Source organism: Pseudomonas sp. GD03875 (genome assembly GCF_029840585.1).
Classification (GTDB): Bacteria; Pseudomonadota; Gammaproteobacteria; order Pseudomonadales; family Pseudomonadaceae; genus Aquipseudomonas; species Aquipseudomonas paralcaligenes.
Genome location: NZ_JAOCCV010000008.1, coordinates 55974 through 110328, shown reverse-complemented (window position 1 = coordinate 110328; position 54355 = coordinate 55974). Strand labels below are relative to the sequence as shown.

The following is a 54355-nucleotide window of genomic DNA, read 5'->3' as shown; positions in this document are numbered from 1 at the left end:
ACGAAATCGCATGCGACACTTTCGCCGCCGAGTTGCTGATGCCGTATCAGCAATGGCTATCGCTTGTGCCCAAGGAAGAACCTTCGCTGGAGCTGATCCAGGGCATGGCGGCGCTTTTCAGCACATCATTTCCCGCCGCTGCGTCGCGGTTCGCCTCCCTCAGCGACATCCCTTGCGCCTTCGTCACCATGGAGCGCGGTGCAGTGCGCTACGCGGCACGCTCCACCAGTTTGCGACAGGCTGGGGCTTGGATATCTCCCAGGTCTGCCATTCCTGTCGGCTCTGTGGCTCACCGTCTCCGTTCTTCAGGCAGCAGTGCTGCCGACACAGATGAGGTTGCACAAGACATCTGGTTCGACAACTGGGAAAAGGGCCTCGATCTCTGGGAACTCTCCAGGCACTACGCACGTACTGACACCACGACCTCGCTGCTCTGGTTCGACAGCGACGATTTACCTGAGGTCGAAGTGAACCGCTTCGGTGTACGCGTCGAGGACGACGGTGGCTTGGCTGAACTCACTGGGCAGCTACCGTGGCCGGGACGCAGCAGGCGCCGCTGAGGCCATTTGCGTTCGTGTGTCTGAGTGGCCACATGGCCTCGAAGATGTAGGGTGGATGCAGTGTCAAAGGTCAAAAGATGTTTGGTGTCGATGAGTCGCCATGAAGAGTGAGACGGAGATTATCTTGAACCGCTTTCACAGATACTTCTTGAACGTCGCCGACGCGATGCACACCGCGACGCCGAGCAGCGCCGCGCTGGGCAGCAGGATCAGCAGCGGATGCACGCTGACCGGCAGCGCGAGGTAAGTGACCCAGGGCAGCACCGCCAGCGGCATCAGGCTGGCTCTCGCCCGGTGGTAGACGAAGCCCGATTCGCGGCCGGCGCCGAAGCCGCGCACGTCGCGGCGCACGAGCCCGTCCACCAGGCCGGTGAAGGCCGCCATCAGGAACAGCGGCAAGGTCAGGACCAGCACCAGCAGCCGCACGAGGAACACCAGCACTGTGTACGCCGAGGCGATCAGGTAGCTCTCGACATGCACGTAGAGCTGACCGATGTAGTAGCGGAAGTCCTGCGCCTGGCTGCGCGCGCCGGCACGCGATTGCGCCGCCGCGTCGCGTATCCAGTCCAGCAGGCCCGTTTTCACGAACAGTCCTTGGTAGGCCCACTCGACGAGCTGGAGGGCGCTGCGCCCCGGCTCCTGCACCAGCACGCTTTGCGTGAAATGCTCCGAGACCTGCGACAGCTCGTAGTTCAGCATGCCCTGCGCATGGCGCCAGCCCTGCTCGGGCCAGAAGAAGTGCATGCCGATGCACTCGATCGCGATGCACAGCACCAGCGAACCGGCCAACACCCCGAACAGCCGGAACGGCAGCGTGATGAGGCCTGCGATCAGGCCCTGCTGGCGAACCTGCTGGCGCTGGACGGCGACGGCGGGGTCGCTCATGCCGTGGCCCCTTCATCCGCGCTGGCCATCTGCTTGAAGTCGGCGAGCAAGTCGTCGGGCAGTGCTTGGTCCTGCAGTCCGGGAAGCCCATTGTTGTCCCACCAATCGCCGGCCTCGACGTAGTGCTGGCGCATGTAGCCGGCCAGCTCCTGCAAATCCTTGGGCATGGCCTCGTCGGGGTCGGGCGCCGGCAAGGGCATGCGCACCTTCCAGAGGTGCCCGCCCTCGATCAGTGCAAAGCACTGGCCCTTGGGCAGCCCGACCACGTGCGCCGGTTCAATCAGCGGCACGCTGTTGCTGCTGATGCGGTCCTGCGTGTTGGAGGTGAAGGCGGTGTTGCCGGTCGGGTCCGAGCTGTCGGTGGCGCCGCTCATCACCGTCGTCGTGTAGACCTCGACCTTGGGCAGTTGCCGCGTCAGCAGTTCGGCCGTGGCGGTCTCGCGCACGCGCAGCATGAACAGGTTGTTGAAGTTGCCCACCACCTGGCCCGCCTTCGCGCGGTTGCCGATGCGTGCCTCGATGTCCGAGAGGGTCTGCGTGTAGGCCGTGACCTGGACGCCCGCGCCGCCGCCCTTGTTGACCATGGGTATGAACTCGTCGCCCATGAGTTCGTTGAACTCGTCGGCATGGACGTTGATGGGCACCTTGATGCCCGTCGCGGCACCCGGCAGGCCGTCGTCGATGCCGAACTTGTAGATGTGACCCGCGACGGATACGAGGTCGGAGAACATCGAATTGCCGACCGCCGCCGCGACTTCCGCGTCCGACAGTGCATCGAGGCCGACATAGACCACGGCCCGCTTCCTGATGATCTGCATCCAGTCGAAGATCGGGCGTGGGTCGGCGAGGTCCGAATAGTTCGGCGCCAGCAACTGCGCGATCTTGCCGGTGGTCAGCTTCTCCAGCAGCGGTAGGAGCGATGCGACGATCTTGTCGAAGTACGTCCTGTCGTAGCGCACCGCGCTGCGCAGGCCGTCGAGCACAGGGTCGTAGATGCGCACCTGCGACAGGTACTGCTCCAGCGCGACGACGCGCTTCTCGCGGCCGATCATGTTGCGCGGGATGTTCTTGTCGTTCAGCTTGGCTTCGAGCTGGACGATGACCTCCCAGGCCTTGGGCTCGTTCCGGGCGAAGTAGTGCTGGGCGTACTCGATGAACAGCGCATCGATGTTGATGACATGGCGCTGGATCAGCAGGTAGTCGGGCCGCTGCCCCAGCTCGACCAACGCCCGCGCGATGATGTTGACGAAGCGCCAGGCGAACTCGCGGAACGCCGCGCTGTTGCCTTCACCGGAAAGCTGGCCGGCGATGCGCGTGGCAACTTCCGAGATGCGTCCGAAGCGGCCCACCGCGTTGTAGCGGGCGCTGATGTCCGGCCAGCCCAGGTGGAAAACGTAGAACTCGCCTTCGCGTCCGGCGCGCTTGGCCTCCACGTACATGCGCTTCAACAGATCCGCATCGCCCTTGGGATCGAAGACGATCACGACCTCGTGCTGTCCATTGACCTTGCGCCGGATGTCCTGCGTGATGAACAGCTCGGCCAGGCGGGTCTTGCCGACGCGCGTGGTGCCTAACACCAAGCTGTGGCCGACGCGCTCGGCCAACGGCAGGGTGACGTCGACCTCGTGCGGCTCGATGCCGTGCAGCCGCGGCAGGCCGCCCACCGGCGGCAGCGGCCGCGCCGGGTTCAGCGGGCTGTCCCAGGCCAGGGCCTTCGCCATCTTGGACAACGGGTACGGCGCGAACTCCAGGCGCTCTTCCATGCGCCGTGCCATCCGATAGATTGCCGTCGGCTCCACGTAGCGACGGAACTCCGACCGATACGTCTGCATCAGTCGGTGCGTGTGACGCTGGTCCCAGTGGAAGCCCCGGCCGACGAACAGCCGCTGCTGGCTGACCGGCACGTCGCGGCTGGTCATCACGTAGCGCGGCAGGCGCCGGATGTTGCGCCGGTAGCGCAGGATGGCCCAGGCGTCGCGAAAGCGCAGCGCGCCGAAGGTGAGGAAAGCGAGCGCGCTGCCCAGGCCCAGCAAGGGACTCAGCGCGAGCGACCACGGGGCCACCAGGCACAGAAACGCGGCGCCCGCACAGACCGCGACGGTGTATAGCTCCACCGCTGGCCGCAGCAAGACTTCGACGGCTTGGGACTGGGGCATGGCGGGTGCTTCACGTCACGTCAGGGCTCGATGCCGGTGGCGGTGATCAGCACCGGGTAGTGCTTGAGCCCCAAGCGCTGCGCCAGCTCGTCGCCCGAGGCCGGCGACAGCATCAAGCCCGGTGCGAGGCGACGCAACGCGGCCAGGGCTTCGGGCGTCGCCACGTTGACCACCAAGCCCACGGCGCGTAGCGCCTGCAAGTCCTTGCCCCGTCGTTGGAGCCAGGCTCGTGAGCGGTCGTCGTCGCCGATCAGGAACAGCGGCGTCAGGCCCGGCGCGCGGATCACGCGGCGCGGCTCGTCGCCGGGTGTCAGCCGCATCGAGCGCACCGGCAGCATGGCCGCCTCGGCTTCGGCCGGGCCGCCAATGCGCGGCTTGGTTTGCGGCGTGGCTGGCTGACCGGGCTGCGCATCCTGCGGATTCAAGGCCCGGTAGTACGGCAGCGCCGAGGTGCCGCCTTTGTCCTCGACCACGATCAGCGGCGGGGAACTGTTCTTGGTAACGGGGCCGCGGTCCTGCGCGTCTGCGGTGGTGGCCAGCAGCGCCGCAGTCGCGGCGACGAGGATGCGGTTCATGGCATGGGACTCCGGGCAGAGGGAAGTGAGGCTCCCGGCCCGAGCACGCGGGTCAGGTGCTGGTGGACGCTGCGGCGGTAACGGGCGGCGGGCGCCCCGCCCGCGGGGCGGTGGTAGCGGCCGATGGCGACCAGCCAGTCCTCGCCCGGCGTGTGCTGCTCCTGCAGGATTTCCGCGGCGATGGCGAGGTTGCGGTATGGGTCGAGCAGCTCGCAGGGATGCGCGTAGCGGTGCGCGTGGTAGCCGAGGTTGACCTGGCCGAGGCCGGCGTCGATGCGGTTGACCGGCGTGCGGGCGAGCGCCCGGCGGATGCCGGCGCAGGCCTCGGCCCGCGTGGCATAGCGTTCGGCGCGGCCGGCGACGTTGAGCGTCCACGGCCACGGGATCAGCCGGCCGCGCAGCCGGGCGCCGCTCTCCTGCAGCGCCACCGCATACAGCACCGGCGACGGCACGCCCGCCTGCTGGGCGGCGAGCTGGTAGGCGGGTGGTGGCACCTCCTGGCCGAAGACGATGGCGGCATGGGCGCTGAGGCCGAGGACCAAGGCCGCGCAGCCTGCACGGCGGGTTACTGCCGCTGCCATTGGCCGTTGACCTCGCGCACCACGGCGGGCAGATCGCCGGGCAGGCCGAGCGACAGCCAGCGCCCGGCGTCATGGTTGAGCGTGATGGTGCGGGAGCGCACGCGGCCGGCGTCGATGCCGGCCTGCGTCGCCCACTGGCGGATGCGGGCGTCCTCCTGGCGGCTGCCGACCATGTAGAGGTCGAAGGCGGTGCCGGCCACCTGCAGCTGGCGCACGCGCTGCTCGCACGACGGGCACTCGGCCTTCACGAAAACCGCCAGCCGGCCCGAGCCCCGGTTGCCGGCGCCCGGCGCCTTCGCACCCGGCATGTTCACGCGCTGCTGTCCCGGATAGAGCCGCTTCCACGCCGCGTCGTAGGCCCGCTGGTAGGCCAGCGTCTTGCCCACGCGCTTCGATTCCGCCTGCACCTGCAGCTCCGCATAGCGGTTGCGTTCCTCGTCGCTGCGCGCCTCGATGCCCAGCGCCGTGAGCGGATCGAGGTTCGGGGAATAGATGCCCAGCGGCCCCTGCATCAGTTGGCGGTAGCGCGCCCACTCATCGGAGCGCAGGCCCCAATCGCGCGCCAGCCGTTCGTCCAGCGCGGCGTCGCTGCTGTTCTGAATCTGGGCGGGCACCGTGCGCGAGGACGCGACCGGCGCCGACTGTGCCGAGGCCGTGCCTGCCGTTCCTGCGACAGCGGCGAGGATGGCGGCGAAGCAGATCGCGGCGTGCTTCATGGCCGGCTCCTACGGCAGCGCGAGGCGCTGGGTCTGTCCATCCACGCGGAACACGGCGGCGCGCGCCTCGATCGCCAGCAGATGCCACGCGCCCACGGCATCGCCTTCGCGCAGCAGCCACACGTCCAGCACCGACGACGCCTTGGGTGCCGCCACCGACAGGAAGCGCTCGCCGCCGCGCAGCTCCACGCCCACGACGTTGAACGGCGGTTCGGGCACCTTGGGCTTGGCCGGCTCGGCGGTGCGCCGGGGTGCCGCGGCAGGCGCGGCGGTTCGCTTCATGCGAGCTTCGAGGTCGCCCATGCGCGCCTGCAGCGCCTGCAAGTCGCCGGCATGGGCGTCTGCGCCCTGGGTGTGCTCCACCTGTGCCAGGCGTTCGTCCAGCAACTTGCGGGCGGCCTCGAAGTCGGGTTGGGTGACGGGCTTGGGCTGGTTCTTCGAGGCCGCCGCCTGCTGTTCGAGTTCGGCGACGCGCGTGTTGAGCGCCTGCACGTGGGCATCCTGGGCGCTGGCCTGGCTTTGCTCGCTCAGGCGCGACAGGCCCACGCTGTTGACCACGGCCAGGATGCTCACGAGCAGCAGCCATGCGGCCGCTGTGATCTTCAACCAGCGCGCGCGGCCGGCGTTCTCGTCGGGAAGCTGCGGGATGGTCATGGCTGGGCCTCCTGGGGCACGTGGGAATCGGCGGGTTCGGCGGCCGGCGCGCTCGGTGCCGGAGCCGCGGGAATCGGGCTTGCGCTCGGCGCACGCGCAGTCGTCACGCGCGTGAAGCACACCGCGCGCGAAGCGTCATCGACGGACAACTCCCAGGCCGGGCCGGCGAGTGCCAGCAAGGCATCGCGCAGCGGCAGCGGCCCGAGCCGCAGGTGCGCCGCCGGCAGCGGCAACGCGTACAGCGCGGTCGCCTCCGTCGCGTCGCAGAGCCGGTAGCCGGTGCGCAGCAGCACGTGCCGAAGGGCATCGCCGACGCTCGCGTCCAAGATCGGCGGAATCGAAATCTCGATCACCTGTCGCAGCAGGTCGCGCTGTGCCGGTTCCGGCACCATCTCGACCAGCGTGTAGCGCCCGTAGCGGGCCACCGGGATCAGGCCCGGCTCGGGCTCCGGGGCGATGGTTCTGACCAACACCGCAGGCTCGGGGAGCGAGTCATGGACAGTGGGAGGGCTCGTCGTGCCCGTGGCGGCGCAGCCGGTGATGAGCACGCAGCCGGCCAGCAAGGCAGGCACAGCCAAGCGGTGAGCGACGCAGGTGAGTGGTTGCATGGGGCAATTCCCTGGAACACGGAGCCCTCACCATCGCCGCCGCGAAGCGTTCGGGCAGCAAACAAAGGGAACTGGCAGGCGCCCGACTTCATCGCGCGCCATCGATGCACGGAAAAAAGAAGCCGGCGCCCCGAAGGGCAGCCGGCGTGGGTGGGTGGATCAGGCCGCGACGAGTTGCCGGGCCAGTGCCACCTCGACGGAATCACCGTCCTGGTTCAGCACGTCCAATCCCGACTCGGGCACGTCTCCCGACGTGCTCTGCGAGACCATGATCTTTCGCGCCATCAGCCCCAGGCAGGTCATCTGCGAGGAAGCCGCGTAGCCGAGGTAGATCACGCGAACCGGCAGCTTCTGGCCGATGCGCCATGAGCGCCGGGCCGCCTGCTGCAGGCTGTAGACGTTGTAGCCCGACTGCATGAACACGATCGTCGGAAACTCCAACAGGTCCAGGCCGGTTTTCACCAGCTCGGGGTTCGTGATCAGCACGTCGATGCCGCGGTCCAACTGCTCGGCGATCCAGTCCTCGCGGCGGGAGGCATCCACGCTTGCGCGCAGCACCGCCACCTTGAAGCCTTCCTGCTCCAGCAGCACCTTCAAGCGCGACGTGGTGTCGCGCGTGCCGGTGTAGACCGAATAGACCAGCGTCTTGCGACCCGCAGCCTTCTCCTGCTTGCAGATCTCGATCAGCTCGCGCTCCTTGGGCATCACCTCCAGCTCGTTGAACTGAGCCGGAACGAAGGCCAAGGTCTGGCGTGTGCGCGGGTGCACCACCGTCTCCGACCGGAAGCAGCAATCCGGCCAGGCCAGCAGCACGTTGAGGACCACACCGAGCAGCGTCGTGTCGCGCTTGGCCAGCGCCTGTTTCAGCGCCGAGGTCAGACGAAACGACAGATCGCGATAAGCCGCGGCTTGCGCCGTGTCCATCGCCACCTCGCGGAACTCCTCGTCGTAGGACGGCAGCACGTTGCCGCCGATGTCCTTCAACTTGAGGAATACCGTGAACGGCAGGACGCAACGCAGCACGCCCTTCGGGCCGAAGCCCGGCGCCTTGACCGTGCGCACCGAGACCTTGCTGCCCTTGGCCGTCTTGTGCGCCGTGCCCGTGCTCTCGGAATAGATGTCCTTGAGGATGCCGTGATCCCTCATGAACGCCATCGCGGCCGAGGTCATGCTGCCGCTCTTGGTCGGGCGGTAGCCGTCTTCGATCATTCGCCCAGGCAGGGCTCGGAACAGCAGGTGGAACAGGTCGTCGCCGTAGCCGCCCATCAGCGTGCCAGTGAGCAGCAAGGCCTTGCGCGCCTTCGCTGCGAGCACGCCCATGGCCTGGCCTTGGGCGCTACCGCCGTTCTTGTACTCATGCGCCTCGTCGGCGATGAGCAGGTCGAACGTGCCTTGCGGCAAGTACCTTTTGATGAATTCGCTGGGCTGATACCCGCCCTCGCCGAAGCCGAACTCCATGTTCGCCATCGCCCGCTCCATGCGGTGCGCCTGACGATCCGAGAACACCAGCTCACCGTTGGCATCCATGAGGTTGATGAACTCGTGGATGTTGTCGCCCAGCATTGAGGCCAGGAAGCCGTCGCCGAACTTCTTCATCAGCTTATGCGCCGTGACCTCTCCGATGGTCGGGATGCGCTGCAAGGCTTTGAAGACGGCCGTGGACTGGTCGCTGGCGGACAGGCTCCGCGGTCGCATCAGCGTCCACAGCGGTGCGGCGCAATGGCTGCACCGGCGGCGGTAGTCCTCGGCTTCGAGTTCGACCGGGTTGATCGGCTCGCCGTCGAGATTGGTGATGACCTGGCCGCAGTCCGGGCATGCGCCCACTTCGCCGTGCCGCGTGCGCCGCACGTTGAAGACGGGCTTCCAGTGGAAACCCATGCGCATCCGCACGCGACCGAGAACGTAGAACTCCTGGCCGCGTACCGGCACGCCCAATTGCTCGCGCAGTTTGATGAGCTTGACCAGCGTGTCCGGGCCATTGAGCACCCAGACCTTGGCGCCGGCCACCGTCTCCTGGATTTCCCGGCGCCATTTGTAGACCAGGTGAGGCGGCGAGAGGATCAGCGTGCGGCGATAGCCTTCGGCGTGCAGCACGGCCGCCGTGGCGATGCCGACCGTGGTCTTGCCGCAGCCCATCTCGCCATTGACGATCGCGGCGCGTTCGCCGCGGTCGGCCAGCAGCTCGGTAACGGCATGCACCACCTCGGCCTGCGCGCCGAACAGCTTGCGCTTGAGACTGGCCAGCACGAGCTGGCGATGCGGCCGGGCCTGGCCGGTGTAGACGGGAGGGTTGGCGCGGTTGAGCGAGTCCAGCAGCTCGTCGCCGAATTCGGCAACGAAATCCTGAAGGCTCATCGCCAGGGGAGAAGCAGTCGCTTCGAGCACGTCGCTCTGGACGGGCGTGCCATCAGCGGCGGGAACGACTTCGGTATCGAGGGACATGGTGATGCTCCAAAGAAGATGGGGCATGCACCTCCCCCTGCGGGGCGATGGCATGCCCCGGGGTGGGAAGAGAAGAACGGCGCGAAGCCGCAGTGGAAGAACAGATCGACGGCGACCGTCAGGGAACAGCGATCAGCGGATGGTCAACACCTCGCCGCAGGTCGGCGAGCCTGGTGTCATGTCCCAGGCACGGATGACCGGCACGAACTTGTCGGTCAGGATGCGCGTCTCGGCCACGGAACCGTCGTCGCGCTCGGTGTACTCCGTGTGCAAGGTCTTCTCCTTGTGGGTGTCGCCTTTGACGACGAGCACGCGGCCCGTCTTGGACTTCACCACTCCGGAGATCGCACCTGCGGCGAGTGCCAAGGCGAGATGCCAATGCGATAAACCTCGCGCCGGGGACCGCAGCGACTGCTGCGCGGCGCCCAGGTGCGTGTCGAGCGTCGGCCAGAGCCCTTGCAGTCGGCCGACTTCCTCGGCGAACTGCTCGGGCTCCATCGTCACGCGGTAGAAGTGCTCCGGCTCGGCCGTGGCAGGCACCGTGTAGGGCAGGAACGGCCATTCGACTGGCAGCTCTTCCGCTTCGGCGTCGCCAAGACCTATCTGCAGCAGCAGCGCGCGCGTGGCCTTGACAGACTCCGATGCCTGGTCGCGCTGGCGAACCTTGCGACCGAAGATCACGACCTGCTTGAACTGCGTGTCCACCGCGCGGTAGATGCGCAACTCGGCGAAGTGCCGGGTCAGCCATCCGACCAGCTCGGCGTCGAGCACGTAGTGCGGGACGATGTAGATCAGCACGCCGCCGTACTGCAACAGCGGCAGCGCCTTCTGATAGAACAGCTTTTCCAGCCGAGCGCGGCCCTGGCCCTGGTAGCCGACGTTGCCGTTGGTGTCCTTGGACAGGTCGCCATACGGCGGGTTGAGCCACAGCAGGCCGAAGCTCTGCCGGCTGATCAGTGTGTCCATCAGGTCGCCGTGGATGCAGCGATCGACCAGTTGCCGGGCATGGCGTGCGCGCTCGGCCTCGTACTCGACGGCGAAGGCCTGGACCTGCTCGCGCCCGAGGGCGTGCGCGGCTTCGGCGATCGCCACGCCTTCGCCGGCGCAGGGATCGAGGATGCACAGCGGCCCGGCCGAGGCCTCGGCGGGCGCCAGTGCGGTGAGTGCTCTTTCGAGCGTGGGTTCATCCGTGGGGAAGTACCCGTTCTTGACGAAGTTGCGGGCGAGCCGCGGGAACATGAGGGCCATGGGAATCTCCTGGCATTGAAGATGAAGGGATGCGGACATGCGCGCGTGCATGTCCGGTGAAGGAACCTCAAGCCACCGCTTCGAGCGGTTGCGCCGAGGGGGTGCGGCTGGCGGGTGCGCCGCCGACGAGCGCGCCGCTGCGGATCAGGCCGCCCAGCACCTCGGTCAGCGTCGGCACGTCGATGGCGAGCCGATGGCCTTCCAGAGGCCCGAGGGCGAACGGCAGGCGCGTCAGCATCGACTTCGCCTGCAGCAGTTCCAGTACGCTGTCGCGCCAGGGATCGAGAAGCGGCAGCGGGCACGTGTCCCGCACCAGCGTCCACAGCCGGTCGAGCCGGTGCGTGGAATCGCGAGGCAGGAGCGCCAGTGCGCTGGCGTTGGCCTTGTCGGGTTTGACGCAGCGCCGATCGAACAGCCAGATGTTGGTCAGCGAGCCGAACAGCGTGCGCCGGTAGGCGCGTGCGCTGCGTTTCTCCAGGTTCTCGACGTTGCCGACGAAGACCGGGATGCTGGCGCCCTGCTCGGTGATGACGTGGAACTGATCCAGTCCCTGTTCGTCCCGGCCCAGGGTGAGGCGGGCCAGGAATTCCTGGACGGCGGTGTCGCGCGCCCAGAGGGAGATGAAGACCAGGTTGCCGTTCTCGTCACCGACGACGCCATCGGCCATCAGGTCGGGGCATTCGTCGATGCGATAGAGCGTCTTGGGGGAAGAAGGTGCAGGCATGGTGATGTCCTCGAAGTGAGCGGAGACAGCACCAACCGCGAGGGCAGTCACTGCCCCAGGGGGATGGAAGAAGACGCGGTGAGCGTCGTGGTGAAGAATCAGACCGTGCGTCGCAACGCACCGTAGCCTTGAAGGTCTGGACTACCTGGGCATGTTGTCGGCAACGCCGACGGACATGGGACATAGCCTGCGCCAAGGTGCGCCTACAGCGGGAGCGGAAAACCGACCCAGCGTCCAACCCTGTTTGCGCTGGCGCATCGCCCGCGGCCTGGAAGGACGGCCATAAAAGAAAACCGCCCCGGGAACACCGAGGCGGCAAAGATGACTGCTTGGCTCAGGGAGGAAAAGCCAGGGAGGTATGCAGTCGAACCGCAATTTTCGCGGCGGCAGCGAATTGCCGCATTAGGGTTACACCGAACCAAACTGAACGTGGTGCGCTGGCAGCACAGCGCCGCCAAAGAAAAAGCGGACCATGCCGCGAGGCACGATCCGCTTGTGGGTCAGGCTTTGAGCTGACGCAGGCCATCCGCGAGCAGCCAAAGCGCCCGGTTGAGCCGGACGTTCTGGTCGATGCCCTGAACGGGTCGCGTGCGCTGCTGGCGCCCGTTGGCGGCACGGCCAGTCAGGCCGCCCTTGACCAGGTTCTCCTGAACCCGGTTGAAGACCGACCAAAGATCGGCACGGTTGTCGTCGAAACGACGAGGCCGCAGGATCTGCGTCTCCGTGATGGGCAAGGCCTTGCCCGACTCGTCGTACTTCAAGGTCAGCGCCGACCTGGCGAAGACTTCGGCCTCGCCGTCGTCGAGGGTGATGACGCGCATGGCGTCGCGCGAGTCCTGCACGCGCTCGAAGCCGTGCAGCACCTCGTAGGCGCCTTCGATCACGTGATCGGTGACGTTGCCCTTGTGGGGCACGCGCACGTCGGCGAAGGTGTCGCCGCACACCAGGCCGTTGTGGCAGACGAATCTGAACATGCCCGCGAGCATCTGGTAGCTGCTGGTGCCGTCGTGCGAGTTGAGCAGGATGATCTCGTTCGCCTCGGCGCCGTTGATCTGGCTGGCGTGGCGAAGGCGCAGCATGTGCTTGGTGTAGTCGCGGCGATCCTCGTGTCGCACGCGGGTCTGGCACACCATGAACGGCTGGAAACCTTCTCTGCGCAGTTCGGTCAGCACAGCCGCCGTGGGGATGTAACTGTACCGTTCGGAGCGGCTTTCGTGCGGGGTGTCCGCGAAGATGGATGGGGCCACGGTGCGAATCTGATCGTCCGACAACGGATGGTCGGCGCGCAGCACCGGGGAACGAGGGGCGAAGCGAGATGCGAGTTGCATGATGATCTCCTTGCGGAATGGAGCAATCGGCATCCAGCGGCCGAGGCCGGATGCGTGCGATTGCGTAGGACGAAGAAAAGCCCTGCTGAACAGGGCCTGATGAAAGGGATGAAGAAGTGCGCCGCGTGAAGGCCGGCCTATGGGTTCGGAACCGGCTCCCAGCCGCGGCTGTGCGGGTTGAAGCAAAGCGCTTCCTGGCCTTTGAGGATCGGCGTGAAGCCGTCGAGAAAGACGTGTCGCAGGTACAGCGCGCGGTAGGTCAGTGCCTGCCACGCCTGTTCTTCGCTCAGGCCGTTGGCGATGAAGTGCTCGCGCAGTTCGTCGTCGTCGGAAACCTCGTTGTTGGCCAACTGGTCTTCGACGAAGCGAAGCAGCTCGGGCGGCAAGGACGACATGAGGGTGTCCATGTTCGCCTCAGTCGGTGGCTGCATCGCCGGCCGCTTTGCGCGTCGGCTGCTGGTGGAAGGCATGCACCCTTGCGCGCCAGGTGGCGCAGCGCTGCGGCGCCATGTCGAGATAGCGCAGCGGGCACGAGTAGTAGTACGGGTGCTCGGCCTCGACCAGGAACTTGTAGCCCCATTCGCGGCCCTCGCTTTCCAGCAGATGGCAGCCGATCAAGGTGGCCGACTCGCCGGGTGCGAGACCCAGGACGCCGGCCTGCTTGGCGGTGACGCGCGCCACCGTCCACAGCACGTTGCCGACCAGCGTGTGGTCGATGACCTCACTGCGCGACCGCTCGGTTTCCTCGGTTGCGGTCAGCTCGCGGATCAACTGATCGCGCGTCAATCGAACGAATGTCCAGCCCATGGAATGACTCCTGTGAGAAAGGGCCGGAGTCCTCCCGCCGGGGAAGGAGCCCCGGCGGGTGGTGGAAAGCCGCAGGCATGCGGCGTGAAATGGCGATGGGATCAGACCCTGGTGAGGTGCCAGTCCTGGGACAGCGGAGCGAACTCGTAGCCCAGGTCGCCGAGGCGGTCGCGCTGCTGACGCAGCACGCGCCGATCCACGGTGGCATCGAGCTTGACGACATCGCCCAGCGGCCAGAGTGTGCCGAACAGCGCCGCGTCGCCGTCGTCGTCCGCATGGGCCGTAGCCTCGGCAGACGCAGCAGCCGGCTCGCTGCCGAACGGCGTGGTATCGACCAGCGGGTCGCGCGAGCTGCGCGCCTTCTTCCGGCCGGCCGCCTTGGGGGCGGTCGTCGGCGTCGGCGTGGCGGTCTGCGCTTCCTCGTCGATCGGATCGACTTCCTGCGGACTCAGCCGGCGGGCGTCGTCACGGCTCAGGGCGTCGATGTTGGACAAAGTCATCCCACCCAGGAGGGCGCGGATCTCAATGACCATGCGGCCGTTGGCGGTGTACGTGGACGGGCGAATCTCCGCGATGGCGAAATCGCCCTCGTACTTGCCTTCGGCGTACTGGTCGAGTTCGGCGTTCTTCACGACGAACTCGCCGATGGAGGTCGCAAGGCGCCCGACGTTGAAGTCGCCGTTACGGCCGTGGATGGTCTTGATGGCCAATTGGCCGGGAATGGTGATCATGAAGAACTCCTGCGGACGAAGCTGCGATCACGCACACGGCCGTCATGGCGACGGTCGCATGCGCACGCGAGTGGGAGAAGACAAAGCCCCGGACTCAATTCAGAGTCGGGGCCTTGCGGATCAGAACGACTCGGCAACTTCCAATGCAGGCGCATCGGCAGTGGCTTCGTCGGCAGCTTCGGCGGCGGGCCTGGCGGGCTCGAACGCAGCGGCTTGCGGCTCAGCGAACGTCGCGGGGACATCCGTGTTACGCACGTCGCGTTCGTCGCGCTGGTCGGCATCGGTCGGCTTGGGCTCGGCCTTGTAGACGAGCTTGCCGTCGACCTTGATCCAACTGACGAACAGCAGGCGGGCCTTGAAGCTCACCCCCTGCTCGCCGGCACGCTTGCCCTTGGAGTAGGTGAAGGTGTCGGCCCACAGGTCGCCCAGACGGAAGCCGATCATCACTTTCTTCTCGGCATCGACCGCTTGGATGCAGCGGCGCACGAGGTGCTGCGCTTCGGAGCCCGAGACGCGCGTGTCGAAACGCACGTAGGCCACGTCATCGCTGGGGCCGTTGAGCGCCGCGATGTCGCAGGCCAGGAACGCATCGCCTTTCTTGGGCTTCACTTCGCGGATGCGATTGAGATACCCGAGTCCGGTGATGTGCAGGTCGAAGTAGGACTTGTCGGTGGAAGTGGTCATGGTGAATCTCCTGAGAACAATGAGGCGGAGACACACCCGACCCAAGGCGGGGAAGGTGTGGAACCCCCGCGTGGGTTGAAGGAACAGCTTGGGTGGCATCACCATCGGGAGAACCGATGGCTGTTCGCGCTGGGATGCCGGAGCGAACTGGTTGATCAACGCGGTCGGAACCGCGTCGCAGTCTTGAAGATCGAGACTGCCTGGGCATGCTGCTGACGGGCGTCAGCGGAACATGGCGGCAGCGTGGCGCCAGGCGCGCGCCCGCGCGAGCGGCAATCGGCACCGGCGGCTGTCCGCATTAGTGGCACCCTCTCGCCACCGGGTTGGGCAGGTACTGCCGCTTGCGGACCAGCATCTCGAAGGGCTCGCCCGCGCGGCTGGCGGTATCGAAGTCCACCACCACGAAGCCCGGTTCGATGGGCCGGTACTCCAGCCAGTGGATCGGCACTTGCCAGTGCTCGGCGCAGTCGCGCACGAAGCGCAAGGTGGCTTCCACTTCTTTTCCGGTGTTGGCGAAGCAGACGACGGCATCTGCGGGCAGGCCGCCGTTGGCTTGCAGCACGCGCCAGAGCATGTACGCGCTGGTGCGGCCGCCGCTGAAGCTGATGCAGGTCGGTTGCTCGATCTTGAACGGGTCTCGCATGCAGGCGTCACCAGGCGGTGGCACCGGCAGATGCCGGCGTGAGCGGCCCGAGCCGGACTGGAGACGAGCGCGTGCGATGCGGCCATGGGCCGCGGCACGAGATAAAGAGAAGCCCCCGTGAAGGGGGCTGGGAAGCAGTACGGTCAGTGGCCGGCCGGTGCAGCGGATACCGCCTGCATCGACAGGTGCGTGACCGTGGCCGACACTTCGAGGTCGTCCTCGCTGTGCAGGATACGGGTGAGGACCCGTTCCTGCAGGGCGAAGAACTCGCCGAAGTCGTCGCCGCCGAATTCGGCGCGCGCCAGTTCCCACCAGTCGTCGAACGCATCGACATCGGGGTTGCAGCCCACGGCGTAGGCGATGGTCTTGCGCCGCCCATCGGGCCGGCTCTCGCCGTGCTCGGCCATGAAATACACGCCCTGGTCCTTGACCAGGATGACGCGGCACTGGTTGGCCGCCGCCTCGGCAAGCACGGGCCGAAGCTCGGTGCCTTTGAATCGAACAGTCATGGAAGTGGTCTCCAACGGTGAAGGAAGAAGGTTTCCCGCCGCGAGGACGGGAAGCCGCTTGGGGACGTGAGGGGATCAGTGCTGGACGGGCTTGCGACCGGACAGGCGCTGTACGCGGATGAGGCGCCAGCTCCCGTCGTCGATCAGCCGCTCCAGCACCTGGCCCAAGGTGTCGAAGAACACTTCATCGACCCGCTCGACCAGCTCGCCTTCGCGATGCAGCTCCACCGCGTAGGTGTCGAGGCCGCGTTCGTAGAGCACGGTGACGCGCCCCTGGAACTTCGCCGAAGCGACGGTGAAGCCGATGGCCGGCGGCGTGGCGATGATGTTGCTGGGGCTCGGATCGACCACCGTGAAGTCCCGCGCGCCGGCATCCACCAGCAGGTGCGTGATGCGGCGGAATCCATCGGGCGCGGGCAACTGCTCCAGTTGGTGGATCAGCTCCTGCAGCTCGGGGCACTGCGGCTCGGGGATCGGCAGCTTGGCCGGCGCGGAACCCAGGATGAGCCGCTTCACCGTGTACGGCTGGCCGTCGGCGGTGAACTCAGTGCTCTCCTCGGGCGTATCCGCGCGCAAGCCGTCGAAGCGGCGCCGCGCATACGGTTCGACCTGCACCTTGGCGCCTTCGTCGGGCACGTCGGTGACGAGGGCCTTGTCGAGCACCGCGAACTCGGCCCGCCCCGTCTTGACGACGATGGCCTCGTCGGTGGTGGCGATGACCTTGCCCTCGAAGGGCTTGGGATCAACGTGGAAGCCCAGCGTCGAAACCTTGGGCTGGCCGTCGAAGATGTTGAACTTGAAGCTGCGGACGTTGGAAGGCACGTGGCCGCGAACCAGCGTCGGCATCTGTGCGCGGATGGCTTGGGTATCCATGGAAGACTCCTTGTGGCAACCAAGGGACTTCCGCCCGCAAGGGAGGTGTGTCCCTTGGGGGTGAGGTGGATGGACGCGACATGCGCCCGGAGAAGGAATAGCAACCAGCACGGCGAACCGTGCCGCAGCCTCGAAGGTCTCGACTGCCTGGGCATGCTTGCCGGCAACGCCAGCGAACATGCGAGCAGCGTGCGTCAGGCGTGGGCCAGCGACGCGGGGGAATCGGCACTGCGCGTCCACCGGCTTCGTCCAGAAAGAATACGAGCCCCGCGTGGGGGCTCGAAAGGTGGTGTCAGTCGTCGTAGATCGGCAGGCCGTCCAGCACCTGCGCATCGGCATCGAAGACCAGCATGCGCACGTCGGCGAGCGCGGCCAGGTGCAGCACGTGCATGAGGGATTCCGGCATGCCCTTCTTGCGATGCTCCTGCATCAGCCGCTTGGCCGTGATGCCTTCGACCGCGCGCAGGTTCTCGTCGGTCCAGGGCGTGGCGATCAGCTTCAACCCGATGGCCGGGCCGTACGGGATGCGGAAGGCGACGAACAGGAACAGCGTCGGCGTGGCGATGTCCGCCAGTTCGGCGAGGAAGCGGTGTGCGTCGGCGTCGAGGTGCGCGCTGCTGATTTCCCAGCACCGGCTGTAGTAGCCGGTTTCATAGCGCAGGCGCCGCACGACTTCCCGCGCCGCTTCTTCGGAGTAAGTGTCGCCCACGTGCAGTGGCTTGCCGTCTTCCTCGGCCATCACGGCATAGACCACGTTGCGGGCGAGCCCGTGGCTGCGGCATTGCGCCTGCAACTCGTTGGGGACCACCTGGTCCTCGGTGATCAGCACGAAGTCGTCCGAGAAGATGCAGGCCCGCCGTTCGACCTGGCTGTCCGGCAGATTCGACTGCGAAGGATGCAGCGGCAGGTAGGTCAGCGGGCAGTCGTCGTCGTAGGAGATGGCGAGCAGCCGCTGGACGGACAGGCCGTCGTAGCCGCGGACAAAGGGATTGTTGTTCGAGTAGGACATGGGATTTCTCCAGCAGGGGATGGCCGAGGCAATCCCCTGCTGGGGATTGAACCCCAGCGGGTGGATGAAGTGGCAGCCGGTCAGCCGGCAGCGGTAGAGGACGGGTCGCCCAGCGCCTTCAACAGGTCGAGCAGGCCGCCATTCGCAAGCTGGTACAGGCGGTTGTAGTCGTCGCCGGTCGGCGCCTGCTCCAGGCGATCCAGCCGCGCATCCAGGTTGAGGATGCTCTGGTGCACGTTGCGGGCGATGCTCAGCGCGGAAGGTTTTCCGGCCGGCTTAGGTGCATCGAGCACCGAAAGGACTTCAGCGGGCGATGGGTAGCGGCAGTCGGGTCCGTACTCGACCGGGAACACCTCGCGCCCGGTCAATCCGGTATTCGGGGTTCCGCTGCTGACATGCAGCACATACTCGTCGGGCACATCATTGCCGGCGTAGTCGAACACCACGATGCGCGGCTTGCGCACGTCGGCCGGCCAGCCTTCAAGGATGACCGCATCGATGTCGTCGTCGGTCACGAGCAGACCGATGGAAAAGTCAGGGGACATGAATCACTCCTTTCAAGAAAAGGAGGGACATGGCCCCATGCAGGGACGCATGTCCCTCGTGGGGTGGGAAGAAAAGAAGAACGTCGGCAGGCCGCAGCGCGGCTCACCAGCCGTTGTAGTTCAGCGTCAGGTCGGCGACGACCTTGCGCCGTTCCAGGTCGAGGCCGCCCAGGTCGGACAGACCCTCGAAGCCGCAACGCTTGAGCATCGCACCGCCCTCGCGGGCGTTGTAGAAGCTCACCATCGCGGACAGGAACATCCGCTGGCCGCTGCTCAGGACGCCGAGGGCATCGTTGAGCATCAGCAGCTTCGGCCGCAGATCCCACTTGGTGGTGGCACGCTGCAGGCCTTCGCGGGTGCCGTCGCCGAACCATTCGGCTCCGGCGATGTCGACGCCGCGTTTCCACGCCTCGAAGAAGGCTTGGGGCGCGGCGGCGAAGTGCTGGTGTTCCAGCTCGATCTGATCAAGTACCTCTTGAGGCAGGGCACGGTTCATGACATGGGCTCCTGGTGGTTGGACATCACGGGTGGAGGCGCTGCTGCCAGCGGCCCGTTTGCAGGGCGTGCTCGGCGGCGTGGTGCGAGCGGAAGTAGCTGACCGACTCCCGCGAGACCGGGCCGTCCGCATCGGCGGTGCCGATGTAGTGGCCGGCTGCGCTGCACAGCACTTGCAGGGGCAGGCGCTTGCCGACGCAGGCCAGGGCCTGGTAGCCGATGGATTCGGCTCGGGCCTGTTCAGCACTCAAAGGTGCCGATGCGAGCGCAAGGGACATGGTTTTCTCCTGTTGGTTGAAGACCGGGAGCACCACGCCCTGACGGGAGCGGATACCTCCCGAAGGGTTGAACATGAAAAGCACCCGCGTCGTGGCGACGCGCGTCCGCGGTGGTCGGTGCGAAGCGGACTGGATCGGTCAACGCGGCGAACCGCGTTGCAGCCTTGAGGACCGGGGCTGCCAGGGCATGGTGCTGACGACCGTCAGCGACACATGCGGGAAGAATGAAAGCGCGGCGGCACTCCGTCGCTGATCAAACGGAACCGAACGCCGTCCAGTTTGGGCCGAGCGCTGGCAAGAGCAGCGATGCACGATTCCGTTCGCCCACGACAAAGGCGCCGAAGCCTCGCAAGGCTTCGGCTGGAGAGAAATCAATCCACCTGTGGGCTGCAAGCAGGCCAGGCCATCGTCAAAGCCATTCGCTGCGTCAGCAATCTCACCCGGCCCGTTTCGTGGCTGGGGGCCGGAATCCTCTGGCGTGCATCCACACACAAAGGGAGCCCGTTGTTCCGCCGGCGGGCACCGGCACCGAATACCGTCGACCGCAAGCGGTCTCCTGGCGCCTCGCAGTTTTGCACACCAAGGCGTCAGGAGACCGCTCGCGTATCGGCGGAAGCACCTCGATCAGGGGAACCGCGGCGAACGCGATCCGGGGAGAAATGACCTTCTCGCCCAGCAGGCCGTGATGGGCCTGCAGGACGCGCACACCGTTGCAGAAGGGAACGCGCGCTGGGGAGTCCCGCGGGGTGCGGGAGGTTTGCCCCGCCGTCGGCAGCAGCCGGCGTGGCAGAGGGAAACGTGGGCGTCAGCTCGCCTTCGGAGACCGACGCCGCGGGCTTGGCGCTGCGGGCTTGCCTGTCGCGGTTTCGACCGGCTCCGTGCCCTTGCAGTCCGGGTAGCGGCTGCACGACCAGAACGCGCCGTTCTTGCCAGTGCGCTGGCGCATCGGGGCGCCGCACTGCGGGCAGCTCGGCGCGGGCGGCAGCTTGAGGGGGAGCGTTGCGCCGCGGTACTGCTGCACGAGCTGGGCGACCCAGGCCGATTGCTTGGCGATGAAGGTGTCCAGCGTCATCTGGCCGGCCTCGATCATGTCCAGCGCCTGCTCCCACACCGCCGTCGTGCCCGGATCGGCGATGGCCGCCGGCACCGCGTCGATCAGCGTGAAAGCCGCATCCGATGCGCGGATGGCACGGCCCTTCTTCACAAGATAGCCGCGTGCCAGTAAGGCGCTGATGACGTTGGCGCGCGTGGCCTCGGTGCCGATGCCCGTGGTGTCCTTGAGCTTCTGCTTCAGGCGTGGGTCGGTCACGAGCTTGGCGACGCCCTTCATGGCTTTGACCAGCTCGCCCTGCGTGTAGGGCTTGGGCGGCAGCGTCTTCAACGCCTTCAGATCGACCTGGCCGACCTGGCAGGAAGCTCCAGCACGCAGCGCCGGCAGCACCTGGCCGCGCTGCGCTTCCTCGCCGTCCGCGTCGTCGGGCTCCGGCGCCGCCAGTACCTGGCGCCATCCGGCCACCGCGATCTGCTTACCGACCGCGACCAGCGACTGCCCGCCGCACGTAAGCTGCGCCACCGTCCGGTCGAATTCGTGGTGCGGCAGGAACTGCGCGAGGTAGTGGGCGCGGATCAGCCTGTAGACGGCCAGCTCCTTGTCGCTCATCGCCGAGAGGTTCGCCGGTTCCAGCGTGGGAATGATGCCGTGGTGCGCCGTGACCTTGCCGTCGTTCCAGGCCCGCGAACGCTGCTGGCGATCCAGGCGGTCGATCAGCGGGCGCAGGCCGGGGTCGGTCTTGAGCAGGCTGTCGAGTACGGTGGGCACCTCGGCCAACATGCTCTCGGGCAGGTAGCCTGAGTCCGAGCGCGGATAGGTGGTCGCCTTGTGCGTCTCGTACAGCGCCTGGGCAATGTCCAGCGTCTCCTGCACGTCCAGACCCAACTGCTTCGAGCACACCTCCTGCAGCGTGCCGAGGTCGAACGGCAGCGGCGGCCCTTCGCGCACGCGCTCTGTTTCCACCGACAGCACCTGGGCGGCACCGGCCGCGCGCAGGCGCTCGGCAGCCTGCTGCGCCACCGGCTGTTGCAGGCAGCGGCCGGCGTCGTCGGTGCTGCCCTGCGGCGGCGTCCAGCTTGCGACGAAGGACTGGCCCGCATGTGAGAGTGCAACCTCGATGGCCCAGAACGGCACCGAAACGAAACGCGCGATCTCGCGGTCACGGTCCACCACCAGCTTGAGCGTCGGTGTCTGCACGCGCCCGACCGACAGCACGCCGGTGTAGCCGGCCTGGCGCCCGAGCAACGTGAACAGGCGGCTCAGGTTCATCCCGATCAGCCAGTCGGCACGCGATCGGGCGAGCGCGGAGAAGTAAAGCGGCAGCGTCTCGGCGGACGGCTTGAGCGTGCCCAGGGCCTTGCGGATCGACGCATCGTTGAGCGCCGACAGCCACAGGCGCTGGATCGGGCCGCGGTAGCCGCACAGCTCGATGATCTCGCGGGCAATCATCTCGCCCTCGCGGTCGGCGTCGGTCGCGATCACCAGTTCGCCCGCCTTGGCGACGAGCTGCTGCACGACCTTGAACTGCGCCGCGGTCGCCGCCTTGGGCTCGACACGCCAACGCTCGGGAAGAATAGGCAGTTGCTCGATGCCCCAGCGCTTGTACTGCTCGCCGTAGCCTTCGGGCGGAACCGCTTCGACCAGATGACCGATGCACCAGGTCACGACGACACCCGCACCGCTGTAGCAGCCGTTGCCGCGTTGGCCGGCGCCCAGCACACGGGCGATGTCCTTGCCCTGGGACGGCTTCTCGCACAGGAACACGCGCATGAAGCCTCCTTGGAAGTGTGCGGTCATCGGATGGCCCCAGCTTGGCCGGGCCAGCGGATGACGGCAGCAAGGAAGCCGATTGGCGCAGACACCGCTTTGTGATCGGCAGGCGATGCGTTGCCGCAGCGGCATGCGCGAAGCCGCAACGGCTGGCGCAGCGGGAGCGTCGTTTCGGGAGGGCGGCTGGAACCCGGTGGAACACCCTGGAGCTATCCCCTGGGGATAGCTGGTGCATGGCGGGCGTCTGACGGTTGCTACAGCCGCCCCCTGCGGGGAATCAGCCCTTGGCCTTGGTTTCCTTCGACGCCTTCGTCCCCTTGGTCTCCTTCGGCGGCGGTACTGCGGCCTCGGGTTCCAGCGTCCTGGCGCTGAGGGTCACGGCCTGGATGCGGTACGGCAGAATGCCGATGCGGCGGGCCTCGATCTTGAAGGTCGTGCGCTCGTTGTCGTCGGCGTCCTCCCACTCGTCCTTCACCGTGCGGCCTTCTACCAGCACGCGCATGCCCTTCTGGTACAGGTCTTTCCAGTGGTCGGCGTCGCGGTGCCACAGCTCCACCGGCGCCCAGAAGCCGCCGCGGTCCTCGAATTCACCGTCCTTCTTTGGGATCGGGTTGTCGAAGTAGACGTTCAGGCGCAGCAGCCGGCGCGGCTCGTCGTTGCCGTTAGGGAATTCGCGATAGTCCGGCGCGGAACCGATGTTGCCCTCGCCGACGAAGTGCGTGCTCATGGAGACTCCTTGGGGGTGGTGGATGGAACCGACGCGGCATGCCCGTGGACACGTCGCAGGTAAGCCGCTTCGGCCTGCGCGGCCTTGCTGGCGCACTCCTGGGCCTGGCGGCCCAGCGTGTGAAGGAGGCTGATCTGCATGTTCAAAGCGATGCGCTGCAGCTCCATCGCGTACAGGTCGTCGATCAGCGAGGCCGGCGTCGCCGGGCGGTCGAGCAGCGATTCCCACAGCGCCACGCCCATGGAAGAACGGTCGTGGTTGCGCCAGCGCAGGAAGGTCGTGCCTGCGCCAGTGGTCTGCTGGGCCAGTTGCACGTCGAGCAGCGAGAAGGGGTAGGCCCGCGCCTGTTGCAGCACGCGCCGCTGCGCCAGCCCGATTAAGTCGTCGCGCAGCGCCGTGCACTGGTTGGCCCAGGCCTCCAGACTCCCCTTACCTTTAAAAGGCTGTAAAAGGCCTTTTAGGTAGGAGCCGTGTTCCAGGCGCTGGAAGTCCGCCTGTTCCAGCGGCAGGAAGCGCGCCGGTTGGCCGTTGGAAGACGATGCTGTCATGCCTTCGTGCCTTCGCCGTCATGGTCGTGGTCGTCGTCCGCCACGTCGGCTGCGCCAGCGCTGGGTGCGGCATCCGCGGCTTTACCAGGCTTGCCCGACCGCCGTGCGATCGGTGGCGCAAAGCGCGAGCGGCGCGTGCCTTCGAGCACGTCCTGCGGCAACTCGCCGAACTTCTCCAGCGCCGCCCGCGCCACCGCGTTCTTCGAGGCGAAGTCGTCGCGCGTCGCGCCGGAGTAGCGGTACTGCTGTGCCAGCGAGAACAGGCTGCGCAGCGCATGCGCGCCGTCGTTGAGCCAGCGTTCCAGCGTGCTGCGGTCGATCAGCGCGGTGTGGTGGGCGAGGATCAGCTTGCGGGCCAGGTCGTCGTAGTCGGCCAGCAGGTACACCGCTATGAAGCCGAGCTGCGCATTGACGAACAGCGGCAGCTTCACGGGCTGCACGTTCATGTTCTCGCCCAGCGACAGCGCGGGCGGCACGTCGGCCAGCGCCTGGTCCACCTGCTCACGCAGCGCCTGCAAGCTGTCCTTGGTCTGCGTCAGCTTGTCCTCGATGCGCAGCATCCAGAAATCCGAGTAGGGATCGTCCTGCTCGGCGCCGCGCTTCATCTTGTTCATCACGCTGATGTAGCCGTTCAGGCCGATGATCCCGGGCCGGCCCTCGGCAGGCGCTCGGCCATGCCAGATGCGTGAAGCGTGGTGGGTGTGCAGCGTCAGCGACATCGCGCTGCGCAGCGATCCGAGATTCAACTGCAGGGGCGGCTGGGATTCATTGGCCATGGTGACGACTCGCGGTACGGGAACGAGCCGCCAGCATCGGCATCGCCCGGAAGGGCGTCAGTCAACAAACCGCAGCGGGTGCGCTCCCGGTTGTCGCCCCGGAAGGTCGCGTGTTCCGTCTATCCCCAGGGGATAGGTCCGCGCCGGGCTGCGACCGTGCGACGCATGACAGAACCGAAGCCGATGCCTGGAAGGCTTCGTGTCCCAGCTATCCCCTGGGGATAGCTGCTCAGGAATCGCCCAGGGTTGAACGCAGTTTCGCCAGGTAGGCCCGCGCTGCCTCGCGGCCAGGGCCGTTCGGCGCGGGCGGTGGCGGTGCAGACGGTGCCGGTGCGGCTGGCCGTGGCGGCGGCGCAGGCGGCGTCGATGGCGAACCGCCTTCGCCGGCCCAGGCCTTGAACTCGCCGCGCATCGCCTTCTGGATGATGCCGAACAGATAGCCGGCCGGGTTGCGTACCGCGCTTTTGCGGCAGCGCGCATCCCATTCGTCCAACACCGCCTGCCGCAGCGACTCGTCCACCTGCTGCAAGGCCACCATCGCGCCGCTTTGCTGCTCGTCCTTCAAGCGCAGCAGGCGCTCGGGCAGGCGCAGGTGCTGCAACGACTTCGCGCGCGGTACTGTACGTACTTGATTTATACGATCCATACGTACAGTACGGTCCTCCTTCGGATTCCGAAGTGAGCCGTCTGGCGCGGATTTCAGCCCTGCTTCGGATTCCGAAGACGGGCCTTCGAGATTCCGAAGCAGGCCGTCCTGGCCTTCTTCGGATTCGTGATCCACAGGCGCTTGTGGATAACTCGCGTCCGCCCATTCGTTGCGCGCCATGCGCTGTGCCAGCACCTGCAGCCGCGTGGGCAGCGTGCGGCCGTTGAGCATCGGGTCTTCGGCGATCTCGCGCAGGGTGTTCATGCCGACGATCTGCACCGCCTTCGCCGCATGGGTCAGCGCCTGGCTGACCAGGCCGAGGTAGTCGGGGTCGAGCTGCATCGCCTCGAAGGGTGTCAGCGGTTCGTCGTGCAGCACGTAGAGGTTGCTCAGGATGCGCCCGGTCTTCGGGTCGCGGCGCCGTCGCACCAGGCTCAGCCAGCGCGTCAGCCGCAGCAGCGTCAAGGCGCGCGCCACGGTCTCGTGCGAGGCCTGCGCCGCGCAGGGCATCGAGGCGAGGTAGGGGCGAAGCTGGTCGTAGGTCGGGAACGCCGTCACGCCGTCGCTCTGGAGCTGCAGGCGGAGCACCTGCCAGGCGTTGCGCTCCAGCGGCGTCAGGCGCCGGTCGAGGAACAGCGCACGCGGCACGCTCTCGTGCCGGTTGCCGCTGTAGAGGAAGCCGTCGCTGACCGGCGCGGCCGGCAATGCAGCAGCAGCGCCGCGCGGGGCTGGCGGTGTCGGTGGTGCCCGTGGCACCAGTTCCCGCAGCGCGTCGTCGAACAGTGCCGACAGCGCCACGGGGCCATCGCGCCGGGGTGCGCCGCCGGTCGCCATGGCCTACACCAGCCCCTGGTCGATCCAGTTGCGTATCGCCGACCAGATCACCGACATCGGCAGGTTCAAGGTCTCGGCCAGGTCCATGGTCAGCGTCAGCATCGCCACCTCATCGTCCAGCGCGATGCCGCGCTCCATGACGCCGGCCTTCCACTGCTTCCACAGCGCCGTGTCCTGCGCCTCGTCCAGCACCGGATGCCGCCCCTTGCGCTTGGGCAGGCCGAGGATGTCGCGGCGCAGGGCCACCTCCTGGTGCGTAAGCCCGTAGAAGCGGCTGACCATCTCCGTGCTGGCGCCCAGGCGCAGCATGCGGTCGACCGTCGCGATCTCTCGCTCCACGTCGTGCACTTGGCTCAGCAGCCGCTTCAGCACATCGCGGTTCACCGACACCGAACACCACGACACCGTGGCGTTCACCAGCATGCTCACGAGTTCGGGGTGCTTGAGCGCGTCCAGCTCCTCCTCGCCGAAGCCCATCGCCTTGCAGCGCCGCAGTTGCCCATTGCGCAGGTCGTGCAGCGCCTGTGCGATGACGGCCTGGTTGAGCGGATGCGGTGCCGACATGATGGCCTCTGCTCAGGCGCCGTGGCCGGGGTTGCTGAAGGCCGCGCCGGTCTCCAGATCCAGCAGCCGGCGCGCCATGCGCAGCAGCCGGAACAGCTTTACCAGCCCGGCATCGCTCAGGCGCGGATATGCGCCGCCGCCATGCAGCAAGGCCGCAAGGTCGTCGGCCAGCCGGGCGCCATCGAAGCCGGGGGCGGGTCGGGGCGCGGCGCACAGCGCATGCAGCAAGGTCAGCACCGCACACGCGAACGGAGGCAATGCGCGCACCGCCGGGGGCGCCACGCAGACGAAGCCCATGCCGCCTTCGCTGGGTTCGACCTGCCCGGCCACGTCGGCTTCCTCGGCGATCTCGCGCGCGAACTGTGCGATGTGCACCCGCAGCCGATCCGGCACATCCAGGCCGGGCTCGATGTACCAGACATCCGAGATGGGGTAGAGCCCGCCCGCCTGCACAGGGATCGCGCGCAGCGCGTCGGCCTCGAAGTCGGGCAGCTTGTCGCCCATCTGATCGGCCACCATGCGCTGGATGGATTGCAGGCGTTCGGTGGTCGGGGCCGGGGACACGATGTGACCCTGCAGGCGTTCGTCATCCTGCTGCATGCCCTTGTCGCTGGCGGCCGGCGTGGAACCGGCCTGCGCAGCCTGGCCAGGGCCAGGCTCCGACGACTGCACCGAGGGGCCGGGCGGCAGCGAAGGCGGTGACGGTGGTCGCGGTGGCCCGGCCGGCACCGCAGGTCTTGCCGCCTGCAGCGGCGCAGGATCGCTGGTCAATGCGCGCTGCCGGCTCTCGCTGTCGTCGATTTCCAGGCTCAGCGTGTCGTAGTCCGCTTCCAGCAGCTCGGCCATCTGGCCGACCAGCTCGTCCTGCACCCGCTGCGGTGAGAAGTTGTCGGGCTGCGTGTCGAACTGCGCCAGCAGGTCCTGGAACAGCGTAGCGAAGTCCATCGACAGGTTGCGCCTCAGGGCATGCCGCTCCCAGGTGCGTTCGCAGGCCTTGCGCAGCACCGCGAGCCGTTCCACCTGATGCCGGCCGAGCCCGCCGTACAGCAGCGTGGGGATCGCCGGGAGCAGGTAGTGCACGGCGTCCTGCATGCGGCTGATGTGCGACTGCGGCAGCGGGAAGCCATCGGCCGTAAGCCGCCGCGCCAGCTCGCTCTGCGACAGCGGCTGGCCGCTGTCCCGCCCCATTTCCTGCTCGTAGAACTCGCGCGCCTTCTCCACGCCCAAGGCCCGCTCGATGAAGCTGAGCCCGCCGCGCAACTCGTTCTCGGCCAGGTGCCCGGTCAGCATCACCACTTCGCCGCGCTGCGGCCACGGGCGGAACAGGCAGGGGATGCGGAAGAACCGTTCGTCTTTCGTCTCGCTCCACAGCTCGCGCAGGATCGCCAGGCGCGTGTTGCCGCCGTTGCGGATGATGTAGTGCGGTTCGCCGGGCCGGCGCGTGATCGCGGGCGGCGCATCGAGCCCGCGTTCGCGGATCGAGGCCTTGATGTCCTCGTAGGCCGGGTTGCGCGTCACGCGCGGGTCGTGGTCGTAGGGGCGCAACTGGTCCAGCGTCACCACCATCGGCGTGTCGGCGATGGGGTCGCTCAGGGCCGCGACCGAAGGGCCGTTGCGCTCGAAGCCCGAGGCCAGCAGATTGGCGGCCATGTCCTGCGGCGTCAGGTCAGCCACGGCCATTCTCCTGAGATGCTGCAACACCCTGGGCCGCCTGTCGGTCGGCGCGGCGAAGCTGCGCACGGGCGTTGCGCTCGGCGCGGTGGTCGCTCGCCGTCGAGCTGGTGTAGATCGGCGCGCAGCCTTGCTTCGTGAACAGCAGGTGCCCGCCGCGGGTGCGCACCACCTTCCAACCTTCTCCCAGGGCGAACTCGATCAGCCCTCGCAGCCGCTTGTGGCCGCGGGCCAGGTCATGTGCGCTGGCCATGGCCGGCCCCTCCCGCGTCGCCTCGGCCGGTGACGAGCGCAAAGCGCTCCTGCCACGCCGGGAACAGCTCGCCGGCCAGCGCGCGCATGGTCTCCAATGCGGCAGGTGCCGTGCGGCCCGCCGGCTGGCGGTATTCCACCCGATGCACCGGCAGTCCGCGCGTCGCGGCGCGCGGATAGGCTTCAATCGCCGGCACGTCGGTGTCCAGCACGCGCACGCCAGGCTGCTCCTGGAATACCTGACGCAGCGCCTGCTGGATCAGCCGCGCATTCGACGACACCGGATGCACGCGGTTGATGAGCAGGTGCAGCGGCGGCGGCTCGATGCCGAGGTGGCGGTACGGCGCGATGTCCTCGATGAGTTGCAGCGTGCCGCGCCGCAGCTCGCGCGCCGCGAGGATTTCCGGCGTCACCGGCGAAAGCGCCAAGTTCGAGGCCAGCACCGCCATCTCCAGCAGCACGCTGCGCGCGCCCTGGGTGTCGATCAGCAGCAGGTCGTAGTGCGGCGCCAGCGTGGGCAGCAGGTGGCGCAGCCGCAATCTGCCATCGGGCGCGTGCAGCAGCAGCGTGTTCAGCTCGCCGCGGTCGTCGTTCGAGAGCACCAGGTCAAGCCGCTCGATCGCGGTGCGCGACACCAGTTGCTCGGCGCGCTGCTCGTTGTAGGCCAGCATCTCGTAGATCCCGGCCGGCGCGCGCTCGGCCAGCGTGAAGTAGCTCGACAGCGTGGGCTGCACGTCCAGGTCCAGCAGCAGCACGCGCAGCCCGGTGTCGGCTGCGAAGCCGCCCAGGTTGGCCGCCGTCGTGGTCTTGCCGACGCCGCCCTTGGTCGAAATGATGGACACCACCTGCATGGGCCTCTCCCGGTTGAATGGCATGTACCGAGGAAAAGCGTCAGGCGCGCTCATCGAGGCGATCGGCGATCCATTGCTCGACCTCCGCCGAGTCCCAGCCCACGGCGCGCACGCCCAAGCGCAGCGCCTTGGGGAACTTGCCTTCTTTCATCAGGCTGTAGATATGCGCGCGCTTGAAGCCGGTTTTGGCCTCGACTTCGGCGCGACGCAGGATGCGGTGCTCGGCCGGCACTGCCGGCGCGGTGGTCTGCGAAGACATGAGAGACACTCCTTGACGCTCACTGGCGCTGTTCGGAAAGTGCCTCGTATTCAATACACCGCGGTCGCCGAAATCACTGCAATTGCAGAAGCAGCGACTGCAATTGCAGTGCGCCGCATCGGCATCATGCTGGCCGCGTCGTCAGCGCGACGCCTCCAGGTGGCGCCGCGCCTGCGCGAGCTTGCTCCACAGCGTCCGCTCGCTGAGACCCGGCCGCCCCTCATGGTGTGCGATCAGCGCGCTGACCACGGCATCCATGCTGCGGAACGACGAATAGGCCGCGCCTGACGGCGAATTGCCCAGCAGCAGCGTCAGCAGTCCGCCGATGATGTTGAGGTAAGTCGTCTCGCTGCGCAGGCCAGGCTCGCGCGCCTGTTCGTCGTTGGCCGCGCGCGTGGCATGTTCCTTCGCCAGTGCTTCGTGCGCGGTGCGCAGCGTTTCATGCACCAGGGCAAGTTCGGCAAGTTGCGACTTCGCTGCTTCGCGATCGGCCAGCAGAATGTTGAGCGTGTCCACGCTCACCGCCGGATGCACCGCGCGTTCGATGCCGTCAAACAAAAACCCCGGCCGATCGCCGGGGTAGAACTGCGACATCCACGCTTTCAAGTCCACGTGGCGCACGGTCAGCTCGGGGTCGTCGAGCGCCGGCCGCTGCGAGTCCAGCACGATGCCGGCCTTGCCACCGGGCAATTCGCCATGCGTCAGCGCGTCGAAGATGCGCTCGGCATACAGGCGCAGCAGCGGCCAGCGCGGGAATTCGCCGGGCTCCGGCATGGCACGCTGCTCCAGCGCTTCCAGAATACGCTGCTCGAAGCGCAGGAGACCGCACCAGCGGACGGCCGCCTCGATCGGTCGGTAGTACGTCTTTGCGCCAAAGGCGTGGCTGCTCGATTTCGGCATATCGCGCTCTTCCCATCGTCGGATCGACACATGGCAAGCGCGCGCGGCCCACATGGGCGCAGCGATTGCCCAAAGAACCCGATGAAGCGCGAGCCGGTCGGCATCGTGGTGGACGTTGGGTGCGGCGATGTCGCCGAGCGTTACGCAGGGGGCAAACCTTCTTGCGGTGCCCGCTACACCTCAACCATAATGCACCTGCGAAAAATCTTGTTACCGGCGCAACGGTCTGAAAAGCCGCGCATCCAAGTTCGATCAGGAAGGGATGCTGCGCTTTACCGGAAAACCAGGGCAAAGTTTTCGTAGGAATACGGGCGGGGTAAAGCGCCAATGCGACTTCCGGCTGAGCCGGTTTGCATCCAGCAAGGGCTCATGCGTTCTGCGTCACTGCTGTGACCTCGACAGCTTGAAGGTGCCTTGCTTGATGCCGGGTGGATAGGCCCGATTCGCCATCCATGCCCGTGACGCAAAAGGTCGGCCGCCGATGCAATGCGGGTCAAGGTCCAGACCGAAAGGGAATCGTACCGTCCAAAATCCCCGCGTCACATCGGGCGTTGATCGGTGCCTTGCGGGCGTCCGACACGCTCCACGCGGTCGATGAACTGCCGCAGCGGCTCCATGATTTCGCCTTCGGGTCGCAGTAGATAGGTCGTCAGCGAAGCGGTCTCGTCGGCCAGCGGCCGCACGACGACATCGGCCTGATGGCAACCCGCCAGATGCGCCGCGCTCGAAAAGCCCACGCCGTAGCCGGCGGCCACGAGGGCCAGCATCAGGGAATGGGTCTTGACGTACTCGGCTACCGTCGGCTGCGCATCCACCGTGCGGAGCAGCCGTTCGCGCTGCCGGCTGCAACCTTCGCAGACCTGGGGATCGCACAGCACCAGCGGATAGCTCGCCACTTCCTCCAGCGGCACTTCCTTGAAAGCCAGCAGCGGATGCCTGGCGGGCAAAGCCACCACCAGCGGGTCTCGCCACACCGGCATGGCGACGATGCCGGCGTCCATTTCACCAGCCAATGCAAAACCTGCGTCATACAAGTCGTTGCGCAGTCCAGTCACCAACTGCGCCAGTGGCGTTTCAAATATCCGAATGCCGACCTGTGGTGCCTCCTCGCGGCAAAGCGCAAGCAACGCCGACAAGCGGGCCTGCCCCATGTCACCAGATAGTGCGATGCGCAGCGTGTTCCGCTGGTTCGCTGCGGCGCGTGCCTTGGTCTGCGCTTGCTCGAAGGCCAGCAGTACGCGCCGGGCTTCTTCGAGGAAGACCTGTCCCGCCGGTGTGAGACGAACACTGCGTGGCAAGCGGTTGAGCAGCGGCACCCCTAAATCCGCCTCCATCTGGCGGATCGTGCGCGACAGTGGAGACTGTTCGATGTGCAGCCGTCGAGCAGCCCGGCCGAAGTGCAGTTCCTCGGCTACGGCGATGAAGCAGCGAAGATGGCGTAAGTTCATGCTTTCTCCCTACCGATGTGATCAGTCCATATCATCGTAGGGAGCCGAATAGTGCGGAGGATTCACCTCTGTATCGAGATGAGAGCCATCCTGGGGGGTGATGCTCGGATGCTTTTCGCCCATGTCAGCGCCTACGGCGAAGCTCTCGTTCGAGATCGCCCAGCTGCGACGCCTGAAGTTCGGCAAGAAGAGCGAGCAGCTCGATGCCGAACAACGCGCGCTGTTCGACGAGGCTCTGGACGCCGACCTTGCCGCGGCTGAGGCGCAGCTCCAGGAACTGCTGGGCAAGAAGAAGCCGCCGGCTACGCCTGGCGCGATGCCTAAGCGCACCGCCTTGCCGGCGGACCTGCCGCGCGTGGACTGCCACCACGAGCCCGAGAACACTCGCTGCGCGTGCGGCTGTGCGCTCAAGCGCATCAGCGAGAAGCTGGACAACACACCGGGCGTATTCACGGTAGAGTGCCACATCCGCGGCAAGTGGACCTGCGCACAGGTGCCGAACGCTGACCCAGGCGCCAGTCCCGGCGGAGATCATCGCCAAGGGCATCCCCACCTCCGGGCTGCTCACGTAGGTGCTGGTCGCAAAGGACTCCGACCATCTGCCGCTTACACGGTCGTCCCTAGGCAAGCAGGAATCAGCTGCGTGAGTGAATCGGGAGGTTTGCGCAGCTGATGGGTGGTCAGCAGCGTCTGCGCCGGCGGCTTCACCGGCACGAAGCGCATGTGCGGGCGGGTTGCCGCCTCGCAGATCGCTGCGGCATCGGCCGCACCGTTCTTGCGTCCCTTGCCGGCCATGCGGTAGCGCGTGACGAAGTGGCCTGCAATCAGCCGCGCATCCAGCCCATAGCCGCGCAGCTTGCGTGCCCAGTGATGCGCACCGCCGCAGGCCTCCAGGGCCACCAGGCAGCCGGGAGGCAGCTCCACGCACCAGGCCGCAAACTTGTCAGCGGCCAGCGCCTTGGCAACCACCACGCGCGCATCCACCGCATGCACCTAGATAACCCGCTTGGCCAGATCCACCCCGACTCGGGCAATCTCGTTCATGGACTTCCCCTTCACATGGCTACAGATTGACGACTTGGGGAGCACCATCGCGGCGGCAGCCAACATTTGTTTCCTCGCTGCTTACGATTGATTCACATCGATCGGCCAGCAGATCGCTGGATGTTGACTCTTGACTTTCGGCATTTTAGGCGCACTATCTTGCAAAGTCTTGCAAGAACTTCCTCGAGCGAGGCCGCGTGACGACGGAACATGTGGGGGTGGTATGACAGCGCGCCAGCAGGCGATCTTCACACTCGACGAGTTGGCTACCTACTTAAAGGTCGGCAAGCGGACGCTTTACCGGCTCGCCGCGCACGGGGAAATTCCGGCCTTCAAGGTCGGCGGGACGTGGCGGTTTCGTCAAAGTGAAATCGATCAATGGATCAATGATCAGATCCAAGCAGGCAGAAAGAAGGAGGTGATACGCACAGATGAGCAGCCGAAGTCAGCGAAACATCCCGTGTTGCCTGGGCGCGCTATCCATAGCCGCAGGCAAGCGGATTGAGTGAGTCTTCAATTGATTTCTGGAGGTATGACATGGACATTGATTTCAAGAAATTGGCTCCCTGGAACTGGTTCAAAAAGGAGCAGGAAGAACAACAGAGCACTGCCTCGCTGCCGGTGCAGCGCAATGACCTGCCGGTGGCGGGTGGGCCCGTCAGTCCCATCCTGCAATTGCATCGCGAGATCGACCGCCTGTTCGACGACGCGTTTCGAGGCTTCGGTTTCCCGACGCTGGCCATGCCACGCTGGCCGTCGGACTGGCCGGGCATGCTGAAGCCGGCGCTGGACATCCAGGAGACCGACAAGCAGTACAAGATCGCCCTGGAAGTACCCGGCATCGAGGAAAAAGACATCCAGATCACGCTCGACAACGACGTGCTGCTGGTGCGCGGTGAAAAGCGTCAGGAGCAGGAAAGCAAAGACGGTGGTTTCCACCGGGTGGAGCGCTCCTACGGCAGCTTTCAGCGCGCTCTGAATCTGCCGGCCGATGCCAACCAGGACACGATCAAGGCCGCTTTCAAGAACGGCGTGCTCACGATCACGATGGAAAAGCGCGAGGCCAGTACGCCCAAGCAGGGGCGCTCGATCCCGATCAACGGCTGACGCGGGGCAGCGCGTTTTTCTCAAAAACCACAAAGAGATGAGGCACCGTGATCGGCGGTGCCTCGTCAGATCAATCTTTACAGGAGCATCAGCATGGCCAGAAAACAATGCCAAGTCTGCGGCCAGCCCGCCACGGTGCGGGTGGAAGCCAATCTCAATGGTCGCCACAGCACCATGCTGTTGTGTGACGATCACTATCGCCAACTGGTGCGCCAGCAAAAGCGCACCGTCTCACCGCTGGAAGCCTTGTTCGGCTCGCGCAGCGGGCTGTTCGAAGACTTCCTTGGCAGCGACTTCTTCCGCATCGGTGACGACGCACCGTCCATGGCGGCCGATACCGACGAGGTCGTCGATGCCTCGTTCGGCGAACCCGCCCCGGCCGGTACGGGCACCGCGCGCCGTCGCGGCAGTGGGCTCGCCAGCCGTATCAGCGAACAGTCCGAGGCCCTATTGCAGGAGGCCGCCCGACACGCTGCAGAGTTCGGGCGCGCCGAAGTCGATACCGAACACCTGCTGCTGGCGCTATCCGACAGCGACGTGGTCAAGACCATCCTGGGGCAGTTCAAGATCAAGGTCGATGACCTCAAGCGCCAGATCGAATCCGAAGCCAAGCGCGGCGATAAGCCGTTCGAGGGCGAGATCGGCGTGTCGCCCCGGGTCAAGGACGCGCTCAGCCGTGCTTTCGTGGCCTCCAACGAACTCGGCCACTCTTATGTCGGGCCGGAGCATTTCCTGATCGGGCTCGCCGAGGAAGGCGAAGGTTTGGCGGCCAACCTGCTGCGCCGTTACGGCCTCACGCCGCAAGCGCTGCGCCAGCAGGTAAGCAAGGTGGTCGGCAAAGGGGCCGAGGATGGCCGCGCCGAGACGCCGACCAACACGCCGGAACTCGACAAGTATTCGCGCGACCTCACCAAGATGGCGCGCGAGGGCAAGCTCGATCCGGTCATCGGCCGCGCGCAGGAGATCGAGACGACCATCGAAGTGCTGGCCCGGCGCAAGAAGAACAACCCGGTGCTGATCGGCGAGCCCGGCGTCGGCAAGACCGCCATCGTCGAAGGGCTGGCGCAGCGCATGGTCGCCGGCGAAGTGCCCGAGACGCTGCGCGACAAGCGTCTGGTCGAACTCAACATCAACGCCATGGTGGCAGGCGCCAAGTACCGCGGCGAGTTCGAGGAGCGCGTGCAGAAGGTGCTCAAGGAAGTGACCGAGCACCAGGGTGAGCTGATTCTCTTCATCGACGAGGTGCACACCATCGTCGGTGCCGGCCAGGGTGGCGGCGAAGGCGGGCTGGACGTGGCCAACGTGTTCAAGCCGATGATGGCGCGCGGCGAGCTGAACCTGATCGGCGCCACCACGCTCAACGAGTATCAGAAGTACATCGAGAAGGACGCCGCGCTGGAGCGTCGCTTCCAGCCGGTGATGGTGCCCGAGCCGACGGTAGCGCAGACCATGATGATCCTGCGCGGCCTGCGCGACACGTTCGAGGCGCACCACAAGGTCAGTATCACAGAGGACGCGATCATCGCCGCCGCCGAGTTGTCCGACCGCTACATCACCGCCCGCTTTCTGCCCGACAAGGCAATTGACCTGCTCGACCAGGCGGCCGCACGTGTGAAGCTGTCGGCCACGGCCCGCCCAGTGGCCGTACAAGAGCTGGAGTCCGAACTGCACCAGCTGCGGCGTGAGCAGGACTATGTGGCCTCGCGCAAGCAGTACGACAAGGCCGCCGAGCTGGGCAAGCACATCGAGACCAAAGAGGCCGAACTCAAGAAGCTTGTCGAGGAATGGGAACGCGAGCGCGCCTCGGGTAGCGCCGAAGTCAAAGCCGAGCATGTCGCGCAGATCGTCTCGCGCCTGACCGGCATTCCGGTCAACGAGCTGACGGTGGAAGAACGCGAGAAGCTGCTGCATCTGGAGCAGCGGCTGCACGAGCGCCTGGTGGGCCAGGACGAAGCGGTGCGCGCGGTGGCCGATGCCGTGCGTCTGGCGCGCGCGGGCCTGCGCGAAGGCGGCAAGCCAGTGGCCACCTTCCTGTTCCTCGGGCCGACGGGTGTGGGCAAGACCGAGCTCGCCAAGGCGCTGGCCGAGTCCATCTATGGCGATGAAGGTGCTCTGCTGCGCATCGACATGTCCGAGTACGGGGAACGCCATACCGTGGCACGCCTGGTGGGGGCGCCTCCGGGTTACGTCGGCTACGACGAGGGTGGCCAGCTCACCGAGAAGGTGCGGCGCAAACCCTACAGCGTGTTGCTGCTGGACGAGATCGAGAAGGCTCACCCCGACGTCTACAACATCCTGCTGCAGGTGTTCGACGACGGGCGGCTCACCGACGGCAAGGGCCGGGTGGTGGATTTCACCAATACCATCATCATCGCCACCTCGAACTTGGGCTCGGACATCATCCAGCGTCGGCTGAAGGCCCGTGGCGCCGCCGGCGAGGAATACGAGAAGACCAAGGGCGAGGTGATGGACGTGCTGCGCGGACACTTCCGCCCCGAGTTCCTCAACCGCATCGACGAGATCATCGTCTTCCATGCGCTGGGCAAGGAGGAGATCCGCCATATCGTCGGCCTGCAGCTCGATCGTGTGGCCCGCAACGCCGCCAGCCAGGGCGTGACGCTGACCTTCGATCAGACCTTGATCGATCACTTCGCGGAGGAAGGCTACAAGCCCGAGTTCGGCGCGCGTGAGCTCAAGCGGCTGATCCGCAGCGAGCTGGAGACGGCACTGGCGCGCGAGATGCTGGGTGGCGGTATCGGCAAGGCCGATCACGCCAGCGCCCGCTGGGACGACAAGGCCGAACGGGTGGTCTTCGAGCGCCAGGAGCCACCCGCGAAGCCGGCCGAGCCTGAGAAGCCCGATGCCGCGAACGCGGCCGAGACGCCGCCGAGCGACGCGAGCAAGCCTGCGCGCAAGAAGAAGTCAGCGGGCGGCGAATCTTGAGTCATGGGGAGGCTGTCGTGTCCGACCCCAACGGGCTGACATGGGCAGCCACCCTCGTGTCGCTGGCGGTCGCTATCCCCACAGCGGGGCACGCGGTCATCTACAAGCGTGACCCTCGATCGGCCACGCTGTGGGTACTGCTGATCGCCTTGTTGCCGCTGGGCGGTTCGCTGCTGTATGGGCTGTTCGGCATCAACCGTTACCAGCGGCGGGCGCGGCGGCTCTTCCCGGGGGCAGATCCTGCTGTTCGGCAGGACCTCTCGCCCACGATGCCCGAGGCTGTATCGCCGCCGCTTGCCGGTCTGGCCCACCTGGTGGGACGCGCCACCGGCCAGTCGCTGACCAGCGGCAACCGCATCGAGCCGCTTGTCGATGGCGAGCAGGCCTACCCGGCCATGCTCGCCGCCATCGAATCGGCGCGGTACAGCGTCGCCTTGGCCTCGTACATCTTCGACAGCCAAGGCATCGGGGCGCAGTTCGTCGATGCGCTGCGCCGGGCTCATGAGCGCGGCGTGCAAGTGCGGGTGCTGATCGACGACGTGTATGCCCGCTGGACGCCCCGCAGCGCCTACCGCGCCTTGCAGCGCGCCGGCGTTCCGGCGGCGACGTTCAACCCGACGTTGATTCCCGCGCGCCTGCATGCCGCGCATCTGCGCAATCACCGCAAGCTGCTGGTGATCGATGGCGAGACGGGTTTCACCGGCGGCATGAACATCTTCAGCCCGTATTGGCGGCCCGATGCGCCGGGCCGGGCCTGTCACGATTTGCACTTTCGTCTGCGCGGGCCGGTGGTTGCGCATCTGATGCGGTGCTTCACCGACGATTGGTGCGATACCACGGGCGAGCGGCTCAACGAGGGTCTCTGGGGCGAACCGCCCGCAACGGCTGATGAGCAAGGAACCTCTTGGGCGCGCGGCATCGAGGCCGGTCCCGATGAGGCCCTGGACCGGCTGCGCTGGACCTTCATGGGCGCTTTGAGCGCGGCGAAGCATTCGGTGCGCATCTGGACACCTTACTTCGTGCCCGATCAGCCGATGATCGCGGCGCTAAGCACGGCCGCGTTGCGCGGCGTGCGTATCGACGTGCTGACGCCCGCAAACGGCGACCATCCCACGGTGCAATGGGCCGCACGCGCCCACTACTGGCAGGTGCTGGAGCACGGTATGCGCATCTTCGAACGGCCGGGCCCGTTCGACCACAGCAAGCTGATGCTGATAGACGGCCAGTGGTGCTGCCTGGGTTCGGCCAATTGGGATGCGCGCAGCCTGCGCCTCAACTTCGAGTTCAATGTGGAGGTGTACGACACCGCGCTGTCTACGCGGCTGGAATCCCTTTTTGATGCCGCCCGTGATGCATCGAACGAGATATCGGCCATGGCGTTGCGCGCCCGCCCGCTGGCCATCCGCTTGCGCGACGGGGTGGCCCGTCTGTTCACCCCCATTCTCTAGCGGCACGACTTGCGAGGAACATTGCCCATGGAAAAGAAAGATCAATGGAACATTGGCTACTGGATCGTCGCCGGCCTGTTGCTGCTGACGCTGCAGAACTACTGGCAGGCGGCCAAGACCGTCGAGCCCGTGCCCTACAGCGAATTCGAGAAGGCGCTGGCCGAGGGGCGCGTCGCCGAAGTGCTGGTGTCGGACCGCACGGTCACCGGGCGCCTGAAATCGCCGGACAGCCGGGGCAAGACCACCATCGTGGCCACTCGCGTCGAACCCGACCTGGCCGAGCGGCTGTCCAAGTACGACGTGCCTTACGCGCGGGTGGTGGAAAGCACCTGGCTACGTGATGTGCTCTCCTGGATTCTGCCGGCGGTGGCCTTCTTCGGCGTCTGGTTCTTCCTGTTCCGCCGCTTCGCCGAGAAGCAGGGCATGGGCGGCTTCCTGAGCATCGGCAAGAGCCGCGCCAAGGTGTTCATGGAGAAGAACACCGGCGTCACCTTTGCCGATGTCGCGGGTGTCGATGAGGCCAAGGCGGAGTTGGTTGAGATCGTCGATTTCCTCAAGAATCCGCAGGAGTATGGACGGCTCGGGGCGCGCATTCCCAAGGGCGTGTTGCTGGTCGGCCCACCGGGCACCGGCAAGACATTGCTGGCCAAGGCTGTTGCCGGCGAGGCGGCGGTGCCCTTCTTCTCCATCTCCGGATCAGAGTTTGTCGAGATGTTCGTCGGCGTGGGTGCAGCGCGCGTGCGCGACCTGTTCGAGCAGGCCCGCGGGCAGGCGCCGGCCATCATCTTCATCGACGAGCTCGATGCGCTGGGCCGCGCGCGCGGCGTCGGCGGCCCCATCGGCGGCCACGACGAGCGCGAGCAGACCCTCAACCAGCTGCTCACGGAGATGGACGGCTTCGACAGCTCGGTCGGGCTGATCATCCTCGCCGCCACCAACCGCCCCGAAATCCTCGACCAGGCGCTGCTGCGCGCCGGTCGCTTCGACCGTCAGGTGCTGGTGGACCGGCCCGACAAGAAGGGACGGCTGGACATCCTGAAGGTTCATGTCAAGAAGGTGACGCTGGCCCAGGATATCGATCTCGAACAGGTGGCTGCGCTGACCACGGGCTTTTCGGGTGCAGACCTCGCGAACCTGGTCAACGAGGCCGCGCTGGCCGCGACCCGGCGCAAAGCGTCCGCCGTGGAGTTGCAGGACTTCACCGCCGCCATCGAGCGCATCGTGGCGGGCCTGGAGAAGAAGAACCGAGTACTCAATCCCAAGGAGCGGGAAACCGTGGCCTATCACGAGATGGGCCATGCGCTGGTGGCGCTGGCGCTGCCCGGCACCGACCCCGTGCACAAGATCTCAATCATCCCGCGCGGCATCGGCGCGCTGGGCTACACGCTGCAACGCCCCACCGAAGACCGCTTCCTGATGACGCGCGCCGATCTGGAACACAAGATCGCCGTGCTGCTGGGCGGTCGTGCGGCCGAGAAGCTCGTGTTCGGCGAGCTGTCCACCGGGGCTGCCGATGACCTCGCACGGGCCACCGACATTGCCCGCGACATGATCACCCGCTTTGGCATGGACGAAGGACTGGGCTACATCGCCTTCGAGGCGCAGCGGCCACGCTTTCTCGATACACCGGAACTGGCCCACGGCGGCTGCCGGGTGGCCGAATCGACCCAGGCGCGCATCGATCAGGCCATCCGCGACATCGTGATGGGCGTGTTCGAGCGCGCCTACGGGATCCTCGACACCAACCGCGCGGTGCTGGAGCGTTGTGCGCGCGAACTGCTGGCGCGGGAAACGCTCGACGAGAACGACATCCTTCAATTGACCCAAGGACTTGTTCTTGATGGAAACGAAAAGTAGTAGGCGCTATTCAGAGTAAGCCGGCGGCTCTGTTCGGTGCGTCATCCAATTCGCCGGCATTGTTCAAGGAGAACCGATATGTCTGCATTGACTCCGTGGGACCCCTTCCGGGAACTGGATGAATTGCAAAACGGCCTGGCGACGATGTTCGGACGAATACCCCAGCGACAGGGCGCCCGTACCGGCAACGAAGCCATGACCACGGCGGACTGGGCACCAATGGTGGACATCAGCGAGGATGAGAACGCATTCCTCCTCAAGCTGGATCTGCCGGAGGTCCCCAAGGATGCCGCGCGCGTCAGCGCGGAAAACGGCGTGCTCACCATCAGCGGCGAGCGCAAACTGGAAAAAGAGAAGCAGTGCAAGAAGTTCCACCGCATCGAACGTGCGTATGGCCGCTTTGTGCGCAGCTCTGTCTTGCCTGACAACGTTGATCCGACCAAGGTGACGGCTGATGAAAGACGGCGCGCTGGGAGTGCGGCTTGTCAAGGCCGAGCAAGCCAAACCGAAACAGATTGAAATCTCAGTCAACTAACTTTAATTAGGAGCCCAAGATCATGAATATCAAACAGCCCCAATCAACCTTCTCCGCACTAGCCCTGGCGGTCGTCGTCGGACTGAGCGGACCGGCTCTGGCCCAATCGGCGGCAGGTTCTAGCCCAGGTGCTGCAGCACCCTCTGCCGCTTCCAAGGCGGCGCAGCCACAGGTAGATGACAAGGCCGCCCGGGAAGCCGAAAAAAAGCGTGCTGAGCTCACTCAGGACGCCATCACGGCGCTCACCAAGACCCAGGAGGCTTTGACACTCCTTGATGCAAAGAAGACCAAGGAGGCGCTCGCTGCGCTGGAACTGGCCAGCGGAAAGCTGGAACTGGTATTGGCACGCGACGCCAAACTTGCTTTGGCGCCGGTCGATGTACGCGTCATCACCCACGATATCCACGCCAACGTGGAATCGGTGAAGAAGGCGGTCAAGTTGTCTCGGGAGTTCTTGGGTGATGGCGAGCTGCAAAAGGCCCGGCCCATCGTCGCCAATCTGGCCAGCGAAATCGTGATCGAAACCGACAACCTGCCGATGGCAACGTACCCGGCAGCGATCAAGTCGGCCGCACGGCTCATCGACAGCGGCAAGATCGACGACGCCAAGGCGGAACTCGCCCGAGCACTGAACACGCTGGTGGTGACCTCGGTCGCCTTTCCTCTGCCCGTGCTACGGGCTGAAGCCGCGATGGCAAAAGCTGAAAAGCTGGCCGAGACCGACAAGCGCGATGCCAAGCAGAACGAGGAGCTCAGCACCTTGCTGTCGTCCGTGCGCACGGAGATCGAGATGGCGCAGATCCTGGGTTATGGCAAGAAGGCGGATTTCAAACCCATCTTCGATCATGTGAAGTCCATTGAGCAAAAGTCGGCTGGTGGCAAAAGCGGCAAGGGATGGTTCGACGAGTTGAAGACGCGCCTCCAAAAGCTGTTTTGAGGTGATGAAGGGGCCGACTGTTCGGTCGGTCAGTCTCGCGATGTTCGCAGTCAGCCCCAATAGATTCGCCTATTTTCACTAACTCACACGAGGCATATCACCATGAATGAGCAAACATCGAATCCCAATGCGACGAACAAAGAAATAAACGAACAGGCCGCGGTAAGCAGCCTTCCTGTCAGTCCAGAGGCCAAGGCTGAAGTCGTCACGGAGGTACAGCCTGAGGTTCAGAAGGAAACGGACTCGCAGGCGGCAGACAAACGTAAACAAGTCCTCGATGAGGCCGTCTCGGCCTTGGCGCTGACCAAATCAGCGCTGGCCGCACTTGACGGAAAGGACGCTGCACGCGCATTGGCAACGCTGGCCGAAGTGACGGGAAAGCTGGAGCTGATCGTTGCGCGCGAACCCACGCTCGCCCTGGCCCCCGTTGATGTGCGCACCATCGTGCACGACTTGTTCGCCAACACGGAAACCATTGAGGCGATGACCGACGAGGCGCTGGATGCCCTCAAACATGGCGAGGTGCAACAGGCACGTCACGTGCTGGCTTTGCTGGCCAGTGAAATCGTGATCGCGGTCACCAACATCCCTCTGGCGTCCTATCCCGCAGCCGTGAAGTCAGTCGTGCCGCTGATCGATCAGGGCAAGATTGAAGAAGCCAAAGCCGCGCTGCAGGCAGCGCTCAGCACGCTGGTCGAGACGCGCAGCGTGCATCCGCTGCCCGCCCTGCGCGCCAGGCTGCTCCTGAAGCGCGCCGAGACCTTGGTAGAAGATGGTCAGCGGAGCGAAGCGTCCAATGAGCGCCTGGAGACATTATTGAACGAAGCGCGGCAGCAGTTGGAAATGGCAGAACTGCTGGGCTATGGAAAGAAGAAGGACTTTGAGCCCCTGTATGCTGAACTCAAGAAAGTCAAGCAAAAGACGGCTGGGGGAGGCGGCGGAAAAGGCTGGCTCGATGAAATCAAGGCAAAGCTGTCCAAGTTGTTCTGAAACCGCTGGATAGGGCGTAAGAGGGGCGCGTCGCGCCCCTCTCTTGGCTCAGGAGTGTTTGCTTTTTCACCCCATTAGATCTTTAGGAGATATAGCATGAATACAGACACCATCACCGATTCCAGTGCGGATGAGCCCACCAAAACACTGTGTTCATTGACCGAAAATTGGTGGATTTTTGCGTTGCGCGGTGTCTTGGCATTGATTTTCGCAGCCCTTGCGTTCTGGATGCCACAATCGGCTCTGTTGGCCATGACCTTAGTGTTCGGCGCATTTTCCTTGGTCAATGGCGCTTTCAACTTGGTTGCAGCGGTGCGCCATATCCAGAAAAAAGAGCGCTGGGGCTGGCTGCTGTTCAGCGGCATTGTCGGCATACTTACCGGCGTCGTCGTCCTGGTTGCTCCTTGGGTCGCCACGATGGTCATGGCTTCTTTTTTATGGGCTAGCGTGGGGTTCTGGGCGATTTTCACCGGTGTGCTGGAGATATCCGCCGCCGTTCGGCTGCGTCAAGAAATCAAGGGTGAAATCTGGCTTGCCTTCAGTGGACTGCTCTCGATTGTCCTTGGCGCTATCGTCTTGTGGATATTTTTTTCCCGTCCGGTCGAGTCATTCCTGGCCGCAGGCTGGCTGTTGGGCTTCTATGCGGCAGTCTATGGTGTCACGCTTTTGTTCTTGAGTTGGCGTCTTCGCAAAACGCGCCAGGGATAAGAGCGGGTCAAACTAAATTCTATGGATATGAGCATCCTCGATTCATACCTCCATAGAAATGACATCGAAGGAGTCATACATGCAGATGCAATATAGCTATCGAGCTATCGACAAAGAGTTTCATGAACCTTGGCAGAGAGCTTTGGGAAATGTGATCGAGCACGCCCTCAAGCCATTGCTCGACAAACACACTAAAGATTCAGCGCAACTTCAAATCGTCCTTGATCGCGACAAGATCAAGCGGCAATTTCTGGCCAGTGGCTATATGCACCTGCCCGGCAAAAAGATTGTCAGCGTTACTGCATCACATGACGAGCTGACGCCCCTCGCGCAGATGCTCGCACAGTCGTTGTTCCGTCAGGCCAAGAAGCATTTTGACCGACTGCATGCTCAGGATCAAATCAAGCGCAAAGCACGACGCGAGCGCTTGCGCGAGCTCAAGGTGCGAATTGCTGCAAAACCCGCGTCAGCCGCCCATGAGGCCAAAGAGACCCGAATGCCTCTACTGTCGAAACTTGAGGCTGTCGCAAGGCGTGAGCTGGCTTATCTGCGGGCCGTCGGCGATTTACCGCGCGATTATCCGACGCTGCGCGACGTGGTGGATGAAGCGATTGTCCGAGCTGAGGTGGAATGGCAATCCGTGCCGGGGGAAAAAGAGGCTTACACCGGTCTTTTGAAGCATCTGTTCGCCGTCCTGGATAACGAAGTGGCAAGCAGCCGGCAATTTGGCGAATTCGTTTCTCTGGACGCGCCGGTCGAACCGGATGCCCAGGACGTCGCCGAGGCCATGGTGGAAGAGGAAATCTTCGAATTTTATCAGCCCGATGACACACTCAAGCTGGCCGATATCTTCGCTGGCAGTCAGCATCCCGATGTCGCAACGATCGCGGAACAGGAGGAGCTGATTGATCGGTCGAGCGAGTTCGCTTTTGCATTCGACCTGCTGAAGGACATGCCGCGTTTGTGGCGGCGCATTTTTCTGCTTGTCCGTGTGGACGGGCTGAATGCCAGCAGCGTCTCTGAAATCCTGCTGATTCCTAGTAAGGAAGATGCTGTCCGAAGGTGGCTCATGCAGGCCGAAGCATTCATCGCTGCTCATCTGGAAGAGGCCGGAGTAAGCAAAAACGGGAACGATTGGCTCCAAGGCGTTGATTGGTCGGCATTGTCTGTGACCCGAAGCGAGGCAGCCTCACTGTGGTCCAAGGAGGCGAACCATGAAGAATGATCTTCACCTTGTCTGCCCGCATTGCCAGTCCATCAACCGCGTACCGACTGCGAAGCTATCGGAACATCCCAACTGCGGCCGCTGCCAGCAGCCCTTGTTCACGGGCGAGCCCATCGAGTTGACCACGGCGACGTTCTCGCGCCACGTGGAGCGCAGCGACCTGCCACTGTTGGTCGATTTCTGGGCACCTTGGTGCGGGCCGTGCAAGATGATGGCCCCGCAGTTCCAGCAAGCGGCGCGCCAGCTCGAACCCAGGGTCAGGCTGGCCAAGGTCAATACCGAGGCAGAACCCCACCTGGCCGCGCAGTTCGGCATCCGCAGCATTCCGACGCTCGCCCTGTTCCAGGGTGGGCGGGAGATCGGGCGTCAGGCTGGCGCCTTGGGCGCGCAGGACATCGTGCGCTGGGCATCTGCACAGGTGGGGCGCTGACCGATGCAGGACTTGCTCGGCGCCACCCTGATCCTGCTGGCGGCATGCAGCCTCGCGGATGTGGCGACGGCGGCGTTCAGAGTACCCGCCTTGCTGGGTTACCTCGCCGTCGGCGCCTTGCTGGGCCCGTCGGTCAGCGGTGTAGTCGCGCCGGGAGAAGCGCTTGATTTTCTGTCCGAGCTGGGCGTGGCCCTGCTGCTGTTCATGGTTGGGCTGGAGTTCTCCCTCGGGCACTTCTGGCTTTCCCGTAAAACCGTATTGGCGGCCGGCAGCTTGCAGATGATCGCTGTCGCCACGCCACTGACCTTGATGTTGATGTGGCTGGGACAGCCAGTTCAGCGCGCTGCGTTGCTCAGCACTGCGGCGGCCATGTCGTCCACGGCGCTGGTCAGCCGACAGCTGGCCGACCAAGGCGAGCTCACCACCCGCCACGGCCGCAGCGCCATCGGCGTGCTGGTCTTTCAGGACCTGGCCAGCGTGCCCCTGCTGGCCCTGCTGGCGATCTGGGCGCGCGGCGAGTCGCCGAAGATCGAGAGCGTGCTGCTCGAAGTGTTGGGCGTGCTGATGTTGTTCGCGGCAGCGGCCCTCGCCTCCCGTCGTCTGTTGCATGGCCTGCTGGGCTGGGTGGCGCGGCAGGGCCACGAAGAATCCTTCGTGCTGGTTTCCTTGTGCGTGGTGGTGGCTGCCGCCGCTGCTGCACACGCGGTCGGCGTATCCGCCGCCCTGGGTGCGTTTTTGGCCGGCATGGTGCTGGGCGAGAGCGACTTCCGTCACCACATGGAAAGCCACCTCAAACCGTTTCGCGATGTGTTGTCGGGGGTGTTCTTCGTGACCATCGGCCTGCAGTTGGACGGAGCGCAGATTCTTTCGGCACCACTGGCGGTGTTCGCGTGGCTGGCAGTGCTGGTACCGGTCAAGATCGGGCTCAACACCCTGGCCTTGCGGGCGACGCGCCTGTCCGCCCTCGATGCCTGGCGCACGGGCATAGCGTTGGGGCATGGCGGCGAGTTCGCCCTGCTGTTGTTGGGCATGGTCTTGCAGCAGCATCTGATTCCCGCGACCGTCGTACAACCCATGCTGGTCGCGCTGGTGCTCAGCATGGCCTTGGCACCGCTGCTGATCCGCCATCACGATGTACTTGCCCGGTTCTTGAGCCGCACCGGCGGCGTCATTCAGCCACCCCAGGCTGAAGAAGTTGAGATCACCGCGCAGACAGCGCGATTTCGAGACCACGTCATCATCTGCGGCGCGGGCGAGCTTGGCCTGACCGTCAGTGAGATTCTTCGCCACGCCGGCGTGGCGCATCTGCTGCTGGAAGCAGACGAGCAGAAGGTAGAGGCCGAGCGTGCCGCCGGCGTGCCGGTGTTCCATGGCGATGCGAGTCGGCCCGATACCCTGCTGGCTGCCGGGTTGGCGCAAGCGCGTCTGGTGGTGCTCACGTTCGCCCATGCCCAGCAAGTGCTGCGCATCGCCCAGGCGATTGCCGAGCGCCGTCCGGCGCTGACCTTGTGGGTGTCATGCAGAAGTACGACCGCGGCCGATGCATTTCGCGCCATGCCCAACGTGCGTGTGTACCAGCAATCCTTTGCCGCAGGCCTTGGGCTGGCGGAACAAGTGATGTCGTCGCTTGGCATGTCGGCCAAGCTCGTCGAACGAAACATCAGTGCGATGCGCCGCCGTCTCGACAGCGGCAATGTCGCAGGGAGTCCATCTGCATGAAGTCAACAGGCCGCAATCCATTTCAGGTCTTCCGTGACCAATGGGCCATCATGAGTTTATACGAGCGCTTCGAGCAGGTCGTCGCCCTCGTTCTGTCGGCGGTAATTGCCGTCATCATCGTGGTGTCGCTGTTCCAGCTCATCGCCATCGTCTTCACGCTGCTGGTCCTCGATGCCTTCAATCCCCTGGATCACAAGGTATTCCAGAGTGTGTTCGGCATGATCATGACGCTCTTGATCGCGATGGAGTTCAAGCATTCCATTGTGCGCGTGGCGCTGCGTCGGGACAGCATCATCCAGGTCAAGACCGTGATCCTCATCGGTCTGATCGCGCTGGCGCGCAAGTTCGTGATCCTTGACCCCGAGGCGAGCCCCGCAAAGATAGCCGCGCTGGCGGCGCCACGCTGGCTCTGGGTGCGACCTACTGGCTGCTGCGCAAGCGCGGCGACCGCGCCGCCGAGACCTCTGAGCATGACCCGTCATCATCCCAGTGATCCGCGCACGGCGCTGTTGCAACACCGCTGGCTCAACCGCCTGCAGACCGGGCTGTTGGTCCTGACCCTGGTCGGGATCGCAGCCGCAGCAGGGAGACTGCCGTTTGGGGAAGGCGGCCTGTGGCTCGCGCTGTTTGCCGTTGCAGGTGCGTTGCTGCTGGAACCGGTAGCCGCGTCGGCGCTGAGCTTGCGCCTGTACCGCGTACGGGCCTTGCACCCGCAAGAAGCCCACGAGATGTGGGCCCTGTTGCGCGAGCTGCCCGCCCGTGCCGGTTTGCCCGCCACGCCGGTGCCGCACTATGTGCCCAGTGCCGTCGTCAACGCCTTCGCCACCGGATCGAAGCAGGAGGCATCGATCGCCCTCACCGATGGCCTGCTGCGCAGCCTGAGCCCACGCGAGCTGGCGGGTGTGCTCGCGCACGAGATCGCGCACATCACCAATGAGGATCTGCGCGTCATGAGGCTGGCGGATTCCGTCAGTCGCCTCACGAGCCTGCTGGCCCTCATGGGACAAATCGCGATCCTGCTCAACCTGCCCGCGCTGCTGGTTGGCGCGGCGGAGGTCTATTGGCCTGGTCTATTGTTATTGGCCGCATCGCCCCAGCTGGCCCTGCTCGCACAGCTCGGCTTGTCTCGCGTGCGTGAGTTCGACGCTGACCGCCTCGCGGCGGAACTGACGGGCGACCCGCAGGGGCTGGCGTCCGCGCTGGCGAAAATCGAGCGGGTCAGCCGCTCCTGGCGTGCCTGGCTGTGGCCGGGATGGGGCAATCCCGAGCCCTCCTGCTTGCGCACGCATCCGGCAACGCAAGAGCGTATCGCACGCCTGCTGACGTTGGCGCCTGGGCCAGCATCAGCGTTGCCATTCCACGCGCCCCATTTCTTGCCGGAATCCGCTGTGACGCCGCGCCCGCCGCGCTGGCACCCGAGCGGGCTGTGGCGCTGATTGCCTATCAACAGGAGACTTCTCATGGCCTACCCCGACCCGTACCCACGCCCCGCACCGGACCCCTTCATCCGGCGCTGGCTCTTCATCACCGCCTGTATTGCCACGCTCATGCTGCTGTGGCAGTTCCTGCCCGCCATCGAGGCCTGGTTCAGTCCGCGCGAGGCGGCAGATCGCACCGTGACGGCGCGTGGCGATCTGGCGGCGGACGAGAAAGCCACCATCGAACTGTTCGAAGAATCGCGCGCTTCGGTGGTCTACATCACCACCGCGCAGCTGGTGCGCGACGTCTGGACTCGCAATGTCTTTTCCATGCCGCGCGGCACCGGTTCGGGCTTTATCTGGGACGATGCCGGCCACGTCGTCACCAACTTCCACGTCATCCAGGGTGCTTCTGAAGCCACGGTCAAACTCGCCGATGGCCGCGACTACCAGGCCGCGCTGGTGGGGACGAGCCCAGCGCACGACATCGCCGTGCTCAAGATTGGCGTCGGTTTCAAGCGCCCGCCGGCCGTGCCGGTCGGCACCAGTGCCGACCTCAAGGTGGGTCAGAAGGTGTTCGCTATCGGCAACCCCTTCGGCCTGGACTGGACGCTCACCACCGGCATCGTCTCCGCGCTCGACCGCTCGTTACCCGGAGAAGCGGGCGGCCCGGCCATCGATCACCTGATCCAGACCGACGCCGCCATCAACCCTGGCAACTCCGGTGGGCCGCTGCTCGATTCGGCAGGAAGGCTCATCGGCATCAACACGGCGATCTATAGCCCCTCCGGCGCCTCGGCCGGGATTGGTTTCGCCGTGCCGGTGGACACCGTCATGCGCGTAGTCCCGCAACTCATCAAGACCGGTAAGTACATCCGTCCGGCGCTGGGCATTGAGGTGGACGAACAGCTCAATCAGCGTCTGCTTGCACTGACCGGAAGCAAGGGCGTGTTCGTGTTGCGTGTTACCCCTGGTTCGGCAGCGCACAAGGCCGGCCTCGCGGGTGTCGAAGTCACGCCGCAAGGCATCGTGCCGGGCGACCGCATCATCGATGTTGATGGCAAGGCGACGGACGATGTGGCCAAGCTGCTCGCGCGGCTAGACGACAGGAAGGTCGGCGATGTGGTGGTCTTGTCAGTGGAACGGGCCGGCAAATCGCGCGAGGTGCGTGTGGAGCTGCAACCCGGGAATTGATTGAACTGAACCTGTGGATCAGGCGGTAGTGCAGCGTCGCGGTGATTGAGGTTCTCAGGTCTTCGGCCAGGTAGCGTTCCGCCTCAACCTCCGTAATTTTCGGATGCGATCTGCCTATCCGAATAGGCAAGCATGCAACGCCGGAACCTCTTGCCAATCATCGAAGGAGAAAGCGAGGCGCAATCCGCATGAGGTGGACGCAGGCCAGGAACGAGGCAAACAGGAGGCCGCATTGGAACTCAGACTACTGCGCTATTTCGTTGCGGTCGCGGAAGAACTGCATTTCGCGCGAGCGGCCGAGCGCCTTGGCGTAGAACAATCGCCTGTGTCGCGCGCAATGCGCAATCTCGAAGCCACGCTCGGCGTGCAGTTGTTCGACCGCAGCGCGCACCAGACGCGACTGACCTGGGCCGGTCAAGTGTTCCTCGGTGAGTGCCGGCGTGTGCTGGCCACCGTGGAGCAGGCGGTGAGTGCCGCAAAGGCGGCGGCGCAGGGCTATCAGGGTTATCTGCGCATCGCCATCTGCGACAGCTTGGCGCAGCCCCACATTGCCACCTTGCTGGCGCGCAGCCGCGAGGAAGAGCCCGAACTGGAGATTCGCGTCTTCGAGCTGCCTTTCGCGCAGCAGCTCAAGGGCCTGCACAACGATCTGCTGGACATCGGCTTTGCGCTGTCGGACGCGGTGAGCGAAGGCCTTGTCGCCGAGCCCGTGTGGACCGATCCTCTGTCGGTGATCGTGCCCGTGCGCCACCCCTTGTTGGCGCACGCGGAAGTGCCATTGGATGAAGCCTTGAAGTTTCCGTTGGTACTGTGCCATCCGGACGCGGGATCGGGCTGCCACCACCAGATCCAGGCGGTGCTTCAAGGTGCGTCCAAGCCGCTCAAGCTGGTAGATCAGGTGACGAGCCTAGGCGTGATGCTGACTCTGGTCGGTGCCGGTTATGGCCTAGGTTTCGCCATTGCCTCGCAGGTGCAGACCCTGAACCGCCCCGACATAACCGTTCGCCCCTTGGCCGGCACGCCGCCCATGCTGTCTACCTACCTGCTGCGCCGCAGCGCCGAACCCTCTGAGCCCATGAAGCGGTTTCTGCAGCGCGCCCGCGAGGAGTTCCTGCCAAAGGGAGATGAACCGGCCTCGTGACGTTGAGCGCTCGGGTACATTGGCTACTGCTGGCTGTCCATGGCTCGCACTGGACTTGCTCGGAGCGCGCGTTGACCAAGCGTGGTTTTCAGTCCATAATTATGTCCATCTCGGTTCGCCGAGTGCGGAAAACTCGTTATCAATCAACGAGTTGGGAACACGATGATGTTCCCATCACCCGCTCCAGAATCCAAAAGATAAAGCCCTGTTTTTACAGGGCTTTTTCGTTTTCGCTCTCAGCAACTGTCGATGAAGTGTCGAAACCCGCCATCGGTCCCAACCTGATAGCGTCATGCAGATGCTCAGGCGCCAGATGCGCATATCGCATAGTCATGCTCAGCGAGGCATGGCCCAAAATCTCTTTCAGCGTGACGATGTGCCTACCACCCATGAATATAGAGATTGCCGTAAAGGCACCAAAGTAGCTTTCAAGGAAATGTGTAACCGTTTGGTTTTTTGGCTGCCGATGTATCGCAAGATTTCCAACTCGGTCATTTGCTGCAGGTACATTTCACAGCTCTACTGGTGTACTAGCCAGATTTTCAATAGAGACAGGAAAAACTGGAGATAAGCCAGCAGCCTTCATGGCTGCGACCATGTTCCGGTACCGCTCCAAGAGTGCCCCACGCGCGCCCCAGTCTTCAGACTCTTCATTTGAAGTGAGTCCGGGCTGGATAAAGCTGGGCTCTTCGCCTCCAATCATGATGCTTGTGTAATCCCAGTCGTAGTGAAAGACGACCTCAAAGGCACCAACAAACTCTGAAATTGCTTTTTGCAGGGCTTCGGACTGCTCAGGGCTAAGAGTCATTATTTATGTACCTAAAGCTTGGTTAAGAGGCGGCTCTAGCCCGTCCCAACGAACGAAGTGAGCGACACAGTTGAGCGCATTGCTATGCCAGTTCCTGTAGCCAGTTGTTAAACCACTCTATAGGCATTTTTTCATTTTCGAATTCTCTGTTCTGAAGCTCTTCTGTGGAATACGTATTTGCTAGATATAGCTCCCACTGAGCATCAACGTCAGTGAGAATTTCTAGTAATTTTTCGACTTTCGCATTCACTTTTGCTTCTCTAAAGCTTCGCAGAAAATCGTAGCACCAATCTGCAATTTGACTGTGAGAGTACGGTGACGCCGCCGGGCTAGCACCCCATTTGAGCATTTGCATTGCTGCTTCACGTGTAAACGGTATATCGACAAACGTACTAGGTTTCATTTTTGCTCAGTCATATTGAGGAGCACAACGTTTGGTTAAGGGGCCGGCTTTAGCAGGTCCCGCGTGAGCGAAACGAGCGACTTGAGCCATTTATTATGGATTCTGATTATGGAAATATGCCGAATAAAAGACATGAGCATCTTCCCAGTCTGGGTTTGCTGCTTCAACCACCATGCGCAGTGCGCCTTCGGCACGCCAATCATTTTGCTTTACAGCGCGGCTATACTTTTGGAATATCAGTTCGTTCAGACTGTCCCAGCGTAACGCATGAACGCAAACTGCGGCAAACTCAGGACATCTCATATTTGAAAGAAAATTAGTGAATTCATCTTGCAAATCAGGAAATGAACATATTAACGAAATAGCTTCTGCACAAAATGGAATTACGTCTGAGCAGTTAGCGCTATCGGCTATGGCAAGCTCAGCATGCTTTTCTAGCAGGGCGACTTGTTCGATTGGGCTCATGGAAAACTCTAACTGTTATTAGACGGCATCACTGCCGCATAAAATTCCATTAAATGTCGGATAACACATCCGAGTCACATACTAAACGTTTGACGTCCATACACATTGAGAAAATAAACACAACACTAGCAGGACGAAAAGCGACACAGAGTCAGTCCAGAGGTAGGCTAGGCACTAGAAGCTATGGCGCGGCACAAAGGCTGTCTAGGAGCTGTGTCGAAACCACAGCGGTACATAGCACAAAATGCGGCTTTGCTTTGGTCAGGAGGCCAGAAAAGCTGGGCTTTGCAGAACAAGGCAAGGCACTGAATAGGGTTCGATTCGCTCGCCCCAATATCGGTACGTTAAGGCCCTGTGCTTACAGGGATCATTGTATGAGTCAATCCAACAGGGCCGATCACCAAGGCAAGTGGAACGGCACCTCAGGTCTCTCCGCGCTGGACCACCGTGCCATACCCGACCATGCGCGCGCCCTCGAGAATCTCGAACCGACAGCCTGACCTTAGAGCAGCGTAGGAAACATCCGGCTCGTAGACGAACCGGATCGTGGCCAGCACTGGCACCCCGAAAGGAGATTGGCCCTCAGGGCCGGCGACGAACTCGACCCCGAGCATGGATGGATCAGGTGGCACCCGCAGGTGCGGCCGATAGCGCTGGTTGTCGAGCAGTGGACCAAGCTGGCGCCCACCCTGCTCCGGTGCGAGAAACGTGACCTCTGCTTCGACTGTTGTCATATCGTCCCTAGCGGCCTGACGATGGGCAGGCTCCACGGCTGTTCTGAATACCTGACTCTTCCACTAGAAGGAAAGATGTGACGGAGATGATAAGGAAATCAACCCGAAAACCCGCCAATGACCATTGGCCGATGCCGCTCTGGGAGCGGCTGCTGATTGCGCTCGTGGTCCTGGCCTTCGCCATCGTGGGGCTCGGGTTCGGTGTGTTCGGCATTCTCGAGGGCGCGGTGAGTTTTCCGAGCCGGCAGGCGAGCGATGTGATCGTTCAGGCCGAATCGCCGGTGACGTTCTGGGCGAGCGTCGGTGTGTGGCTGGTGGTCGGTCTGGGGCTTTTCTCGGTGGCCGTAGCCATTCTGCTGGATGTGGCAAGGCGGCTCTTCCGCTAGGTCGAAGCCTCTCTACGCCAGCCGTTTAAAGCTCCGTCGGATCGCACAAAATGCCTCGCTGCCGGGGCAAGGCAGAACGCCATCACGAATTGTGATTTGCATCTCATTTTCACCACCATGGAAATGTCGATGGCGTCACAAATATTGGTAGGCTTCCGCGATCCCTCTTCCAGGAGCTTTTCCGATGAAGGAACAGCGGAAATACCTCGCGTTGCGTGCCCATATCGAGAGCCTGCTTCAGGAAGGCGCCAAGATCGTCAGCCGCGATCCCTTTACCCTGCGCATCAGCGGGCATCTGTTCCGCGTGCAGCACGGGATGCTGATCGGCAACTCGACCGCCGCCTGACTCTCGTCAGGAATGCACGCACCAGCTCACCGACTCGGCCGGCATTCCCAGGCAGTCCACGGCGTGGATCAGGCCTGAATTCAGCGCATCCTCGGCGTTGACGATCCGGGGCCCCGCCGTCAGGCAGTCGAGCACATCCAGGGGCGCCCTGGCGCCGCGGGTGCGCTCCTCCACGATGCTGGCGTACAGCTGAAGGTCATAGTCCAGGCTCATCGCGTATTCCGACATGCGCACGTGGTCGACCGCGCCGTTCAGCGTCCAGTGGAACGGGTGGAAGAGGAACTTGCTGTAGTGGCAGGCCGTGCGCCGCTCCCCCGCCAGGAAGATGATGTTGCCCATGGACTCGACCGTTCCCAGGTTATGGGTCTTCACCGGCACCGGCAGGGACACCAGGAAGTTGTAGAGCGAGAAGCCGTAGCTGCATTCCCCGCCCATGGTGGCGATTTTGATGATCAGCTCGTCGGCCCCCTGCTGGATGGCCTGGGAGCATTTGTCGATCAACTGGCCGCAGGTGGAGGAGTTGATCGGCGCGGTGAAATGGACCACATGGCTGCGCATGCCTGCTCTCCGTTCGGTTCGGCAAGAAAGGTGGAAGCCGACGCCTCACAGTGACTGAGTGGCGACCCGCCACGCGGTTTCATGTTTCACCGGCGTGACGGACGAATGGCCTCAGTTACCCGCGATGCCGGTGATGGTGATGCCGTAGTCGCGCAACAGCTGCACCGCCGGCTCGTTGCTGCGCTTGTCCTGGCCGTCGCCGAACTCGCCCTTTTCCAGGTTCTGCCGGGCCCAGTCGAGCAGATGCTCAACGGCCTCCTCCATCTCCGGCTTGTGGTCGGCCTGCATGTCCAGTGTGCAGGTGCTGTTGTCCCGGTTGTAGCTGATGGTCCATTGCGCCATGGTGGCCTCCTGCGAACGATGCGGGCCAGAGCCCTGCGTACAGTGTTCGAGTGGCCGGGGAGAACAAGGGTTCAGGCAACGAGCCAGACGGCCGTGCAGGCGGTCGGGCCAGGCTTGCGTACGCGGGCTCCTTGACGCACTCTTGGCTGTATATAAAACCAGTACATTTCCATGCTCGCCCCGCTCGATTCCGCCCTCTACTACCTCAGCAACTTCCGCACCGCGCTGGCCTGGATCGAGCAGCGCTACGCCGATCTGCTGGACGCCGA

Annotated in this window: 58 protein-coding genes and 5 pseudogenes (2 of these 63 only partly in view); 21 read left to right on the top strand and 42 right to left on the bottom strand. The window is 64.7% G+C overall.

The genetic code is table 11. The annotated features are described in order from the left end of the window. A protein-coding gene (locus N5D30_RS09535) for an ImmA/IrrE family metallo-endopeptidase (protein WP_003454806.1) crosses the window boundary here: on the top strand, window positions 1–560 show its 3' portion. It extends 310 nt beyond the left edge of the window; only the last 560 of its 870 coding nucleotides appear in the window; the start codon falls outside the window, past its left edge; it ends in the stop codon at window positions 558–560. A 135-nt stretch (window positions 561–695) separates the two neighbouring features. Here the strand turns inward: N5D30_RS09535 and N5D30_RS09530 are convergent, their stop codons facing one another. The 34 genes and pseudogenes from N5D30_RS09530 to N5D30_RS09365 form a co-directional block, all read right to left on the bottom strand. Beyond that, window positions 696–1445, bottom strand: coding sequence for a TIGR03747 family integrating conjugative element membrane protein (locus tag N5D30_RS09530; RefSeq protein ID WP_004265580.1), 750 nt, complete (start codon window positions 1443–1445; stop codon window positions 696–698). Next, window positions 1442–3601, bottom strand: coding sequence for a type IV conjugative transfer system coupling protein TraD (gene traD, locus N5D30_RS09525; protein ID WP_004265579.1), 2160 nt, complete (start codon window positions 3599–3601; stop codon window positions 1442–1444). The genes N5D30_RS09530 and traD overlap by 4 nt, the downstream gene beginning before the upstream one ends. A 20-nt stretch (window positions 3602–3621) precedes the next feature. Further along, window positions 3622–4176 (bottom strand): integrating conjugative element protein, encoded by a 555-nt coding sequence (locus tag N5D30_RS09520; protein ID WP_004265578.1) that lies wholly within the window; start codon window positions 4174–4176, stop codon window positions 3622–3624. Then, window positions 4173–4757 carry a transglycosylase SLT domain-containing protein gene (locus N5D30_RS09515; RefSeq protein WP_016451647.1) on the bottom strand — a complete coding sequence of 195 codons (585 nt, stop codon included), beginning with the start codon at window positions 4755–4757 and terminating at the stop codon, window positions 4173–4175. The genes N5D30_RS09520 and N5D30_RS09515 overlap by 4 nt, the downstream gene beginning before the upstream one ends. Next, window positions 4742–5473 carry a TIGR03759 family integrating conjugative element protein gene (locus N5D30_RS09510; RefSeq protein WP_004265574.1) on the bottom strand — a complete coding sequence of 244 codons (732 nt, stop codon included), beginning with the start codon at window positions 5471–5473 and terminating at the stop codon, window positions 4742–4744. Before N5D30_RS09510 ends, N5D30_RS09515 begins: the two co-directional genes overlap by 16 nt. A gap of 9 nt (window positions 5474–5482) precedes the next feature. After that, the gene (locus N5D30_RS09505) at window positions 5483–6127 is read right to left on the bottom strand and encodes a hypothetical protein (protein WP_004265569.1); all 645 of its coding nucleotides are present in this window, start codon (window positions 6125–6127) and stop codon (window positions 5483–5485) included. After that, complete coding sequence (locus N5D30_RS09500; RefSeq protein WP_016451646.1) at window positions 6124–6735, bottom strand: PilL N-terminal domain-containing protein; 612 nt, start codon at window positions 6733–6735, stop codon at window positions 6124–6126. The genes N5D30_RS09505 and N5D30_RS09500 overlap by 4 nt, the downstream gene beginning before the upstream one ends. Window positions 6736–6894: 159 nt before the next feature. Further along, on the bottom strand, window positions 6895–9177 hold the full coding sequence (locus N5D30_RS09495; protein ID WP_016451645.1) for a helicase-related protein: 2283 nt from the start codon (window positions 9175–9177) through the stop codon (window positions 6895–6897). A gap of 132 nt (window positions 9178–9309) precedes the next feature. Next, window positions 9310–10425, bottom strand: a complete 1116-nt coding sequence (locus tag N5D30_RS09490) for a DUF6094 domain-containing protein (RefSeq protein ID WP_004265560.1) — start codon at window positions 10423–10425, stop codon at window positions 9310–9312. Between the two features lie 67 nt (window positions 10426–10492). Then, entirely contained in the window at window positions 10493–11149 is a 657-nt protein-coding gene (locus tag N5D30_RS09485) for a hypothetical protein (protein WP_004265557.1), read from the bottom strand. Between the two features lie 500 nt (window positions 11150–11649). Next, window positions 11650–12477 (bottom strand): DUF932 domain-containing protein, encoded by an 828-nt coding sequence (locus tag N5D30_RS09480; RefSeq protein WP_004265548.1) that lies wholly within the window; start codon window positions 12475–12477, stop codon window positions 11650–11652. Window positions 12478–12614: 137 nt separating this feature from the next. After that, on the bottom strand, window positions 12615–12884 hold the full coding sequence (locus tag N5D30_RS09475) for a hypothetical protein (RefSeq protein WP_003454871.1): 270 nt from the start codon (window positions 12882–12884) through the stop codon (window positions 12615–12617). 7 nt (window positions 12885–12891) lie between these two features. Next, window positions 12892–13284, bottom strand: coding sequence for a hypothetical protein (locus N5D30_RS09470; protein ID WP_003454873.1), 393 nt, complete (start codon window positions 13282–13284; stop codon window positions 12892–12894). Window positions 13285–13385: 101 nt separating this feature from the next. After that, on the bottom strand, window positions 13386–14015 hold the full coding sequence (locus N5D30_RS09465; RefSeq protein ID WP_003454876.1) for a DUF3275 family protein: 630 nt from the start codon (window positions 14013–14015) through the stop codon (window positions 13386–13388). 120 nt (window positions 14016–14135) lie between these two features. Then, window positions 14136–14699 carry an STY4534 family ICE replication protein gene (locus N5D30_RS09460; protein WP_003454879.1) on the bottom strand — a complete coding sequence of 188 codons (564 nt, stop codon included), beginning with the start codon at window positions 14697–14699 and terminating at the stop codon, window positions 14136–14138. A 304-nt stretch (window positions 14700–15003) separates the two neighbouring features. Further along, a pseudogene (locus tag N5D30_RS09455) lies at window positions 15004–15342 on the bottom strand (Nin-like protein); the annotation flags it as partial. Window positions 15343–15485: 143 nt separating this feature from the next. Further along, window positions 15486–15851: a DUF3085 domain-containing protein gene (locus N5D30_RS09450; RefSeq protein ID WP_003454886.1), complete on the bottom strand. Its 366-nt coding sequence runs from the start codon at window positions 15849–15851 to the stop codon at window positions 15486–15488. 75 nt (window positions 15852–15926) lie between these two features. Then, window positions 15927–16724 (bottom strand): hypothetical protein, encoded by a 798-nt coding sequence (locus tag N5D30_RS09445; RefSeq protein ID WP_003454887.1) that lies wholly within the window; start codon window positions 16722–16724, stop codon window positions 15927–15929. A gap of 292 nt (window positions 16725–17016) precedes the next feature. After that, window positions 17017–17733, bottom strand: a complete 717-nt coding sequence (locus tag N5D30_RS09440) for a hypothetical protein (RefSeq protein WP_016451644.1) — start codon at window positions 17731–17733, stop codon at window positions 17017–17019. A gap of 80 nt (window positions 17734–17813) precedes the next feature. Further along, the gene (locus tag N5D30_RS09435; protein WP_004265538.1) at window positions 17814–18278 is read right to left on the bottom strand and encodes a hypothetical protein; all 465 of its coding nucleotides are present in this window, start codon (window positions 18276–18278) and stop codon (window positions 17814–17816) included. A gap of 103 nt (window positions 18279–18381) precedes the next feature. Then, window positions 18382–18774 (bottom strand): hypothetical protein, encoded by a 393-nt coding sequence (locus N5D30_RS09430; RefSeq protein WP_003454890.1) that lies wholly within the window; start codon window positions 18772–18774, stop codon window positions 18382–18384. Window positions 18775–18799: 25 nt separating this feature from the next. After that, window positions 18800–19051, bottom strand: a complete 252-nt coding sequence (locus tag N5D30_RS09425; protein WP_003454891.1) for a hypothetical protein — start codon at window positions 19049–19051, stop codon at window positions 18800–18802. Window positions 19052–19856: 805 nt separating this feature from the next. Then, the gene (locus N5D30_RS09420) at window positions 19857–21872 is read right to left on the bottom strand and encodes a DNA topoisomerase III (protein WP_004265528.1); all 2016 of its coding nucleotides are present in this window, start codon (window positions 21870–21872) and stop codon (window positions 19857–19859) included. A 277-nt stretch (window positions 21873–22149) separates the two neighbouring features. Further along, a complete protein-coding gene (locus N5D30_RS09415) occupies window positions 22150–22599 on the bottom strand; it encodes a single-stranded DNA-binding protein (RefSeq protein ID WP_003454893.1) in 450 nt (149 codons plus the stop codon). Then, window positions 22596–23147: a DUF3158 family protein gene (locus N5D30_RS09410; RefSeq protein WP_004265525.1), complete on the bottom strand. Its 552-nt coding sequence runs from the start codon at window positions 23145–23147 to the stop codon at window positions 22596–22598. Before N5D30_RS09410 ends, N5D30_RS09415 begins: the two co-directional genes overlap by 4 nt. Next, window positions 23144–23923: a PFL_4669 family integrating conjugative element protein gene (locus tag N5D30_RS09405; RefSeq protein ID WP_004265522.1), complete on the bottom strand. Its 780-nt coding sequence runs from the start codon at window positions 23921–23923 to the stop codon at window positions 23144–23146. The genes N5D30_RS09410 and N5D30_RS09405 overlap by 4 nt, the downstream gene beginning before the upstream one ends. A gap of 229 nt (window positions 23924–24152) precedes the next feature. Next, the gene (locus tag N5D30_RS09400) at window positions 24153–25403 is read right to left on the bottom strand and encodes an STY4528 family pathogenicity island replication protein (RefSeq protein ID WP_020306388.1); all 1251 of its coding nucleotides are present in this window, start codon (window positions 25401–25403) and stop codon (window positions 24153–24155) included. 3 nt (window positions 25404–25406) lie between these two features. Next, window positions 25407–25967: a DUF2857 domain-containing protein gene (locus N5D30_RS09395; RefSeq protein WP_003454899.1), complete on the bottom strand. Its 561-nt coding sequence runs from the start codon at window positions 25965–25967 to the stop codon at window positions 25407–25409. Window positions 25968–25979: 12 nt separating this feature from the next. Beyond that, window positions 25980–27641, bottom strand: coding sequence for a ParB family protein (locus tag N5D30_RS09390; RefSeq protein WP_037004480.1), 1662 nt, complete (start codon window positions 27639–27641; stop codon window positions 25980–25982). Beyond that, a complete protein-coding gene (locus N5D30_RS09385) occupies window positions 27634–27891 on the bottom strand; it encodes a hypothetical protein (protein WP_003454921.1) in 258 nt (85 codons plus the stop codon). Before N5D30_RS09385 ends, N5D30_RS09390 begins: the two co-directional genes overlap by 8 nt. Next, on the bottom strand, window positions 27875–28741 hold the full coding sequence (locus tag N5D30_RS09380; protein ID WP_004265510.1) for a ParA family protein: 867 nt from the start codon (window positions 28739–28741) through the stop codon (window positions 27875–27877). Before N5D30_RS09380 ends, N5D30_RS09385 begins: the two co-directional genes overlap by 17 nt. A 40-nt stretch (window positions 28742–28781) precedes the next feature. Then, a complete protein-coding gene (locus tag N5D30_RS09375; RefSeq protein ID WP_003454927.1) occupies window positions 28782–29000 on the bottom strand; it encodes an AlpA family transcriptional regulator in 219 nt (72 codons plus the stop codon). 141 nt (window positions 29001–29141) lie between these two features. Continuing rightward, on the bottom strand, window positions 29142–29900 hold the full coding sequence (locus tag N5D30_RS09370) for a hypothetical protein (protein WP_003454930.1): 759 nt from the start codon (window positions 29898–29900) through the stop codon (window positions 29142–29144). Between the two features lie 539 nt (window positions 29901–30439). Next, window positions 30440–31348, bottom strand: a complete 909-nt coding sequence (locus N5D30_RS09365; RefSeq protein ID WP_012761385.1) for a LysR family transcriptional regulator — start codon at window positions 31346–31348, stop codon at window positions 30440–30442. Window positions 31349–31487: 139 nt separating this feature from the next. On the opposite strand from N5D30_RS09365, the pseudogene N5D30_RS09360 reads away from it, so the two are divergent. Beyond that, a pseudogene (locus tag N5D30_RS09360) lies at window positions 31488–31917 on the top strand (IS66 family transposase); the annotation flags it as partial. A 37-nt stretch (window positions 31918–31954) separates the two neighbouring features. Here the strand turns inward: N5D30_RS09360 and N5D30_RS09355 are convergent. After that, window positions 31955–32320: a transposase gene (locus N5D30_RS09355; RefSeq protein ID WP_133121818.1), complete on the bottom strand. Its 366-nt coding sequence runs from the start codon at window positions 32318–32320 to the stop codon at window positions 31955–31957. Between the two features lie 295 nt (window positions 32321–32615). Between N5D30_RS09355 and N5D30_RS09350 the strand changes: the two genes are divergently transcribed. The 16 genes and pseudogenes from N5D30_RS09350 (at window position 32616) to N5D30_RS09275 (ending at window position 50044) form a co-directional block, all read left to right on the top strand. After that, window positions 32616–32897 carry a helix-turn-helix domain-containing protein gene (locus N5D30_RS09350; RefSeq protein WP_003454941.1) on the top strand — a complete coding sequence of 94 codons (282 nt, stop codon included), beginning with the start codon at window positions 32616–32618 and terminating at the stop codon, window positions 32895–32897. A gap of 32 nt (window positions 32898–32929) precedes the next feature. Then, window positions 32930–33499, top strand: a complete 570-nt coding sequence (locus tag N5D30_RS09345) for an Hsp20/alpha crystallin family protein (RefSeq protein ID WP_016451637.1) — start codon at window positions 32930–32932, stop codon at window positions 33497–33499. A 93-nt stretch (window positions 33500–33592) separates the two neighbouring features. Beyond that, a complete protein-coding gene (gene clpK / locus N5D30_RS09340; protein ID WP_016451636.1) occupies window positions 33593–36442 on the top strand; it encodes a heat shock survival AAA family ATPase ClpK in 2850 nt (949 codons plus the stop codon). A 17-nt stretch (window positions 36443–36459) separates the two neighbouring features. Beyond that, window positions 36460–37890 (top strand): cardiolipin synthase, encoded by a 1431-nt coding sequence (gene cls, locus N5D30_RS09335; protein ID WP_016451635.1) that lies wholly within the window; start codon window positions 36460–36462, stop codon window positions 37888–37890. A 27-nt stretch (window positions 37891–37917) separates the two neighbouring features. Beyond that, entirely contained in the window at window positions 37918–39747 is a 1830-nt protein-coding gene (ftsH, locus tag N5D30_RS09330; RefSeq protein WP_020306398.1) for an ATP-dependent zinc metalloprotease FtsH, read from the top strand. A 78-nt stretch (window positions 39748–39825) separates the two neighbouring features. Further along, window positions 39826–40282: pseudogene (gene hsp20-GI, locus N5D30_RS09325) on the top strand (small heat shock protein sHSP20-GI). 22 nt (window positions 40283–40304) lie between these two features. Then, window positions 40305–41219, top strand: coding sequence for a heat resistance protein YfdX1 (gene yfdX1 / locus N5D30_RS09320; RefSeq protein ID WP_016446194.1), 915 nt, complete (start codon window positions 40305–40307; stop codon window positions 41217–41219). A gap of 102 nt (window positions 41220–41321) precedes the next feature. Further along, complete coding sequence (gene yfdX2, locus N5D30_RS09315) at window positions 41322–42209, top strand: heat resistance protein YfdX2 (protein ID WP_038625722.1); 888 nt, start codon at window positions 41322–41324, stop codon at window positions 42207–42209. Window positions 42210–42305: 96 nt separating this feature from the next. After that, the gene (hdeD-GI, locus tag N5D30_RS09310) at window positions 42306–42917 is read left to right on the top strand and encodes a heat resistance membrane protein HdeD-GI (protein ID WP_003285392.1); all 612 of its coding nucleotides are present in this window, start codon (window positions 42306–42308) and stop codon (window positions 42915–42917) included. A 79-nt stretch (window positions 42918–42996) separates the two neighbouring features. Then, on the top strand, window positions 42997–44142 hold the full coding sequence (locus N5D30_RS09305) for a hypothetical protein (RefSeq protein ID WP_173010531.1): 1146 nt from the start codon (window positions 42997–42999) through the stop codon (window positions 44140–44142). Continuing rightward, window positions 44132–44572, top strand: a complete 441-nt coding sequence (gene trx-GI / locus N5D30_RS09300; protein WP_012761376.1) for a heat resistance system thioredoxin Trx-GI — start codon at window positions 44132–44134, stop codon at window positions 44570–44572. The genes N5D30_RS09305 and trx-GI overlap by 11 nt, the downstream gene beginning before the upstream one ends. Window positions 44573–44575: 3 nt before the next feature. Continuing rightward, entirely contained in the window at window positions 44576–46291 is a 1716-nt protein-coding gene (kefB-GI, locus tag N5D30_RS09295) for a heat resistance system K+/H+ antiporter KefB-GI (RefSeq protein WP_012761375.1), read from the top strand. Further along, window positions 46288–46784: pseudogene (psiE-GI, locus tag N5D30_RS09290) on the top strand (heat resistance protein PsiE-GI). The gene kefB-GI and the pseudogene psiE-GI overlap by 4 nt, the downstream one beginning before the upstream one ends. Then, on the top strand, window positions 46762–47727 hold the full coding sequence (locus N5D30_RS09285) for a zinc metalloprotease HtpX (protein WP_012761373.1): 966 nt from the start codon (window positions 46762–46764) through the stop codon (window positions 47725–47727). The pseudogene psiE-GI and the gene N5D30_RS09285 overlap by 23 nt, the downstream one beginning before the upstream one ends. Window positions 47728–47751: 24 nt before the next feature. After that, entirely contained in the window at window positions 47752–48903 is a 1152-nt protein-coding gene (locus N5D30_RS09280) for a trypsin-like peptidase domain-containing protein (RefSeq protein ID WP_012761372.1), read from the top strand. Window positions 48904–49135: 232 nt separating this feature from the next. After that, window positions 49136–50044, top strand: coding sequence for a LysR family transcriptional regulator (locus tag N5D30_RS09275; protein WP_003141085.1), 909 nt, complete (start codon window positions 49136–49138; stop codon window positions 50042–50044). 211 nt (window positions 50045–50255) lie between these two features. On the opposite strand, the pseudogene N5D30_RS09270 reads toward N5D30_RS09275, so the two are convergent. The 5 genes and pseudogenes from N5D30_RS09270 to N5D30_RS09250 all read right to left on the bottom strand — a co-directional run. Next, window positions 50256–50435, bottom strand: a pseudogene (locus N5D30_RS09270) (integrase); the annotation flags it as partial. Between the two features lie 120 nt (window positions 50436–50555). Next, the gene (locus tag N5D30_RS09265; protein ID WP_279908765.1) at window positions 50556–50852 is read right to left on the bottom strand and encodes a hypothetical protein; all 297 of its coding nucleotides are present in this window, start codon (window positions 50850–50852) and stop codon (window positions 50556–50558) included. 82 nt (window positions 50853–50934) lie between these two features. After that, window positions 50935–51255 carry a hypothetical protein gene (locus N5D30_RS09260; protein ID WP_279908764.1) on the bottom strand — a complete coding sequence of 107 codons (321 nt, stop codon included), beginning with the start codon at window positions 51253–51255 and terminating at the stop codon, window positions 50935–50937. Between the two features lie 93 nt (window positions 51256–51348). Beyond that, entirely contained in the window at window positions 51349–51720 is a 372-nt protein-coding gene (locus N5D30_RS09255; RefSeq protein ID WP_279908763.1) for a hypothetical protein, read from the bottom strand. Window positions 51721–52142: 422 nt separating this feature from the next. Continuing rightward, window positions 52143–52454, bottom strand: a complete 312-nt coding sequence (locus tag N5D30_RS09250; protein ID WP_279908762.1) for a hypothetical protein — start codon at window positions 52452–52454, stop codon at window positions 52143–52145. A gap of 77 nt (window positions 52455–52531) precedes the next feature. Between N5D30_RS09250 and N5D30_RS09245 the strand changes: the two genes are divergently transcribed. Both N5D30_RS09245 and N5D30_RS09240 read left to right on the top strand, forming a co-directional pair. Next, window positions 52532–52840 (top strand): hypothetical protein, encoded by a 309-nt coding sequence (locus N5D30_RS09245; RefSeq protein ID WP_279908761.1) that lies wholly within the window; start codon window positions 52532–52534, stop codon window positions 52838–52840. A gap of 184 nt (window positions 52841–53024) precedes the next feature. Then, window positions 53025–53186, top strand: coding sequence for a hypothetical protein (locus tag N5D30_RS09240; RefSeq protein ID WP_220813089.1), 162 nt, complete (start codon window positions 53025–53027; stop codon window positions 53184–53186). A gap of 6 nt (window positions 53187–53192) precedes the next feature. On the opposite strand, the gene N5D30_RS09235 is transcribed toward N5D30_RS09240, so the two are convergent. Together N5D30_RS09235 and N5D30_RS09230 are read right to left on the bottom strand one after the other, a co-directional pair. Continuing rightward, complete coding sequence (locus N5D30_RS09235) at window positions 53193–53744, bottom strand: ATP-dependent Clp protease proteolytic subunit (RefSeq protein WP_279908759.1); 552 nt, start codon at window positions 53742–53744, stop codon at window positions 53193–53195. A 111-nt stretch (window positions 53745–53855) separates the two neighbouring features. Continuing rightward, complete coding sequence (locus tag N5D30_RS09230; protein ID WP_279908758.1) at window positions 53856–54086, bottom strand: hypothetical protein; 231 nt, start codon at window positions 54084–54086, stop codon at window positions 53856–53858. Between the two features lie 171 nt (window positions 54087–54257). Here N5D30_RS09230 and N5D30_RS09225 point away from each other — a divergent pair, with 171 nt between their 5' ends. Continuing rightward, a protein-coding gene (locus N5D30_RS09225) for a VRR-NUC domain-containing protein (RefSeq protein WP_279908757.1) crosses the window boundary here: on the top strand, window positions 54258–54355 show its 5' portion. It continues 1540 nt past the right edge of the window; the window shows 98 of its 1638 coding nt (coding positions 1–98); it begins with the start codon at window positions 54258–54260; its stop codon lies off the right edge, out of view.

Excerpts from the sequence above, each read along its gene's own strand:
- N5D30_RS09530 (WP_004265580.1), bottom strand. The coding sequence starts at position 1,445 with ATGAGCGACCCCGCCGTCGCCGTCCAGCGCCAGCAGGTTCGCCAGCAG.
- traD (WP_004265579.1), bottom strand. The coding sequence starts at position 3,601 with ATGCCCCAGTCCCAAGCCGTCGAAGTCTTGCTGCGGCCAGCGGTGGAG.
- N5D30_RS09520 (WP_004265578.1), bottom strand. The coding sequence starts at position 4,176 with ATGAACCGCATCCTCGTCGCCGCGACTGCGGCGCTGCTGGCCACCACC.
- N5D30_RS09515 (WP_016451647.1), bottom strand. The coding sequence starts at position 4,757 with ATGGCAGCGGCAGTAACCCGCCGTGCAGGCTGCGCGGCCTTGGTCCTC.
- N5D30_RS09510 (WP_004265574.1), bottom strand. The coding sequence starts at position 5,473 with ATGAAGCACGCCGCGATCTGCTTCGCCGCCATCCTCGCCGCTGTCGCA.
- N5D30_RS09505 (WP_004265569.1), bottom strand. The coding sequence starts at position 6,127 with ATGACCATCCCGCAGCTTCCCGACGAGAACGCCGGCCGCGCGCGCTGG.
- N5D30_RS09500 (WP_016451646.1), bottom strand. The coding sequence starts at position 6,735 with ATGCAACCACTCACCTGCGTCGCTCACCGCTTGGCTGTGCCTGCCTTG.
- N5D30_RS09495 (WP_016451645.1), bottom strand. The coding sequence starts at position 9,177 with ATGTCCCTCGATACCGAAGTCGTTCCCGCCGCTGATGGCACGCCCGTC.
- N5D30_RS09490 (WP_004265560.1), bottom strand. The coding sequence starts at position 10,425 with ATGGCCCTCATGTTCCCGCGGCTCGCCCGCAACTTCGTCAAGAACGGG.
- N5D30_RS09485 (WP_004265557.1), bottom strand. The coding sequence starts at position 11,149 with ATGCCTGCACCTTCTTCCCCCAAGACGCTCTATCGCATCGACGAATGC.
- N5D30_RS09480 (WP_004265548.1), bottom strand. The coding sequence starts at position 12,477 with ATGCAACTCGCATCTCGCTTCGCCCCTCGTTCCCCGGTGCTGCGCGCC.
- N5D30_RS09475 (WP_003454871.1), bottom strand. The coding sequence starts at position 12,884 with ATGGACACCCTCATGTCGTCCTTGCCGCCCGAGCTGCTTCGCTTCGTC.
- N5D30_RS09470 (WP_003454873.1), bottom strand. The coding sequence starts at position 13,284 with ATGGGCTGGACATTCGTTCGATTGACGCGCGATCAGTTGATCCGCGAG.
- N5D30_RS09465 (WP_003454876.1), bottom strand. The coding sequence starts at position 14,015 with ATGATCACCATTCCCGGCCAATTGGCCATCAAGACCATCCACGGCCGT.
- N5D30_RS09460 (WP_003454879.1), bottom strand. The coding sequence starts at position 14,699 with ATGACCACTTCCACCGACAAGTCCTACTTCGACCTGCACATCACCGGA.
- N5D30_RS09450 (WP_003454886.1), bottom strand. The coding sequence starts at position 15,851 with ATGACTGTTCGATTCAAAGGCACCGAGCTTCGGCCCGTGCTTGCCGAG.
- N5D30_RS09445 (WP_003454887.1), bottom strand. The coding sequence starts at position 16,724 with ATGGATACCCAAGCCATCCGCGCACAGATGCCGACGCTGGTTCGCGGC.
- N5D30_RS09440 (WP_016451644.1), bottom strand. The coding sequence starts at position 17,733 with ATGTCCTACTCGAACAACAATCCCTTTGTCCGCGGCTACGACGGCCTG.
- N5D30_RS09435 (WP_004265538.1), bottom strand. The coding sequence starts at position 18,278 with ATGTCCCCTGACTTTTCCATCGGTCTGCTCGTGACCGACGACGACATC.
- N5D30_RS09430 (WP_003454890.1), bottom strand. The coding sequence starts at position 18,774 with ATGAACCGTGCCCTGCCTCAAGAGGTACTTGATCAGATCGAGCTGGAA.
- N5D30_RS09425 (WP_003454891.1), bottom strand. The coding sequence starts at position 19,051 with ATGTCCCTTGCGCTCGCATCGGCACCTTTGAGTGCTGAACAGGCCCGA.
- N5D30_RS09420 (WP_004265528.1), bottom strand. The coding sequence starts at position 21,872 with ATGCGCGTGTTCCTGTGCGAGAAGCCGTCCCAGGGCAAGGACATCGCC.
- N5D30_RS09415 (WP_003454893.1), bottom strand. The coding sequence starts at position 22,599 with ATGAGCACGCACTTCGTCGGCGAGGGCAACATCGGTTCCGCGCCGGAC.
- N5D30_RS09410 (WP_004265525.1), bottom strand. The coding sequence starts at position 23,147 with ATGACAGCATCGTCTTCCAACGGCCAACCGGCGCGCTTCCTGCCGCTG.
- N5D30_RS09405 (WP_004265522.1), bottom strand. The coding sequence starts at position 23,923 with ATGGCCAATGAATCCCAGCCGCCCCTGCAGTTGAATCTCGGATCGCTG.
- N5D30_RS09400 (WP_020306388.1), bottom strand. The coding sequence starts at position 25,403 with ATGGCGACCGGCGGCGCACCCCGGCGCGATGGCCCCGTGGCGCTGTCG.
- N5D30_RS09395 (WP_003454899.1), bottom strand. The coding sequence starts at position 25,967 with ATGTCGGCACCGCATCCGCTCAACCAGGCCGTCATCGCACAGGCGCTG.
- N5D30_RS09385 (WP_003454921.1), bottom strand. The coding sequence starts at position 27,891 with ATGGCCAGCGCACATGACCTGGCCCGCGGCCACAAGCGGCTGCGAGGG.
- N5D30_RS09380 (WP_004265510.1), bottom strand. The coding sequence starts at position 28,741 with ATGCAGGTGGTGTCCATCATTTCGACCAAGGGCGGCGTCGGCAAGACC.
- N5D30_RS09375 (WP_003454927.1), bottom strand. The coding sequence starts at position 29,000 with ATGTCTTCGCAGACCACCGCGCCGGCAGTGCCGGCCGAGCACCGCATC.
- N5D30_RS09370 (WP_003454930.1), bottom strand. The coding sequence starts at position 29,900 with ATGCCGAAATCGAGCAGCCACGCCTTTGGCGCAAAGACGTACTACCGA.
- N5D30_RS09365 (WP_012761385.1), bottom strand. The coding sequence starts at position 31,348 with ATGAACTTACGCCATCTTCGCTGCTTCATCGCCGTAGCCGAGGAACTG.
- N5D30_RS09350 (WP_003454941.1), top strand. The coding sequence starts at position 32,616 with ATGACAGCGCGCCAGCAGGCGATCTTCACACTCGACGAGTTGGCTACC.
- N5D30_RS09345 (WP_016451637.1), top strand. The coding sequence starts at position 32,930 with ATGGACATTGATTTCAAGAAATTGGCTCCCTGGAACTGGTTCAAAAAG.
- clpK (WP_016451636.1), top strand. The coding sequence starts at position 33,593 with ATGGCCAGAAAACAATGCCAAGTCTGCGGCCAGCCCGCCACGGTGCGG.
- ftsH (WP_020306398.1), top strand. The coding sequence starts at position 37,918 with ATGGAAAAGAAAGATCAATGGAACATTGGCTACTGGATCGTCGCCGGC.
- yfdX1 (WP_016446194.1), top strand. The coding sequence starts at position 40,305 with ATGAATATCAAACAGCCCCAATCAACCTTCTCCGCACTAGCCCTGGCG.
- yfdX2 (WP_038625722.1), top strand. The coding sequence starts at position 41,322 with ATGAATGAGCAAACATCGAATCCCAATGCGACGAACAAAGAAATAAAC.
- hdeD-GI (WP_003285392.1), top strand. The coding sequence starts at position 42,306 with ATGAATACAGACACCATCACCGATTCCAGTGCGGATGAGCCCACCAAA.
- N5D30_RS09305 (WP_173010531.1), top strand. The coding sequence starts at position 42,997 with ATGCAGATGCAATATAGCTATCGAGCTATCGACAAAGAGTTTCATGAA.
- trx-GI (WP_012761376.1), top strand. The coding sequence starts at position 44,132 with ATGAAGAATGATCTTCACCTTGTCTGCCCGCATTGCCAGTCCATCAAC.
- kefB-GI (WP_012761375.1), top strand. The coding sequence starts at position 44,576 with ATGCAGGACTTGCTCGGCGCCACCCTGATCCTGCTGGCGGCATGCAGC.
- N5D30_RS09285 (WP_012761373.1), top strand. The coding sequence starts at position 46,762 with ATGACCCGTCATCATCCCAGTGATCCGCGCACGGCGCTGTTGCAACAC.
- N5D30_RS09280 (WP_012761372.1), top strand. The coding sequence starts at position 47,752 with ATGGCCTACCCCGACCCGTACCCACGCCCCGCACCGGACCCCTTCATC.
- N5D30_RS09265 (WP_279908765.1), bottom strand. The coding sequence starts at position 50,852 with ATGACTCTTAGCCCTGAGCAGTCCGAAGCCCTGCAAAAAGCAATTTCA.
- N5D30_RS09260 (WP_279908764.1), bottom strand. The coding sequence starts at position 51,255 with ATGAAACCTAGTACGTTTGTCGATATACCGTTTACACGTGAAGCAGCA.
- N5D30_RS09255 (WP_279908763.1), bottom strand. The coding sequence starts at position 51,720 with ATGAGCCCAATCGAACAAGTCGCCCTGCTAGAAAAGCATGCTGAGCTT.
- N5D30_RS09250 (WP_279908762.1), bottom strand. The coding sequence starts at position 52,454 with ATGACAACAGTCGAAGCAGAGGTCACGTTTCTCGCACCGGAGCAGGGT.
- N5D30_RS09240 (WP_220813089.1), top strand. The coding sequence starts at position 53,025 with ATGAAGGAACAGCGGAAATACCTCGCGTTGCGTGCCCATATCGAGAGC.
- N5D30_RS09235 (WP_279908759.1), bottom strand. The coding sequence starts at position 53,744 with ATGCGCAGCCATGTGGTCCATTTCACCGCGCCGATCAACTCCTCCACC.
- N5D30_RS09230 (WP_279908758.1), bottom strand. The coding sequence starts at position 54,086 with ATGGCGCAATGGACCATCAGCTACAACCGGGACAACAGCACCTGCACA.